The following is a 56,037-nucleotide window of genomic DNA, read 5'->3' as shown; positions in this document are numbered from 1 at the left end:
CCGGCCGAGATCGTCAGCTACGTCTTCCTCGACCTGGCGGTGATCGTGGTGGTCGCCCGGTTGTTCGGGCGGCTGGCCCTGCGGGTCGGCCAGCCCGCCGTCGTCGGCGAGATCATCGCCGGCATCCTGCTCGGCCCGACGCTGCTCGGCGCCCTGCCCGGGGACCTCGACACGAAGCTCTTCCCGCCCGACGTCCGGCCCTTCCTGAACGTGCTGGCCCAGCTCGGCCTGGTGCTGTTCATGTTCCTGGTCGGTCTCGAGGTCGACCTGTCGTTCATCCGCGGCCGCGAGCGGATCGCCGTGTCGGTGTCGCTGTCGTCGATCATCCTGCCGTTCGCTCTCGGCGTCCTGATCGCCTCGGTGCTGTACGCCTCGCACTCGGTGGTGAACGGCGACAAGGTCACCTTCCTCGCCTTCGCGCTGTTCATCGGTGTGTCGATGTCCATCACGGCGTTCCCCGTACTGGCGAGGATCCTGACCGAACGCGGCATGCACCGGATCCCGGTGGGCGTCCTCTCCCTGGCCTGCGCCGCGGTGGACGACGTCCTGGCGTGGGCGCTGCTGGCCGTGGTGGTCGCGATCGTCTCCGCCGGGTCGCTGGTCGGCGTCGCGAAGATCATCGCCCTGACGATCATCTTCGCCCTGGTGATGTTCCTCGTGGTCCGCCGCCTGCTCACGGCGCTGGTGACCCGCTACGAACGGTTCGGCCGGCTGACCCCCGAGATGATGGCCGTGGTGCTCGTCGGCATCCTGGCCAGCTCGTGGATCACCGAGGAGATCGGCATCCACTTCATCTTCGGTGCCTTCATCTTCGGCGTGATCATGCCGCGCAAGCACGCCGCCGCGCTCACCCACGACATCGTCGACCGGCTGGAGCAGGTCAGCGTCCTGCTGCTGCTGCCGGTGTTCTTCGTGATCACCGGGTTCAACGTCGACCTCGGCGCGATCGACGCGGCCGGCCTCGTCGAGCTCCTCCTGATCCTGCTGGCCGCGATCGCCGGGAAGTTCATCGGCGCGTTCACCGCGGCCCGGCTCCAGCGGGTCCCGCGGCGCCAGGCGACGGCGCTGGCGACGCTCATGAACACCCGAGGTCTCACCGAGCTGGTCATCCTCAACATCGGTGTGCAGCTCGGCGTGCTCGACGGCGAGATGTTCACGCTGCTGGTGATCATGGCCATCGTGACGACGGTGATGACCTCGCCGCTGCTCAAGGTCATCTACCCGCCCCGGGTGCTCGCCCGCGACATCGCCGCCGCCGAGAAGGCCGAGCTGGGCCTCGTCGACGCCTACACCGTGGTGGTCGCGGTGGACGACCCGGTGCACGACCAGGCACTGGTGCACCTCGCCTGCGACCTGGTCGGGCGGGAGTCCCCGGCTCAGGTGGTGCTGGTCCGCGTCGTCCGCCGGACGACGCCGAAGCCCGAGGTCGCCAGCGGGATCGGGGCCGATCTGGCGCTCATCGCCGAGGCCGGCCTGGAGCTGCGCGACCTCGCCCGGCTGGTGGAGGCGCGCGGGATCAAGGCCTCGGTGGCGTCGCGGTTCAGCGCGGAGCCCTGGACCGACCTCTGCGAGATCGCCACGAGCAGCGAGGCCGACCTCGTGCTGGCCCGGCGCGGCTGGGGCGTGCCCGACAGCGGCACTGCGTCCGAGACGCCGTGGCCGGCCGGGCTGCTGGGGTCCGTCGTCCTCGTCTCCGGGGAGCTGGGTGAGCCCGGTCTGGTCCCGCAGGGCCCGGTCTCGGTGGTCACGGACGGCGACGCCGACGGGCGGGCCGCGCTGCGGCTGGCCGCGCAGGCGTCGATGGGCCGGTCGGTGCCGCTGCAGCTGCGGGCAGGCGAGGGCTGGCGGGCCGGGCGGCGGGTCTCCGGCGTCGCCGAGGGCCTGCGCCGTGCCGGCGTGACCGTGGCCGAGGAGGAGGACCCGGCCGCGGTGCCGTCGCTGCTGGTGGCCCCCGCGGGGGTGCCGACGGAGATGGCGGACGCCGACCTCACCCCGGTGCTGACCGTCCACGCCGGCATCGCCGACAGCGACCGGGACATGGACGAGACGCTGGCCGGTATCTCCGCCGGTCCTGCGACGACCTAGCCGCACCCGACCGGGAGGGCGCTGCCTCGAGAAGGCAATCCGTGCACGATCGCCCGGCGTGTCGGGGCGTGTCGGCTGCACAGATCGCCTTCTCGGGTCCGGGGGACGCCGGACACCCGGGAAGACGCCCTGAACGTGACGGCGCCCGCGTCCCCGGAGCGGGGGCGCGGGCGCCGGCGTGCTTCTCGCGGCCCTTACGTGGCGCCGTGCGGCGACTCGAAGGCGAACTGGCGGCTGCCCATGCGGACCGCCATGCCCGGCACGAGCCGGACCGGCTGGTTGGGCACCAGCGACTGCCAGGCCGGGGCCCCGGGCGGAGCGACGAGGGTGCCGTTGGCCGAGCCGATGTCGACCAGGACGACGTCCCAGCCCTCGAGCCGGATCTCCGCGTGGTGCCGGCTGACCCCACCGGTCTGGTCGACGACCAGCAGCGGGCGCAGCTGACCGGAGGTGACCCGGTCGTCGGTCTCCGGCTCGCGGCCGAGCAGGTAGTCCATGTCGAGCGAGACCGTGGCCCCGTTGTCGAAGACCAGCAGCCCGAGCGGCGGCCGGACACCTTCGATGAAGACGCCGGTCCGCTCCGCCATGCGGATGCCGCAGAGGTTGCAGAACAGCACCCGCGGGTCGTTGAGGTGCCCGCGCGAGCAGAGGAAGCCCTTGACCTTGGGCCGGGTGTCCTCGGGCTCCTGCTCGATCAGAGCGGCCGGCGGCTGCTCGCGGTCGAGCACCGGCAGCGGCTCGCGGGGAGCCTCCTCCTCCGGCGGAGCGAGCAGGGACGACGCGAACGCCGGCGGCGGCAGCTCCACCGGGGGCGGCGCGGGCGCCTCCTCGGCCTGCGGAGCGGCAGCCTGCTCCGGGACCGCGTGTTCGTGCGGGTGCGCGTGGTCGTGGTCGTGCGCGACCGGCGGTGGCGCCACCGGCGTGGGAGCGACCGCCACCGGCTGCGCCGGGACGCCCGGGGGCGGCAGCAGCGAGCTCGGCGAGGGCAGCCGCACCAGCGCGGTGGGCGACGGTGCGTCGGGCATCGGTGTCGGCGCCGGGGCGACCGCGGGCGAGAGCACCGCCGCCGCGCCGGGGACGACGCCGGACTCGAGGTCGGCCAGCGGGTGCGGGGCCATGTCGAGCGGGCCGCCCGCCGAGAGCCGCAGCGGTGCCGGCGGCCAGTCGACGAGCCGGTCGAGGATGCGGGTGCCGTCCTGGAGCCGCTCGCCGTCCGCCGGGGTCAGCCGCAGGCCGAGGTCGGGCACCTCGGCGACACCCTCCCCCACCAGCGCGACCGCGAGCCCCTCCTCGGTGGCCGCGGCGAGCGCGAACGACGGCAGGTCCGACACCGTCGGCAGCCACGCCCGCAGCTCGTCGTGCAGCCGGCGGCCCGGCGCCCGGCTGCCGGCGGCGGAGACCCGCCGGCACAGGGCGACCAGCTCGCCGACCTTGGTGTCGCCGACCGGGGCGGCGGCCGGGGCCTTGACCGGCGCCGCGCCCCAGCCGCCCAGCTTCGGGGCGGGTGCGGCCGGCGGCGCCGGCGTGGCCTCGACGCCGACGACGAGCAGGATGCCGGGCATCCGCACGATCAGGTCGTCGCCGGGGGCGATCGCCACCGAGACCTGGTCGAACGGCGGCACCGTCGTCGGGGCCGGCCCGGTGGAGCTCGCCGGAGCGAGCGCGCTGTCGGCCGCCATCAGATGAGCCTCCCGCCGTTGATCCGCCAGTGGATGAACGGCACCCGCATGGGGCCGTTGGCGACGAGCCAGACCAGCAGCCAGGTCGTCGCGAAGTCGATCACGAACGCCGGCCCGGGCAGCTGGTCGGGGTCGATCCACCACACCGCGCCGCCCTTGAAGAGGAACCAGACGAGCAGGCCCTCGGGGATCGCGGTGAGCAGCCCGAACAGGGTGGGCCAGTCCTTCTCCCAGCGGAACTGCTGGATGCCGTGGTAGATGAACTCCCAGACCACGCCCAGCACGGTCGTCACCAGGAGCACCGAGAAGGTGACCTTGTACGCCGTCGACAGCGGGGCGTCGATGGGGAGAACCGGGGTGATGATCAGGGTCCAGATCGAGCCGACCACAGCCAGCAGGAAGATCCTTGTCTGGATGCGGCCGTTCAGGGTGGGCAGCACGGTCGTCTCTCTCGGTCGAGGGGTGGGATAGCCGCAGTCGGGATCAGATCGTCTTGTTCCGCATCCACTTCAACCATTGGCTCGTCGATCGTCCGGGGCCGATCTTCTTGGTGAAGCCCTGCCTGACCAGGTCGTCGAGGACTTCCACGCAGGCGATCTGCAGGCCGTAGAAGGTGTCGACGCCCGGGAAGTAGCCACCGAGCGTGGCGCTGCCGACCGCGTAGATCTTGCCGCCGTTCTGCGCCCCGCGGAGCTCGAACGAACGCTCGACGTCCAGCCGGCCGACGGGGTTGCGCCCGACGCCGGAGTGGTCGAGCAGGTCGGCGAGGACGCGGTGCTCGCGGATGTCGGCCTCGAGCCCCGTGCAGTCGAGCACGAAGTCCACGGTGCCGACCTGCGGGCCCTGGTCGGTGTTCAGCCCGACCTCGACGAGCTCACCCACCGGCTTCATCGACGTGATCTCGCCGATCATCACCCGGTACCAGCCTTCCCGGCGGCCGCGGCTGAGCTGCTCCAGCCAGTTGCGCCGGAAGGGGGTGTTGGTGCCGCCCATCTCCTTGTAGAGCTTGGCGCGCTCGGCCCCCTCGGACTTGCGCACCTGCGCCTTGAGCTGACCGCCCCACACCGACTTCGGGTAGTTGAAGCCCTGGTAGGCCCAGCCGTCGGCGCCCTTGCGGCGCTTGAAGATGCCCGGCCCGTGCGGCTTGTCCGTGTAGGTGCGGAACAGGTGGATGATCTGGGTCTGCAGGCCCTTGGCGTCCCGGTCGTCGATCAGCCGCTGCAGCACGCGGGAGGCCACGATGCCGCCGCCGCGGATGAGCACGATGCCCGGCTTGAGCGCGAGCTTCTCGTACAGGTGCTCGTGCGACTCGTAGGCGTTGACGACCTTGTAGTCGTTGTACGTGGAGCGGTAGTTCTGCAGGTCGTCGAGGTACTTCAGGCCCGGGTAGCCGATCGCCACGTGCACCCACTGGCTGCGGTAGGCGATGCGCTTGGTCGGGGCCGCGCCCTCGGGCGGGGTGAGGATCGTGAAGTACCCGCCACCGACGCGCCGCCGCACCATGCGGACCTGGCCGTGCACGACCATCTCCGGGTAGCGGATGCGGTACATCTCCCGCTCGATGCCCTCGAACACCACGCCGGCCTTGGGCGTGTAGTAGTTCGCGAAGATCGGCTCGACGAGGACGTTCCACAGCATCTTGATGTTGCCGTGCAGTCCCTCGGAGAGGGCGTAGCTGGGGAAGCCCCAGATGTTGTCCGGCCGGGACTGCGAGTCCGACCGCAGCCGCTCCTTGCGGGGCACCTGGGAGACCGTGGTGAGGTACTCGTAGCTCTCCCACGGCGTCTTCAGCGGCGTCAGCACGCGGATGGAGTTCGTCGGGACGCCGGAGATCCGCAGGTAGTCGGCCATGACGAACGAGCCGATACCACCCCCGACCGTGACGAACGGGACGTCGATGATGGGGATGCCGGCCTCGGCCAGCATCTGGTCGGTCCAGAAATCACTGGCGATCAACTGGTCGTTGAGGTCGCCCGGCTGGGCAGGTGCCGCGGCACCCTGGCCATGCTGCGGCGCGATGGTGCTCTCGCTCACGGTGGGGGTCCGTCCTCTCACGGGGAGCCGCCACTCTCGGGCTCGCTGAGGACCCGTGTCAACGGGTCCCCGCGCGCTGCGAGCAGTCGTGGCCGAATGGTCGTCGGGACCGGCTCGGACGGGGTGTCCGGGCGGCGTCCGAAGAGTCCCCGGGAGGACTTGGACCGGGCTTGCGCGAGCCTTGCGAAGCCGGTCAGCGACGCCTTACGCGGAGCCGAAGCGACGCTGCCGCGAGGCGTACTCCTCGCACGCCGCCCAGAGCTGGCGGCGGTCGAAGTCCGGCCAGAGGGTGTCGAGGAAGACCAGTTCGGCGTAGGCCGACTGCCACAGCAGGAAGTTGCTCGTGCGGTTCTCCCCCGAGCTGCGCACGAACAGGTCGACGTCGGGCATGTCCGGCTCGTCGAGGTACCGGGCGACGGTGGCCTCGTCGACCTTGTCGGGGTCCAGCCGCCCGGCGGCGGCCTCGCGGGCGATGGCGGCCGCGGCGTCGGCGATCTCGGCCCGCCCGCCGTAGTTGACGCACATGGTCAGGGTGAGGACGTCGTTGTCCTTGGTGAGCTCCTCGGCGATCTCGAGCTCCTTGATCACGCTGCGCCACAGCCGCGGACGGCGACCGGCCCAGCGCACCCGCACCCCGAGGGCGTGCATCTCGTCGCGGCGGCGGCGGATCACGTCGCGGTTGAAGCCCATGAGGAAGCGGACCTCCTCGGGGCTGCGGCGCCAGTTCTCGGTGGAGAACGCGTAGGCGGAGAGCGCCTTCACGCCGAGCTCGATGGCGCCCTCGACGCAGTCGAACAGCGAGTGCTCGCCGGCCTCGTGGCCCTTGGTGCGGGGCAGCCCGCGCTGCTTGGCCCAGCGGCCGTTGCCGTCCATGACCAGGGCGACGTGCCGCGGGACCTTGTCCTTCGGGATGTCCGGCGGGCGGGCACCGGACGGGTGCGGCGTCGGCGGCTGCGGCATCAGCTGCGGTCCACCAGCGACAGCGAGCGCAGCCCCCGCTCCAGGTGCCACTGCAGCAGCGCCGCGACCAGGCCGCTGCCCTCCCGGCACTGCGGGCCGAGGCTGGCCTCGGCGCGGTCCCAGTCGCCGGTCAGCAGCGCGTCGAGGTGCTCGATGGTGAGCGGGTTCGGCATCGCCGAGCCGGTGGGGCGGCACGGCGGGCAGACGGTGCCGCCGGCCGGGACGGAGAAGTGCCGGTGCGGGCCCTGCTCGCCGCAGCGGGCGCAGTCGCCGAGCGCCGGTTCCCAGCCGGCCACCGACATCGCGCGCAGCAGGAAGGCGTCGAGCACGAGCCCGGCGGGGTGGGCCTGCTCGGCCAGCGACCGCAGCGCGCCGATCACGAGCAGGAACAGCCGCAGCGACGGCTCCTTCTCCTCGGCGGTGAGCCGGTCGGCGGTCTCCAGGACGGCGGTGCCCGCGGTGTAGGCCGGGTAGTCGGCGGCGATCGGCTCGCCGTAGGCGCGGATCGACTCCGCCTGGTTGACGATGTCGAGGTTGCGGCCGGTGTAGAACTGCAGGTCGACGTGGCTGAACGGCTCCAGCCGGGCACCGAACTTGCTCTTGGTGCGGCGCACGCCCTTGGCCACCGCGCGGACCTTGCCGTGCCGGCGGGTGAGCACCGTGACGATCCGGTCGGCCTCGCCGAGCTTCTGGGTGCGGAGGACGACGCCTTCGTCCCGGTACAGCGACTTCGGGGTGGTCGACACGTCAGTACCCCAGCCGGTTGAGCTTCTTGGGGTCGTCCTGCCACTCGCCCAGCACCGTGACGTGCAGGTCGAGGTGCACCCGGGCGCCGAGCAGCTGCTCGAGCCCGGCGCGGGCCTCGGTGCCGATCCGCTTGATCATCTCGCCGCCGCGGCCGAGCAGCATCGGCTTCTGGGTCTGCCGCTCGACGTGCAGCAGCGCGTGCACCTCGACCAGCTCGGCGCCGGGCTTCTTGGGGTCGGGACGGCGGACGAGCTCCTCGACGGTGACCGCCAGGGAGTGCGGCACCTCCTCGTACACCTTCTCCAGCGCCGCCTCGCGGATCAGCTCGGCGATCTGCCGCTCGACGTCGTCGTCGGTGCGCTGCTCCTCCGGGTACATGGGCGGGCCCTCGGGCAGCAGCCCGACCAGGAGGTCCTCGAGCAGCTCGACCTGGTCGCCGGCGACCGCGCTGACCGGCACGACCTCGGCGGCCTCGACCAGGGAGCTGGCGGCCATCAGCTGCTCGGCGATCTGCTTCTTGCTCGCCGCGTCGGTCTTGGTGACCACGACGACGACCGGGGCCGTGAACTCCTTGAGCTGGCGGGCGATGAACCGGTCACCGGCGCCGACCGGCTGGTCGGCGGGGACGCAGAAGACGATCACGTCGACGTCGGCGAGGGTGTCGCGGACGACGTCGTTGAGCCGGCGGCCGAGCAGGCTCTTCGGCTTGTGCAGCCCCGGGGTGTCGACGAGCACCAGCTGGCCGCCCGGGCGGGTGAGCACGCCGCGGATCGCGTGCCGCGTCGTCTGCGGGCGGTTGCTGACGATGCCGACCTTGGTGCCGACCATCGCGTTGGTCAGCGTCGTCTTGCCGGCGTTGGGGCGACCCACCAGGCAGGCGAAGCCGCTGCGGTACGGCTGCTCGTCGGGTGCGGTCACGCCGTCCAGTCTCCCACCCCGCACCGACAGCCCGGCTCAGGTGCGCCGGGCTCCGGGCAGTCCTCTGCTGCCGACCACGATGCCCACGGCGACGAGGGCCTGCACGGCGAACACGAGCAATGCGGCGTCCAGCGTCCCGGCGCGCCCGGCGAGGCTGACGAACAGCGTGCCGAGCGTGGCGACGCCGACGGCGAGGCTCACCTGCTGCGTCGTCGTCAGCACCCCGCTGCCGACCCCCGCCGAGGCGACGGGCACGTCGGACAGGACGACGCGGATCAGCGACGGCATGATCCAGCCCTGGCCGAAGCCCATGACCACGAAGGCCGGCGCCAGGTCCCACACCCCGATCGAGGGCCAGCCGACCTCCAGCGTCAGGGCCAGCGCGGCCAGGCCCACCAGTTGGAGCGCCGCGCCGATCGTGATCACCGTGCGGCCCAGCCGGCCGACGACGCGGGGCATGAGCAGGGACGCGGCCAGGAACGGCAGCGCCAGCGGGAGCAGCGCCAGTCCGGCCTCCCCCGCGCTCCAGCCGAGGGTGCCCTGCACGACCAGCGCGTAGACGAACATGAACGCCCCGAAGCCGGCGAAGAACGGCCCGGCGAGCAGCAGTCCCCGGCGCATGCTGCGGTGTTCGAGGATCGACGGCGGCAGCAGCGGCGTGCGTCCCCGGTGCTCCAGCCGGCGCTCGACGACGGCGAAGGCGGCCACCCATCCCGGTGTCGAGGCGAGCAGGACCACCGACCACGCCGGCCAGCCCAGGGCACGGCCCTCGGTGAGCGGCAGCAGCACCGCGACGACGGCGGCGGCGAGCAGCGCCGTGCCCGGCAGGTCCGGCCGGGCCGACACCGGCGACCGGGTCTCGGGCAGGAGCCGCCGGGCCGCCCACAGCCCGAGGAGTCCGATCGGCACGTTGACCAGGAAGATCGGGCGCCAGCCGGTGCCGTCGAGGTCGGCGGAGACGAGCGCCCCGCCGAGCACCTGACCGACGACCGCCGCGATGCCGCCGGTGGCGCCGAACCAGCCGACGGCCCGGGCTCGCGAGACCTGGTCGCCGGTGGCCTGGATCGTGGAGAGCGTCTGCGGGACCAGCAGTGCCGCCGCTGCCCCTTGCAGCACGCGGGCGAGCACGAGCGTCGTCGCCGTCGGGGCGAGCCCGCACAGCAGGCTCGTGATCGTGAACAGGGCCATGCCGAGGAGGAACAGGCGCCGGCGGCCGAAGGCGTCGCCGAGCCGGCCGCCGACGACGAGCAGGACGGCGTAGGCCGTCGCGTACCCGCTGACGACGAGCTCGAGCGCCGCGGTGGAGGCGTCCAGATCGGCCGCCATCGTGGGCAGCGCGACGTTGACGATGAAGAAGTCGAGCATCGGCAGCAGCACGCCGACCAGGACCGTGGCCAGCCCGGCGGCGGTCAGGGCGGGTGCGACGACGGGCGCCGGGACCTCGGTGCGGGGGCGGTCGACTGCGGTCATGACCCGACCTTGCGGGCGCCGCGAGGGTGGTACCAAGACAGTGCTCATCCTGGTACCAGCAGCACCTGGCACCCGCCTCGGCGGAGGACCAGCATGGACGGCGTGACGACGACCGTCCCCGCCCGTCCCGCACCCCCGGTCCCGGACGAGCTGCGCCGGCGCGAGCTGGCGGACTTCCTGCGCAGCCGCCGCGAGCGGTTGGCACCCGCCGACGTCGGCCTGCCGGCGGGCGGCCGCCGGCGCACTCCCGGGCTGCGCCGCGAGGAGGTCGCGCTGCTCGCCGGCGTCGGGGTCACCTGGTACACGTGGCTGGAGCAGGGCCGGGACATCCACGTGTCCGAGCAGGTCCTCGAGGCGATCGCCCGGGAGCTGCGGCTGGACCCGCACGAGCGGCGGCACCTGTTCGTCCTCGCCGGCGCGGCCGTTCCGCCGTCCGAGGGCGACGCGCAGGTGGTCAGCCCGGAGGTGCGCGCCGTCCTGGACAAGCTGCACCCGTTCCCGGCGTTCGTCACCAACGGCCGCTACGACCTGCTGGCGACCAACCGCGCGTACCGCGTGCTCGTCGGCGACGTCGACGGGCTGCCGCTCGAGGAGCGCAACTCGCTCTGGCTGATCTTCGCCAAGGAGACGACGAGCAAGTGCTTCGTCGACCGGGACGAGGCGCGCGGGCGGATGGTGGCGCAGCTGCGCGCGTCCATTGCCGAACACGTTGCCGATCCCGCGTACAAGTGCCTGGTCAAGCGGCTGCACCAGGTGTCACCCGCGTTCGCGGCGCTGTGGGCCCGGCACGACGTCGCGCAGCCGGAGACCGCGCGCAAACGGGTGCTGCACCGCGACCTCGGCCTGCTGCAGTTCACCTTCACGCACGGCTGGCTCAGCCCCGGCACCGGGCTGCGGATGGTCACCTACGTACCGGCGGACGGGCCGACCGAGGACGCCGTGGAGCGCTTCGACGAGCTCACGCCGCGGCCCATCACCTGACGGCGCCGGCTCCGGCACCTGGGAGGATCCGGGGCGTGGCGGGACGGACGCGGCGCGGCGAGGAACCACTGGCGGTGCGCGCGGCGCGCGAGCGGGAGCGGCACCTGGCGGGGGTGGCGTCCTTCGGCTTCCTCTTCCCCCGTCGGCCGCGGCGCAGCGTCACGGTCACGCCGGCGCCGCTGCGGTACTGGCAGTTCGATGCCGCCCGCTGGGTCGTCGTCGTCCTGGTGCTGGTGGCGGCCGCGGTCTGGCTGGCCGTGATCGGGATCCGGGACGGCGCGTCCGCGGTGACCGACGAGCTGCCGCTGGTCGTCGTCCTGGCCGTGCTGGTGGTGCTGGGCTCGACCGGGCGGCTGACCGTGTCCGACACCGCGCTGTCCACCGACATCGCCGGGTTGCGGCGGGCGTCGTCGTTCGGTGTGGTCCCGCTGTCGCTGGTGCGCGAGGTCGTCGTCGGGGCGCCGCCGGCGGACTGGCCGCGGGCGCGCGGGCGCGGCGGGTGGTGGCCCGGGCGCACGCGGGTCGCCGTCCGGCACCTGGCGCCCGACACCGTGACCGACCGGGCGCTCACCGTCTGGGTGCGCGACCCGGAGGCGTTCGCCGACGCGCTGGACCGCCCGCTGTGACGGGCGGGCGCGCTTCCCGGTGCCGCGGTTCGTGGCCCCCGGCCGGCCTCCTCCAGGGCACCGCTCCGAGCGTGCGAGGAGTGGGGAGGAGGAGGTCCTTACCGCTGCACCAGCGCTACGAGGAGTGCCTGGACACCCTCTCGGCCGAGCGGATGGCGTTCGAGGCGACCTTCCGGCACACCGATGCCGACGGCACCGAGTGGCTCTACCACCTGCAGCTGTCCGGTGAGGACGGCGGCGGGCTCGACCTGGCCAACCCGGTGGACGCCGAGCACCAGGCCTACGCGATGCGCTGCAAGGAGCCGGGCTGGGAGGAGCTGCGGCCGGTGCTGCTGCTCGCGCCGCGGCCGATCCGGGCGGCCATGGAGACCTGGGCCCGCGACGGTGCGCTGTGAGCGTGGTCGACGACTACCTCGCCGGGCAGGAGGAGGCGGCGCACCCGATCGTGCGGGCGCTGGACGCGGCGATCCGGGGCGTCGAGCCGGGCTTCGACGTCGCCGTGAAGTACCGGATGGTCATGTACACGCTCGACGCGAAGTGGCGGAACTGGATCATCGCCGTCGGCACCAGCACCCGCGGCGTGCAGCTGCGGTTCCTGCAGGGGGTGCTGCTCGACGACCCGCTCGGGGTGCTCCGGGCCGGCAGCTCGCACCTGATGACGTGGGACTTCCCGTTCGGCGCCGAGATCGACCCCGGTGCCGTGGCCGGTTACGTCCGCGACGCCCTCGCCAAGCGGGACTTCAGCCCGAAAAAGTCCCCTTGAGGGTGCCAAAAGTCCCCTTGAGGGTGCCGTCGGGGGCGGCGAGGAGCACGGGGGCGGACGGCGTCAGGTCGCGGACGGCGGCCAGCCCGTCCTGCTCGACGGCCTCGGACTCGCTGACCACCGCGGCGGCCTCGAGCCCGGTCACCCCGCTGGACACGGCGGCGGCGACGGCGGCCTGCAGCGCGGACAGCCGCAGCGACGGCAGCGCGACGCCGGCCGCGAGGTAGGTGCGACCGTCGGTGTCGCGGACCGCGGCCCCCTCCGGTGCACCGGTGCGGCCGCGGGCCGAGCGGGCGAGCGTGACGAGCTTGGCGTCCTCGGGGTCGAGTTCTGACACGAGGCGTCAGCCTTCCACGGCGGCCGGTTCCTCCGCGCGGGCGGGTTCGGCCGCCTCGCCGTCCTCGGGCTCGGGCACCCGGCAGATGAGCAGCGTGTCGATCCGGTTGCGCCGGCCGCCGGTGCTCTCGGCGACCAGCCGCAGCCCGGCCACCTCGGCGGCGGACCCCTCGATCGGCACCCGCCCCAGCGCGCGGGCGAGCAGGCCGCCGACGGTCTCGACGTCGTCGTCCTCGGGCACCTCGACGCCGGGGAAGACCTCGGCGAGGTCCTGCACCGGCAGCAGCGCGGTGACCCGCACCGAGCCGTCGGGCAGCTCCTCGACCGGCGGCCGCTGGAAGCGGTCGTGCTCGTCGGCGATCTCGCCGACGATCTCCTCGAGGATGTCCTCGATGGTGACCAGCCCGGCGAAGCCGCCGTACTCGTCGACCACGATCGCGATGTGGATCCGCTGCGCCTGCATGTCGCGCAGCAGTTCGTCGACCGGCTTGGACTCCGGCACGAACGTCGGCGGGCGCATGAGCTCCTCGACCCGCGGCCCGCTGGTCTTGGTGCCGTTGCGGTCGGTGCTGTTCTGGGACCGCCGGACGAGGTCCTTGAGGTAGACCACCCCGACGACGTCGTCGACGTTCTCGCCGATGACCGGGATCCGGCTGAACCCGCTGCGCAGCGCGAGGGCGAGCGCCTGGCGGACCGTCTTGTGCCGCTCGATCCACACGACGTCGGTGCGCGGGACCATCACCTCGCGGGCGATGGTGTCGCCGAGCTCGAACACCGAGTGGATCATGTTGCGCTCGCCGGACTCCACGACGCCGCGCTCCTCGGCCATGTCGACCAGCTCGCGCAGCTCGACCTCGGAGGAGAACGGCCCGTCGCGGAAGCCGCGGCCGGGCGTGATCGCGTTGCCGATGAAGATCAGCAGCGTGGCGATCGGCCCCAGCACGCGGCCGAGCAGCTTCATCAGGCCCGCGGTGTGCAGGGCGACGCCGTAGGCGTGCTGCCGGCCGAGGGTCCGCGGGCCGACGCCGACCAGCACGTAGCTGACCACGGTCATGATCGCGACCGCGGCGATCACCGCCCGCCAGCCGCCGCCCCACAGGTCGAACAGGAGCAGCGTGACCAGCACCGTGGCGAGCGTCTCGCAGACGATCCGCAGCAGCAGGAGCAGGGAGACGTGCCGGGCACGGTCCTCGACGACCTGCTCCAGGGCCTTCGCGCGCTTGATCCCCTCGCGGCGCATCTCCTCGACGCGGGCCTTGGACACCCGCTGCAGGGCGGCGTCCATCGCGCCGAACAGCCCGGCCAGCGGGACCAGGCAGATGGCGATCACCAGCAGGGTGACCGCGCCGGGGCTCATCGGGGCCCCGTCTCCTTGGCCGTCGGCTCGCCGGTGACCGGCTCGCGCGGGGCGGAGCGCCAGCCGTCGATCAGCTTCTGCTGCAGGCCGAACATCTCCTTCTCCTCCTCGGGCTCCATGTGGTCGTAGCCCAGCAGGTGCAGCACGCCGTGGGTGGCCAGCAGGACGAGCTCGTCGTCCATCGAGTGGCCGGCGGCGCGCGCCTGGCGGACCGCCACCGAGGGGCACAGGACGACGTCCCCCAGCAGCGCCGGCCCCGGATCGGGGTCGTCGGGCCGGGCGGTGTCGAGCTCGTCCATGGGGAAGGCCAGCACGTCGGTGGGGCCCTTCTCCCCCATCCACCGCTCGTGCAGGGTGCTCATGTAGTCCGGGTCGACGCACAGCACCGACAGCTCGGCGAGCGGGTTCACCTCGAGCTGGGCCAGCACGTACCGGCAGATGCCGGCCAGCTCGGCCTCGTCGACGGCGATCTCGCTCTCGTTGGCGACCTCGACGGGCATGTCGCTCAGCTCCCCTGCCGGCGCGGGCGGTTGGCGCGCACGGGCGGCCCGGACGCGGGCCGGTTCTGCTGCTGCTTGGCGTTGTCCCAGCGCTCGTAGGCGTCGACGATGTCGCCGACCAGCCGGTGCCGGACGACGTCCGAACTGGTCAGGTTCGCGAAGTGCACGTCGTCGATCCCGTCGAGGATCTCTCGGACGATCTTCAGCCCGCTCTGCGCGCCGCCGGGGAGATCGACCTGCGTGACGTCTCCGGTGACCACGATCTTCGAACCGAATCCGAGCCGCGTCAGGAACATCTTCATCTGCTCGGCGGTCGTGTTCTGCGCCTCGTCGAGGATGACGAACGCGTCGTTCAGCGTGTTGTGCGTGACCAGGAAGTCGTCGGTCACGTAGAGCGAGTCCTGCGCGCCCACCTGGATGCACAGGGTGTCCATCTCGCCGATGGGCTCGATGCTGTCGATGAACCGCATCGGCCGCCCGCCGCCCGCCAGCTCGTAGGCCCTGCGCTTGCGCGTCAGACGGAACGGCTGGATGTCCGCCGGGAGGCGGATGTCGAGAATGTAGGCATCTTCGCGGTACTCGACCGGCCGGCCGTTCGCCCTGCCCGGTGGACGTCCCGCGGACTCACGCAAGCGGGTGTAGACGACACCGCCCAACGAGCGGACCAGGAACGTGACGTCGTCCTTGAGACCTGGGGATGTCGTCGTGTACTGGATCCGACACGTCCGGCCTGTCTGCGTCACCGGGCCGCCGTCCGAATCCAGCAGCCCTTGCAGGACGGCCGTCCGTACGGTCACCGAGTTTCGCAAGTAGTTCTCAGGGACGAACTTCGTGGCAGACGTCGTACCCGCGAGGTCCAACTGGCGCAGGACGACGGTCACCGGATTGGCGATCCGCAGGCCGCCGCGACCACCGTCGCGATGGCGAAGGACGTAGTCGTAGCCGCTCCTGCGCTCCACCGAGATGCCGTCAAGGGCATGCTCGAGCGCCACGGCCAGTTCAGGATCGGCAGTCGAGAAGGCAGGCGTCGTGGTCGTCGTGAGGCATCCGTCGCCCAAGAGGAGGCCCAGCGCGTAGGGGTCGAGGGGAACGTCCGTGGGCTCGAAGTGCACGGGCTGCACCAACGGCAGTTCGTAACGACGGATCGCTCCCCGCCGCAGCTTTCCGACCATTTCCTGCGTCTCGAGCGTGCGAGTCTTCCCACGCCGCTTGTCCTCTGGAGTGGCGACTGTCCAGAGGTGTTCGCCGCAGGCCAGGGTCCACGCGCCATCCTGCGTCGCGACCCGGTACACCTGCTTGACGCCCTGGGGGTAGACGCCGAGGACCGGCGTCGGAGTTCCGTCGGACCCGATGACGAGGTCGCCGACTCGCAGCGTGCCGATCGGAACGAAGCCTTCTGGAGTGAGGACCTCCGAGCGGTACGGCTGAGCTCGGCCACGCATGTACGCCAGCGGCGCGACCTCGATCGTGCCGGCCTGCATGAGCCGGGGGATCGACTCCGGGTCGACCATGTCGTGCAGCGCGTCGTACAGCGGCCGCAGGTACGGGTCGATCTTCTCCGACAGCGTGCCGGGCAGGTAGCCCAGCCGCTCGCCGGCCTCGACCGCGGGCCGGGTCAGGATGATCCGGTTGACCTGCTTGGTCTGCAGCGCCTGCACGGCCTTGGCCATGGCCAGGTAGGTCTTGCCGGTACCGGCCGGGCCGATGCCGAAGACGATCGTGTGCGCGTCGATCGCGTCGACGTAGCGCTTCTGGTTCAGCGTCTTGGGCCGGATGGTGCGGCCGCGCCGGCTGATGATGTCCAGCGACAGGACGTCGGCCGGGCGCTCGGAGCCGCCGCTGCGCAGCATGCCGATGACCCGGCGCACCGAGTCGGGGCGCAGCTGCTGGCCGGTGCCGAGCAGCGCGATCAGCTCGTCGAAGACGCGGACGGCGAAGGCGTTGTCGGCCGGCTGCCCGGTGACGGCGATCTCGTTGCCGCGCACGTGGACGTCGGCGTCGACCTCGGCCTCGACGAGGCGCAGCAGCTCGTCGCCGGAGCCCAGGAGGGCGACCATCGAGACGGACTGGGGAACGGTGATGGTGGTCCGGACGGCGGCCGGCTGCGTCGCGAGCGGGGCGTCGTCCGTGGCGGCGGCCCGCGCCGAGGCCTCACGGGACGTGGGGAGACCGGCGGCTGGGGCGCCTGGGGCGGTGTCGGGCAAGAACCCTCGACCCTGCCTTCCTGCTACGGGGCTACGGACCCTGTGAAGTCTACCCGCGGGCGGCGACGAGAACCTCCGCTTTGACCCGTCCGGGGGCAGGTCAGCGGCCCGTGTAGGTCGCCTTCCCCGGTCCGTCGGCGAGGAAGGACGCGACCGCGCCGCGCAGGTCCTCGGTGGCGAACAGCGCGCCCGACAGCGACGGGGTCAGCTCGTCGGCGGCGCGGACACCGTCCCGGACCGCCGCGGTGACCAGCCGCTTCGTCGCCGCGTGCGCCACGGTGGGCCCGGCCGCGACCCGGCGCGCGTAGTCGCGCGCGGCCTCGGCGAAGCCGTCGTCCGGGAGCACCCGGTTGACCACGTTCCACCCCGCGAGGACGGCGGCGGGATAGCGCTCGCCGGTGAAGATCAGCTCCTTGGCCCGGGCGGGTCCGGCGCGCTCGGCGAGCCGCTGCGGGCCGCCCATCGACGGCGTCAGCCCGACGACGATCTCCACCAGGCCGAACGCGGCGCGCTCGGCGGCCAGGAGGATGTCGCAGGCGAGCGAGATCTCGAACGCCGCGGTCAGGCACAGCCCGTGCGCGGCGAACACCGTGGGCACCGGGAGGTTCTCCAGCGTGTGGCTGATCGCCAGCAGTCGCCGCCAGAGCGCACTCCCCCGCGCGACGGCGTCCGGCGAGGAGGCGATCGCGTCGAACTCGTGCACGTCGACACCGGCGGAGACGACCTTGCCGCGGGCCTCGATCAGCACCGCCCGCGCCCGGTCGGGCCGCGCCGGATCGGTCAGGCCGACCAGCTCGCCGACCGCGCGCTCGAACCCGGCGAAGGTCGCCTCGTCGAACAGGTTCAGCGGCGGGTTGTCCAGGACGACGACGGCGACGTCGCCGTCCCGCTCGATGCGTACGGGCTCGGTCACGTCTCAGCCCTTCGGGAAGGGCGGCCAGCCCAGCGGCCGTCCCCCCACCAGGTGCAGGTGCACGTGGTCGACCGACTGCCCGGCGTCCGGACCGGTGTTGGTCACCACCCGGTAGCCGGGCTCGACGCCGCCGTCGCTGACCAGCCCCTCCTGGCGCGCCACCTCGCCGGCGGCGCGCGCCACCGCGGCGAGCAGCTCGGCGTCGGCCGCGGCGAGCGCGGCGAGGTTGCGGTGGTGCTCCTTCGGGATGACCAGGACGTGCGTCGGCGCCTGCGGGTTGATGTCCCGGAACGCCAGCACCCGGTCGGTCTCGTGGACGACGTCGGCCGGGATCTCCCCGGCGACCATGCGGCAGAACAGGCAGTCGCTCACGCCCCGACCTTATGGGGGGGCCGGGCGTTCAGACACCGGCAAGCAGGCGTCAAGCGGCCGCTCGCACCCTTCCGCCGTCCGCACCGACTGCGCGAAGGAGCCTCCCGTGACCGCCCTGACCCCCACCCTCGTCGACTGGCCCGGCGATCTCGCCGAGCTGGCCCGGCGCAGCCTCGTCGCCGAGTACGCCAGCCTCACCCGCGACGGCCGGCCGATCACCTGGCCGGTGACCCCCTACCGCGGCGAGGACACCGGCACCGTCGACGTCACCACCGGCCTGACCTACCCGGCCAAGGCCGAGCGCGCCCGCCGCGATCCCCGGGTGGCGGTCCTGTTCTCCGCCGGCAGCACGCCCGGTCCGGCCGACCCGCCGATGGTCCTCGTCCAGGGCCTGGCCACCGTGCGCGACGCCGACCTGCAGGCCAACCTCGACCGCTACGTGCACGACTCCCTGATCAAGCTGCCGGGTGCCTACCAGGGCTCCCCGCGATGGGCCCTGCGCCGCAGCGCCTGGTACTTCGCCCGTGTCTACGTGCAGCTGACGCCGCTGCGGATCACCAGCTGGCCGGGTGGCCGGCTCGACGAGCAGCCGGAGGTCTGGACGGCGCCCGAGGGGACGACGGCGCCGCCGTCCGACCCGGCCCCGACCGGGCCGGCGCTCGGCACCGCCTGGGCGAAGCCGGCCCGCGACTGGCGGCCGTTCGCCGAGCGGGCCGGACGGCTGGGCGCGCCGGTGCTCACGGTCGCCGGCGCCGACGGCTGGCCGCTGCCGGTGCGCTGCCAGGAGTCCGAGCGGACCGCCGACGGCTTCCTCGTCCGGCCGCCGGCCGGCATCGCGATCGGCAGCGGCCCGGCCTGCCTGACCGCGCACTCGCACGAGGAGTCCTTCACCGGGCAGGAGAACGTCGTGCTCGTCGGCACCGCGGAGCCCACCGACGACGGCCGGGTGCACGTGCGGATCGACCGGGCGCTCACCGACTGGAGCATCACCGGGTCGCGGCTGGCGAAGACGGCGGGCTTCCTGGCGAAGGGCCGTGACCTGCGCAAGCGGGTCGCCGCCGAGTCCGCCCGCCGCGGCCAGCCCGCCCCCCGCGTCCGGCTGTAGGTCGCTGGGAAGAACGGCCCCGTCGGCGGGCGTTATCCGCTGGTGTCCGCGTCGGACTTCCGGAATCGTCCTACCGCGCCGATAAGAAGGGGCGATCGGCGGCTCCGCCGCAGCGGGGCGCCAGGCCCGGGGAGGAGGCAGCGCGCGTGATCCTCCCGACCGTCGTGGGTCTGCTGGCCGCCTTCCTCTTCGCCGCGTCCGCGGTGCTGCAGCAGCGCGCCTCGCGGGGGGCGATCGCCGAGCGCCACGACCACGGCGGCCACTCGCAGCTGACCCGCTACCTGCCGGTGCTGCTGCTCGTCCGCCGCCTGCTGGGCCATCCGCTGTGGCTGATCGGCTGGCTGACCAACCTCTTCGGCTTCCTCGCCCAGGCCCTCGCCCTGCACTTCGGATCGGTGGCGCTGGTGCAGCCGCTGCTCACCACACAGCTGCTGTTCACGCTGGCCCTGGTGTCGCTCGGGAGCCGGCGCCGGCCGCTGACGCGTGACTGGCTCTCGGTCCTGTCGATGTGCGCCGGCGTGGCGATCTTCCTGTCCGTGCGGGGCGCCGCGCCGGTCGAGGGCGCTGCCCAGCGGTCCGAGGTGCTGCTGGCCCTGACAGCGTCGGCGGTCGTGGTGTTCGCGATCGTGGTCTTCGCCCAGGGTCGCGAGCCGACCGTGCACGCGGCGACGATCGGGGTCGCCGCCGGCATCTGCTTCGCCGTCAGCGCCGTCCTGATCAAGCTCACCACGACCGACCTGCTGGACCGCGGGGTGCTGGCGACGGCGCTCGACTGGCCGGGTTACGCCCTCGCCGTGTCGACGGCGATCGGCCTGCTGCTCGGTCAGCAGGCCTACGCCGCGGCCTCGCTGCCCGTCGCGGTGGCCGCGATGTCGGTCACGAACCCGCTGGTCAGCTACCTGATCGGCGTCCTGGCGTTCCACGTCCACCTGCCCACCGACCCGGGCACCCTGGTCGCCGTCGCAGTCTCCCTGCTCCTGCTGTTCCTCGGCGCGGTGGGCCTGGCCCACTCGCCCGCCATCCGCCAGGACGTCGCGCCCGAGGTGCTGGAGGTCAGCCGCCGCTAGCCGGTGCGAGACCGGTCGAGAACTGTTTGCGGCTCTCCCGGCGTGGGAAACCCACGTGTGCGCTGGATCACAGGAAATTCGTCGACATGTCGACATGGGTTGCCCGCGATGTCTGGTTCCATGAGTGAAACCGCTCTCCCCCCAGCCGGCCTCACCGACCGACCGTTAGAGGACTGCGTGCTCTCTTCCCCCCGTAGCACCGCCCCCACGCACAGCCCGGCGCCGACCAGCGCCCCGACGGAGGCAGGAACGGAGGCTCCCGGCGAGGACGACCTCGTCGTGGAGATCCACGGCGTGCGCCGCACCGTGCTGCACGCGCTGCGCCTGTTCGGCGAGACCGTGGTCGTGCCGTCGCTGCTCATCACGGTCCTGCTGCCGCTGACCAACCTGTTCGTCGCGCTCGGCGCGGCCCTGGGGTGGTGCTACCTGGCGGTCCTGGTCCGCTGGCTCCGCGGCCACAAGATGCCCGGCACGATGATGCTCTGCGTCAGCATGCTGTCGGGGAAGGCGGCCCTGGCGATGGCCACCGGCAGCGCCTTCGTCTATCTGCTGCAGCCGGCGCTCGGCTCGGGGGTCATGGCCCTGCTCTTCCTCGGCAGCGCCCTGCTCGGCCGGCCGGTGACGATGCGGCTGGCCCGCGACTTCGTGCACCTGCCGACCCACGTGCTCTCCCGGCGCCCGGTGCGGATGATGTTCATCCAGGTGGCGCTGCTGTGGGGGCTCGGCCGGCTGATCGACGCCGGCATGAGCATGGCCTTCCTGCACTGGAGCGTCGGCGCGGGGCTGCTCTCCCGCGGCGTGCTCAGCCCGGTGCTGACCGTGCTCACCGTGGCCGCCTGCGTCTTCTGGGGCTGGCGGGCCATGCGCCGTGCCGGCGTGCGGTTCCGCTTCTCCCCCACCGCGCCCGCCACCGCCTGACACAGTTGGCCCCGTGAGGCTCACGGGTGCGATCGTGCTGGTCACCGGCGCGTCCGGTGGCATCGGGCGGGCGACGGCGACCGCGCTCGCCCGCGCGGGGGCGCAGGTCGTGTGCGCCGGTCGGGACGCCGCGGCGACGCAGGAGGTCGCTGCGGCCGTCGGCGGTGCCGCGCTGACGGCGGACCTGCGGGAGGTCGACGCCCCGGCCGGGCTCGTCGAGCGGACCGTGGCCCAGCACGGTCGGCTGGACGCCGTCGTCGTCAACGCCGGCGTCGGCCACGCCGGGCCGGTCGCCGAGATGCCCGCGGAGCGGATCGCCGAGCTGGTCGACGTCAACGTCCGCGGCTCGTTCCTGCTGGCCCGCGCGGCCCCGGCGGCGATGACCGGGCCGGGCGCGATCGTGTTCGTCTCCTCGATCGCGGGGGCGGTCGGCGTCCCGGGCGAGAGCGTCTACAGCGCCACCAAGGCCGCGCTCGAGGCGTTCGCGCCGCTGCTCGGCGAGGAGCTGCGGCCGGCGCGGATCAGCGTGTCCACCGTGCTGCCCGGGGTGGTCGACACCGGGTTCTTCGGCCGCCGTGGCGCTGCCTACGACCGGCGCTTCCCCCGGCCGATCCCTCCCGAGCGGGTGGCCGAGGTCGTGGTGCGGACCCTGCGCGACGGTCGCCCCCGGCGCATCGAGCCGCGCTGGCTGGAGATCCCGGCCCGCCTGTCCGCCGCGGCGCCGCGCACCTACCGCGCCCTCGCCCGCCGCTTCGGCTGAGCGAGGATCGCGGTCGCGATGCCGGCGGCGTCGAGGCCGTGCTCGGCGAGCAGGGTCTCCCGCTCCCCCACCTGCACGTACTCCTGCCGCAGCCCGAGCGTGAGCAGATCGGCGTCCGAACCGGCCTCGCGCAGCGCGCGGCCGACGGCGTCGCCGAACCCACCGGCCAGCCCGTTGTCCTCGACGGTCACCACCAGCCGGTGCCCGGTCGTGGCCAGCGCCGGATCGACCGGCAGCACCCAGCGCGGATCGACCACGGTGACGCCGACGCCGGCCGCCCGCAGGTCGCAAGCCGCCGCCACCGCCGCTGCCGCGAGCGGGCCGACGGCCAGCACCAGCACGTCGGACCCGCCGTCCACCAGGACGTCGGCGCCGCCGAGCCGGCCGACCGCCGGCAGGTCGGCGCACGGGCTGCCCTTCGGGAAGCGCACCGCCGTGGGCCCGCGGTCGTCGTCGACGGCCTCGCCGAGCAGCTCCCGCAGCCGGGTCGCGTCCCGCGGCGCGGCCACCCGCATGCCCGGCACGATCCCCAGCACCGACAGGTCCCACATGCCGTTGTGGCTCGGGCCGTCGGCGCCGGTGATCCCCGCCCGGTCGAGCAGGAACGTGACCGGCAGCCGGTGCAGCCCGACGTCGAGCAGCACCTGGTCGAAGGCGCGGTTGAGGAACGTCGAGTAGACCGCGACGACGGGGTGCAGCCCGCCCAGCGCCAGACCGGCCGCCGAGGTCACCGCGTGCTGCTCGGCGATCCCGACGTCCACCACGCGGTCGGGGAACGCGGCGGCGAACGGGGCGAGCCCGGTCGGCTCGAGCATGGCCGCGGTCAGCGCGACGACGTCGGGCCGCCGCTCCCCGATCCGCACCAGCTCGTCCCCCGCCTGTGCCGTCCAGCCGGGCGCAGAAGGCCCGGTGCGCGGCGGCGGGACCGCGTGCAGCCGGTCGTGCGGATCGCTCTCGGCCGGGAAGTACCCGCGCCCCTTCGTCGTCCGCACGTGGACGACGACCGGCGACCGCAACGCGCGCGCCTTGCGCAGGGCCTCCTCGACCGCCTCGACGTCGTGCCCGTCGACCGGTCCCACGTAGGCCAGGCCGAGCAGCTCGAACAGCGACGGCCCGGCCGGTAGGTCGGCCAGGTGCGGCGGCAGGCCGCCGACGGTCGGCGCGTAGGACCGCCCGTTGTCGTTGAGGACGACGACCACCGCCCGCGGCGGCCCGGCGCCGAGGTTGTTCAACCCCTCCCAGCACATGCCGCCGGTCAGCGCGCCGTCCCCGACGACGGCGACCACGGTGGCCTCGCTCTCGCCGCGCAGCTGCAGGGCCCGGGCCAGCCCGTCGGCGTAGGCCAGCGCGGTCGAGGCGTGCGAGTTCTCCACCCAGTCGTGCGGGCTCTCGGCCCGGTTCGGGTAGCCGGACAGCCCACCGGCCTGCCGCAGCGTGCCGAACCCGTCCTGCCGGCCGGTGAGCAGCTTGTGCACGTAGGCCTGGTGCCCGGTGTCCCACACGATCGGATCGGCCGGGGAGTCGAACACCCGGTGCAGGGCGAGGGTGAGCTCGACGACGCCGAGGCTCGGGCCGAGGTGCCCACCCGTGCAGGTCACCGACGCCACGAGCGAACAGCGGATCTCCGCGGCCAGCGCGTCGAGCTCCGCCCGGCCGAGATCCCGCAGGTCGGCCGGGCTGCCGATCGCACCCAGCAGGTTCACAGCGACACCGCGGCGCGCAACGACTCCTTCAGCGACGCCGTCGTGGCGATCACCGCCGAGGGTTCGTAGCCGCAGTGGGCCATGCAGTTGGCGCAGCGGGCGTCCTTGCCGCGACCGTAGGCCTCCCAGTCGGTGGTCTCGATGAGCTCCCGGTAGGTGCCGACGTGCCCGTCGTCGAGCAGGTAGCACGGCTTCTGCCAGCCCAGCAGCGAGTACGACGGGATCGCCCACGCGGTGCAGTCGAAGTCGACCTTGCCCTCGAGGAAGTCGAGGAACAGCGGCGTGTGGTTCAGCCGCCACTTCCTGCGCCGGCCGTCGGCGAAGGCCTTCTTGAACAGCTCACGGGTCTGCTCGACGCCGAGGAAGTGCTCCTGGTCGGGTGCCTTCTCGTAGGCGTAACCGGGCGAGATCTGCATGTTGTCCACGCCGAGCTCGTCGTTCAGGTAGTCGAGGACGTCGATGACGTCCTGCGGGGTGTCGGTGTCGAAGAACGTCGTGTTCGTCATGACCCGGAAACCCGCGGCCTGCGCCTGCTTGATCGCGGCGACGGCCTGGTCGAAGACGCCGTCCTTGCACACCGAGGCGTCGTGCCGCTCGCGCAGCCCGTCGATGTGCACCATCCACGCGAAGTTCTTGTGCGGCCGGAACTTGTTCAGGTGCTTGGGCAGCAGGACGGCGTTGGTGCAGAGGAAGACGATCTTCTTGCGGTCCAGCAGCTGCCGGACGATCTCGTCGATCTGCGGGTGCATGAGCGGCTCGCCGCCGGCGATCGACACCATCGGGGCGCCGCTCTCCTCGATCGCGCCGACCGCCTGCTCCACCGGCATGCGCTGCTTGAGCAGGGTGTGCGGCTGCTGGATCTTGCCGCAGCCGGCGCACTTGAGGTTGCACGCGAACAGCGGCTCCAGCTCGACCAGCAGCGGGAACTTCTCCCGGCGCAGCACCTTCTGCTTCATCAGGTAGGTCCCCAGCCGGACGGACTGGCGCATCGGCATGGCCATGATCAGATCGACTCCTTCGGCAGGGCGAACCGGACGTACTCGGCCGCTCCGGCGGTGCTGCGCACCGTGAGCGGGCCCAGGCCGCCGAGGGCGGCCACGAGGTCGTCGACGAGGGACGGCGGGGCCGACGCCCCGGCGGTGATGCCAATTCGCGCGGCACCGGCCAGCCAGCGCAGGTCGACGGCGGCGGCGTCCTCGACCAGGTGCGCCGGCGTCCCCTCCCGCTCGGCGACCTCGACCAGCCGCACCGAGTTGGAGGAGTTGGCCGAGCCGACCACGAGGACCAGATCGGTGGCGTCGGCGAGCTCGCGGACGGCGCGCTGCCGGTTGGTCGTGGCGTAGCAGATGTCGTCGCTGCGGGGTGCGGTCAGCGCCGGGAAGCGACGGCGCAGGACCGCGGCCACCTGCTCGGCCTCGTCGACGGCGAGGGTGGTCTGCATGACGTAGGCGACGTGGTCGGGGTCGGCCGGCTGCACGCGCTCGGCCTGCTCGGCGTCCTCGACCACGACGACCCGGCCCGGCGCCTCCCCGCGCGTGCCGACGACCTCCTCGTGGTCGGCGTGCCCGATGAGGAAGACGGTGTCGCCGCGCCCGGCGTAGCGGCGCACCTCGGAGTGGACCTTGGCCACCAGGGGGCAGGTGGCGTCGACGACCGCCAGCCCCCGGCGGGCGGCGTCCGCGCGCAAGGACGGTGCGACGCCGTGCGCGGCCAGGACGACGGTCGCCCGCTCGGGCACCTCGTCGACCTCCTCGACGAAGACCGCGCCCCGCGCCTCGAGGTCGGCGACGACGTGCGCGTTGTGCACGATCTGCCGGCGCACGTAGACGGGACCGGTCTCGAGCGCGCGCTCCACCACGCCGATCGCGCGCTCGACGCCGGCGCAGAACGACCGCGGGCTGGCCAGCAGCACCTCGCGGGGGCCGGCGGCGGCCACCCACTCCTGCAGGGCGGGCGCCGCCCGCCGCAGCGCGGCCAGGGCGCGCACCCCGCGGACGGCGGTGCCCGGGCGCAGCAGCGGCTGCGACGGGGTGTCGACGATCGCGCGGACCGCCGCCGTCGGGGCCCCGGCCGCCGCTGCTACCGCGGCCGACTCCATGTCCACGGCCAGGGCGTTGCCGCCCGGCCCCCGGACCGACGAACGGGTCAGCAGCGGCCCGACGTGCACCGTCAGGCCGCCCCGGCGCAGCGCCGCGGCCAGCAGCGGCGCCGAGGGGCTGGGGATGCTCGCGCCGCCACCGCGCAACTCCGACGCCACGACGACGTCGCCCGGGCGCAGCCGCTCGTCGAGCGCGCCGGCCACCCCGGCGACCAGCACCGCATCAGCGCCCAACGCCCGGGTGCGCGCGGCGGACCGATCCGGCCCCATCCCGGTGCGCACGACCCGGGTGCCGGGCAGCCGCCCGGCGAGGGCGGCCCGCTCGGCCCGCAGCGGGACGGCGACGACGGCGCTCATGCCGCGCCCTCCTCGGCGCCGTCCCCGACGCCCTCCCGCACCAGCCGGCCGAGCGCGCTGATCGGCCAGACCAGCCGGTAGAGGTGGTAGTTGATGTAGAAGTCGCCGGGGAAGCCGGTGCCGGTGAACTGCGGCTCGTCCCACGTGCCGTCGGGCCGCTGGTGCTCGACCAGCCAGCGCACCCCGCGCTGCACGGCCGGCCCGCGCTCCCCCGCGGCGTGCAGCGCCAGCAGCGCCCACGCGGTCTGCGACGCGGTCGGCTCCCCGCGGCCGATCCAGGCGCGGTCGCGGTAGGAGCGCAGGTCCTCACCCCAGCCGCCGTCCTCCTGCTGCGTCCGCTCCAGCCAGGCCACCGCCCGCCGGATGACCGGGTCGGACGGCGGGAGACCTGCCGCGATCAGCGCGGGCACCGCCGCGCCGGTGCCGTAGACGTGGTTGGCGCCCCACCGGCCGAACCACGAGCCGTCGGCCTCCTGGTGCTCGAGCAGCCAAGCGACACCGCGGCGGCAGTCCTCGTCCGCGGCGAACCCTTCGGCGGCGAGCATCTCCACCACGTGCGCCGTCACGTCGGCCGACGGCGGGTCGGTGACCGCACCGAAGTCGCAGAACGGCAGCTTCAGCGGCATCGAGCCGGTGTTGTCGGCGTCGAAGGCGGCCCAGCCGCCGTCCCGGCACTGCATGCCGCGGGTCCAGGACACCCCGCGGTCGACCGCGCCGCGCAGCCGCGCGCAGTCGGGGTGCGCGACCCGCCGCAGGGCCAGCACGATCTCGGCGGTGTCGTCGGTGTCCGGGTAGCCGTCGTTGGCGAACTCGAAGGCCCAGCCCCCGGGGGCGAGGTCAGGACGGCGGACCGCCCAGTCGCCGCGGACCGTGATCTCCTCGCCCAGAAGCCAGTCGGTGGCCCGGACGACGCCGGCGTCGTCGATCGGCACGCCGGCGTCGAGCAGCGCGGTGAGCGCGAGGCCGGTGTCCCACACCGGCGACTGGCAGGCCTCCAGCCGGCGGACGACGCCGTCCGGTGTCTCCTCGCGGACGAGGAAGCCCTCCAGCCCGGCCAGCCCGGCCCTCATCACCGGGTGGTCGAGCGCGTAGCCCTCCAGGTGCAGCGCGATCAGCGAGTACACCCACGGCGGCTGGATGCCGCCCCAGCCGCCGTCGGCCTCCTGGCGGGTGACGATCCACTCGACGGCCTTCGCGATCGCCCTCCGCCGGACCCGGCGCAGCGGGTGCTTCGCGTAGCGGGCCAGCCCGCGGTCCAGCCGCTGGAAGAACCCGCTCCAGGTCCGCAGCGGCGCGCGCGGGACAGCGGCGGCGCCAGTGCGCAGCTCGTCGATGTCGAAGTCCACCGGCCGCACCGGCTGGTGGGTGCAGACGACGGTCAGCGGCACCACCGTCTGGCGGGCCCAGCAGCCCCAGTCGTAGATGTTCAGCGGCAGCCACGACGGCAGCAGCACCATCTCCGGTGGCATCACCGGCAGCTCCGACCACGACCACAGGCCGACGAGCGCCAGCCAGATCCGGGTGAACACCCGGCTGCGCTCCACCCCGCCGAGCTCCCGGACCACCGCCGCCGCCCGGGCCATGTGCGGTGCGGCCGGGTCGTCGCCGGCCAGCCGCAGCGCCACCCAGGCCTCGACCGTCGTCGACACGTCGGGCGGGCCGCCGCGGAAGGTGGCCCACGAGCCGTCGTCCCGCTGCTGCGAGCGGATCCAGCGGGCGGCCTCGGCCGCCTCGGCGCCGGTGAGGATGCCGAGGAAGTGCCGCAGCAGCAGGTCCTCGGCGTCCATGGTCACGTTGGTCTCGAGCTCGCCCTTCCACCAGCCGGCGTCGTCCTGCAGCGCGCGCAGGTGGTCGACCGCCCGGGCCAGGGCGGCCTCGGCGGTGTCCTGCGCCGCGGGGCGGGCGGGATCGCGGACCAGCGTCATCAGCTCTCCCGCTCGACGACGAACTCGGCCAGGGCAGCGAGCTCCGCGCGCGGCTCCTGTTCCAGCGCGACGGCGTCCAGGCCGCACTGCGCCTGCGCGACGTGCCGGCGGGCCTCGCCGAGCGTCCACTCCCGCGCCCCGCAGGCCTCGAGCAGCTCCGCGGCGCGGTGCAACCCTGCCTCCTCGGCCTCGTCGACGGTGATCGGCAGCGACCGGTCGGGCGCCGGGGTGGTCAGCCAGGCCGCCAGCTCCTCTGCGGCCGGGCCCCGCTGGGCGATCGCGTAGCAGACCGGCAGCGACTTCTTGCGCGAGCGCAGGTCCGACAGCACCGGCTTGCCGGTCTCCGCCGGTGACCCCCAGATCCCGAGCAGGTCGTCGACCAGCTGGAACGCCGTCCCCAGGTGCCGGCCGTAGGTGGTGAGCGCCTCGACCGCCGCCGGGGACGCGCCCGCCGAGAGCGCCCCGAGCGCGGCGCTGGCGGCCAGCAGCGCCCCGGTCTTGCCGGCCGCCATGTCGAAGCACTCGTCCAGCCCGACCAGCGGCCGGCTCTCGAACGCCAGGTCGTCGACCTGCCCGCGGATGAGCTCCGCGGTGGCGTCGAGCAGCACCCGCAGCTGGTCGGCCAGGTACGGCGAGCCGCTCTCGAGCACCACCTGCTGGGCCAGCGTCAGCAGCGCGTCGCCGGTGAGGATCGCGCTCGAGCTGCCCCAGACCGACCACACGGTGGCCCGGTGCCGGCGCTGCGTGTCGCCGTCCATGAGGTCGTCGTGCACCAGCGAGAAGTTGTGCACCAGCTCGACGGCCACCGCACCGGGGACGGCGTCGTCCTCGGGACCGCCGCAGGCGCGGGCGGCCAGCAGCACCAGCGCGGGCCGCAGGGCCTTGCCGCCGCCCGCCTCGCGCAGCGTGCCGTCGGCTTCGCACCACCCCAGGTGGTAGGAGGCGAGCGCCCGGGTCGTGGGGTCGAGGCGGTCGACCGCCGCCCGCAGCGACGGGGTCACGAGGTCCCGGCTCCGGTGCAGCGCGGGCACGAGCATCGTGGTCACGCGGCGGCCACTCCCTCTCGAACTGTCGGGCCGGTCAGCTCCGCTACGAGGGCGCGCGCGGCAGCCGCGCCGCTGCGGACCGCGCCCTCCATCGTCGCCGGCCAGCCGGTGTCGGTCCACGCGCCGGCGACCACCAGCCCCGGGGCACGGGTCCGGGGGCCCGGCCGGTCGGCGGCGGTGCCGGGCCGCGGCGCGAACGTGGCGGCCCGCTCGCGGGTCACGAAGGCGTCGCGGACCTCGGTGCCGGCCATGGCCGGCAGCAGCGCCCGCAGCGCCGGGAGGATCTCGCCGAGCACGTCGGCGGCGGGCCGGTCGATCCACGCCTGCGCCGCGGACAGCGAGACGGCCAGGTACTGCCCGGTGGTCAGGCCGGACTGGGCGGTGCGGTCGAACACCCACTGCACGGGGGTGCCGACGCCGGCGACGAACGGCTCGTGCAGGACCTGCCGGTCGAGCACGACGTGCACGTTGACGATCGGGGCGCTGCCCAGCCGCGCGGCCCAGCCGGGCGGCGACGCCAGGGCACCGGGAGGCAGCAGCTCCTCGGCGGCCGGCGCCGGCACGGCCAGCACCACGCCGTCCACGGTCAGGGGCGCCCCCTCCCGGACGTCGACCTCCCAGCCGGCGGGCGCCGGCCGCAGCGCCGTCACCCGCGCCGACGTCCGCACCTCTCCCCCGGCGTCGGCCAGCGCCCGGGCGCCCGCGGTGCCGTGCAGTTCGCCGAGCGGGACCAGCGACCAGCCGATGTCGGCGGCCGGGGCGTCGGTGAGCAGCCCCTCCTGGAACACGGTCGCGGCCAGCGCCAGGGAGGCGTCGGCGGCGGCCGAGTTGAGCGCCGCGACGCCGACCAGGTCCCACAGCGCGGCGACCGTGCGCGCGTTCTGCCCGTGCCGGGCCAGCCAGTCGCCGAAGCTCTGCGCGTCGGTGGCCGGGGCGCGCGGGTCGACCCGCCGCAGGGCCAGCGCCCCGCGCACGGCGCGCAGCCGGTCCGCGGGGGGCAGGACGGCGTAGCGGGCGAGCGCCGCGCCGAGGTGCAGCGGGGCGGGCGCGCCGCTGCGGCGCAGCCGGACCGGGCGGGCACGGCCGGGGGTCAGCACGGGGATGTCCAGCCGCGGCTGGAGGTGCACCCGGTCCCGGACGCCGAGCCGGTCGACCAGCCCGAGGTAGCTCGTGCAGCAGCGCAGGAAGACGTGCTGGCCGGTGTCGACGTCGAGCCCGCCGCGGCGGAACGAGGCGGTCAGGCCGCCCAGCCGCGGCCGGCTCTCCAGCAGGACGACGTCGGCGCCGGCGTCGGCGCAGGCCAGGGCGGCGGTGAGTCCCGCGAGCCCCCCGCCGACGACCGCCACCCGGCTCATCCCCGACCCGCCAGGGCCCGGACGGCGACGAGGGCCTTCTGCCGGCCCGACAGCGACAGCCGGCGGTCGTAGACGAGGGCGGGGTCGGCGCCGATCCGCTCGGAGAGCTCGCGGTAGATGCCCGACATCGCCGTGGTGCAGGCGGCGCTGCGCCGGTCGAGCAGCGGGACCAGCCGCTCGCCGTCGGCGTACCAGCCGCGGGCGCGCGCCACCCCGGCCCGGATCAGCTCGGCCAGCCCGCCGTCCGGGTCGTCGAGCGCACCCCGCTCGTCGAGGCGCAGCTCGACGCCGTGCGCGTCGAGGTCCTCCTGCGGCAGGTAGACCCGGCCGTTGACCAGGTCCTCGCGGATGTCGCGCAGGATGTTGGTCTGCTGCAGCGCGATGCCCAGGGCGTCGGCCAGGGCGGGGGCGCGGTCGCCGTCCCGGCTGCCGAAGACGCCGAGGCAGAGCCGGCCCACCGAGCCCGCGACGCAGCGGCAGTACCCGACCAGCTCCTCGAAGGTCGCGTAGCGGCGACCGGTCACGTCCATCTCGGCGCCGTCGACGATCTCCTCGAAGGCGTCCAGCGGGACCGGGTGCCGGCGGGCGGCGTCCCCGACCGCGGCCAGCACGGGGTCGCCGCCGTCGTCCCCCGCCGCCAGTGCCTGGACCGAGGCCCGCACCCCGGCCAGCCCCTGCACCTTCTCCTCGACCGGCAGGTCGCCGTCGCCGATGTCGTCGATCCGGCGGGCCAGCGCGTACACGGCGCACAACGCCGCCCGCTTGCCCGCCGGCAGCAGCCGGATGCCGTAGTAGAAGTTCCCGGCCTCGCGCCGGGTGATGTGCTCGCAGGTGGCGTAGGCCTCCGCCACCGTCGCGGTCACCGCCGCCCCCGCGGGAGGCTCAGCGCGGCGGCGTGGCGCAGCAGGTCCCGGCGCCGCGGTCGTGGGGTGGCCGCCAGCACGTCGCCTCCCGACCGGCGGAGGGCGTCGACCGACGCGCGCCCTCCGGCCACGTAACCGGTCACCGCGCAGCGCGCCCACCCGTGCAGGCCGCGGACGAGTCCGGACCCGGCGGCCAGCAGCTCGGCGGCGGCAGCGGTCTCGGCCAGGACGAGCTCCCGCAGCGCGGGGCCCGCGGTCGGCGCGTCGAGATCGGCCTCGACGACGCCGGCCGCGGCCATGGCGTCCTGCGGCAGGTAGACGCGCCCGCGGCGGCGGTCCTCGGCGACGTCCTGCCAGTGCTCGACCAGCTGCAGCCCGGCGCAGACCCGGTCCGACGCGGCCAGCAGCGCCTCGTCGGCCGGGACGGCGAACACCGCGAGCACCAGCCGGCCGATCGGCGCGGCCGACAGCGCGCAGTACGCCAGCAGCTCGTCGTGGTCGGCGTACCGGACGACCCGCTGGTCCTGCAGGTTCGCCGCGACCAGCCGCTGGAACGGCTCCTCGGGCAGCCGGCGGGCGCGGACGGTCGGGCGCAGCCGCACCAGCGCCGCGGTGTGCACCGGCCGGTCCTGCCAGAGGTCGCCCAGCTCCGCCGACAGCGCCTCCAGCTGCGCGGTGCGATCTCCCACGGCCTCGTCGCCGGCGTCGTCGATGAGCCGGACGACGTCGTAGACCGCCCGCAGGTCGACCCGGACGACCCGCGGCAGCACCCGCAGCGCGACCGGGAAGTTCTCGGCCCGCTCCATCTCGACGGCCCGGCGCTCGCGCCGGTCCGTACCCTCGGTTCCCGCCAGCTGGTCGGCGGAGGTCGGCGAGCCATCGCGCACGGCCGAAGCATCGCCCCGGACCCGCTCGATCTGCGTTTCCCGATGCAGATTGTTGCCACAACGCGTGCCCGCGCGGTGGACTTTGTCATCCGCGCACAATCGGTACCAGCTATTCCACAGGACGGCGGCGATCCTGGAGGACGCCGATCCGTCCACGACCTGCTGCCCTCCCTCGTGGCGGGCGTGCCGGCGATGCTCGCCGACGTCGCCGAGGAGATGCGGGACGTGGCGCCGGAGTACGCGGCGGTGCTGGCCGAGCGGGACGCCGAGGTGCTCGAGGCCGCCGTCGCGGCGATGCAGCGGCTGGTCGCCCAGGCCGCGGAACCGGGGCCGCTGCCGGGGACCGGGCCCGACCCGGCGGCGCGCATCGTGCAGGCCCTCTTCGAGGAGGTCGGGCGCAGCCAGTGGCGCGCGGGGTACCCCCTGCCGACGCTCCTGGCCGCCTTCCAGGTGGGCGCGCGGGTCGCCTGGCGGCACGTCTCCGGCGCGGCCCTGGCGACCGGGGTGGACCCCGCCCGGCTGGCCGCCCTGGCCGGGGCCGTGTTCCAGCTCGTCGACCAGCTCTCCTCGGCGTCGGCCGCGGGCTACCTCGCCGAGCAGGAGGAGCGCGGACTCGCGCAGCAGCGGCTGCGGGAGGAGCTGGTGCAGCTGCTGCTGTCCGACCGCTCCGACTCCGGTGCGGTGCGGCGGGCGGCCGAGCTGGCCCGGTGGCCGCTCCCGGAGCTGGCCACCGTCGTCCTGGCGGACCCGGACGACGAGGCGGCGCGCGCGGCGCTGTCCCGGCTGGAGCCCGCCGGCCTGCGCTTCCGGACGCCGACCGGGCAGGGCGTCGTCGTCCCGGCGGCCGACACCGCCGAGTGGCGCGAGCGCACCGCCCGGCTGCTCGACGGCACCGCCGCCGTCGTCGGGCCGCTCGTCCCCACGGCCAACCTGCCGCTGGGGGCGCGGATCGCCAGCGTGGGCCTCGACCTGCACCGCCAGGGCCTGCTCCGCGGCGACCCGGTGTTCGTCGCCGAGCACATCGGCACGCTGCTGGTGCACCGCGAGCCGCGGCTGCTGGAGGCCCTGCGCCGGCGGCGGCTGGCCCCGCTGGAGAGCGCCTCACCCGGGATCCGCGCGGCGCTGAGGGAGACCCTGCGCTCCTGGCTGGTGCACATGGGCGACACCGCGAAGGTGGCCGTCGAGCTGCAGGTGCACCCGCAGACCGTGCGCTACCGGCTGGCCCGGCTCCGGGAGCTCTACGGCGCTGCGCTCGAGGACCCGGAGATCCGGTTGGAGCTGCTGCTCGCGCTCGCCTGGGGCTGAGCGCCGAGCTCGCCCAGCACCGCGACCAGCTCGTCGCCGAAGCGACGGGCATCGGGCAGCAGCAGGGGGTCGGTGGTGATCCCGATGACCAGGTCGCCGTTCCAGCTGAGCGCACCCACGGCCAGCGGCGTCCCGGGCGCCAGCGGCAGCAGCGGGCCGGCCCAGACGATGCGCGCCCACACCATGTGCAGCTGCCAGTCGGGGCCGGGCATGTTGGACACGATCGCGGTGAAGAACCGCCGGCCGTAGACCGTGCGGGCGAACCACCGGTGCAGGGGCAGCGGCATCAGCTCGCCGATGTCCTGCATGACGAACCGCGAGGCCAGCATCCGCGAGCCGCTGTGCAGCCGCGCGGTCCGCCGGGAGACCTCGGCCAGCCGGTCGGCCTCGGCGCGCGGACCGAGGGGCAGGTCGACCATGACCGCGGCGGTCAGGTTCGCCTCGGCCGCGGTGTCGGGGTCGCGGACCATGAGCGGCACCGACGTGCGCATCCGGTGCGGCAGGCTGGTCCCCTCGGGCAGCACCCGGCCCAGCGCGGCGGCCACCCCCGTGAGCAGCAGGTCGGTGATCCGGACACCGCGGCCGCGGGCCGCCCGGCGCACGTCGTCCAGGGGGACGACGACGGTGGTGAAGCTGCGCGCGGAGGTGCCCTCGACCGGGAAGCGCCCCCGCGCCGGTCCGTCGGTGGCCAGCTGGGCCAGGCCGACGACCGTGGCGGCCAGCCGGGCGAGCGCACCGGGGGTGCGCCGGGCGCCGCCGAGCGGCCGGTCCCGCGGGGGGTCGAGGAACCGCAGCGCCTGCAGCACGGTGCCGATCCCGTCGGAGACGACGTGGTGGACGACGAAGACGACCGCGGCGCGGTCGACGTCCACCCCGTGCACGACGTGCAGCCGCCACAGCGGGCGGTCCCGCGGCAGCTGCGTGCCGCTGATCCGGGCGACCAGCGCGTCGAAGGCGGCCGGTCCGCCCGGGGCGCCCTCCGGGGTGTGCAGGTCGTCGAGCGGCACGTGGTACTCCCAGTCCAGCTCCTCGACCTGCTCCCAGCGCGCCCGGCGCCACCGCGCCGGCGGCGTGAGCCGCTGCCGGAAGCGCGGCAGGTCGGGCAGCGCCGCCGCCACCCGCGCCCGGACCTCCTCCACCGACGGCGCGCTGCCCGGGCGCTCGCTCGTGTCGAGCAGGACGACGCCGCCCACGTGCTGCGGGTACTCCGGGGTGTCGACGTGCACGAAGAACGTGTCGGCGGCGGGCACCCGCACCCGCCGGCCGGCCGCGGCCGGCCGGGAGCCGGCCAGCCGGACGGCCAGGGCGACGGCCACGGCCCCGCCGACCGCGTCCAGCGTCCAGTGGTTCGCCGTCGCCAGCACCACCAGGAACGTGAGCGCGACGTGCACCCCGCTGAGCACCTGCGTGCGCAGCCCGCCGTGCACGAGGGCCAGCACGACGCTGACCCACAGCGCCCAGGCCACGTGCAGCGACGGCATCGCGGCGACCTGGTTGGCGTGGGCCACCAGCGGCGACCCCCACGAGCCGACGGTGCCGCCGCGCAGGACGGTGTCGACGAACCCTGCCCCGGCCAGCAGCCGCGGCGGGGCCAGCGGGTAGAGCGCGAAGCAGGCGATGCCGAGCAGGTTGAGCCAGACGAACGACGTGCGCGCCCAGCGGTAGACGTCCGGCCGACGCCACCACAGCCAACCCAGCAGCAGGAGGGCGCTGAGCACGTACGTGTAGGCGTACTCGTAGTTCGCGATGACCGCGAGGCCGTGCCGGGCGGCCAGCCAGGAGTTCAGCGGCGCCTCGATGTCGAGGTGCAGGGCCCGTTCCAGCGCGTACAGGGCGTCGGCGTTGCGCGCGGCGGCTGCGTCGCGCCCCGCGCCGCCCAGGGCCTGGACCAGCCCGTAGAGCCCGAACACCGCGAGCCCGACCAGCAGCTCGCCGACCGGCCGCGGCCGCGCCGACGGCGCCGGCCGGACGCGGTCGGTCCCCATCGCCGCTGCTCGGACCACCTGTTCCTTGTAGCACCGCAAGGCCTGCTCGCGCGCGCTCCGGAGTGGCAGACTCCGCGACCGTGGCAGTCCCAGCCCCGGACACCCTGGACGACGACGTCTCCGCCGCGCTGGCCGCGTTCCTCGCCGGCAAGCGGGCGGAGCTGACGGCGATGCACCCCGCCCTGGCGGCGGTGGTCGACGAGATCGCGCGGCGGTGCGCCGAGGCCCCCGGCCGGCGACCGGCGTACGCCTACTGGGCCTGGCGCGGGTCCGCCCCCGCCGGCGCCCCGGTCGACGACGGCGCCGTGCGGCGTGCGGTGGCCGCGCTGGAACTGCTGCGGGTGTGCGCGGTCGAGCACGCGGACGTGTCGGCCGACGCCGCCGCGCCCGGGCCGGTCCCGGCGGTGGGGCGGGCGATCCTGAGCGGCGACCTGGCGCTGATCTGGTCGCAGGAGGTGCTGACCGGCTCCGGTCTCCCGGAGGACACCCTCGAGGCGATCGGCCCGGTGTGGGACGCCCTGCGCACCGGATTCAGCGCCGGTTCCTACCTGGACCTGCTGCGCGCGGCCGGCGGGCTCGACGGTGGCGGCGATCCCGACTCGCCGACCGGCTGGTCGCTGCGGCTGGGTGCCGCGCTGGCCGGCGCGGACGCCGCCGCGCGCGCGGCGTGCGCCCGGATCGGCACGCTCCTCGACGAGGGCGCCGACGCGGAGCGCATCCGCGGGGCGGTCGCCGCCGCGCCGCTGGCCGAGGAGGCCCGGCAGGCGCTGCTCGCGCTCAGCTCCAGCGGGTCGTGACCGACAGCGCGGCCAGGGCGGCGGCGCCGGCGGTCGAGGTCCGCAGCACCTCCTGACCCAGCCGGACGGCCTGCGCGCCGGCGGCGCGGAAGGCCAGCACCTCGCCGTCGGTGAGCCCGCCCTCGGGCCCGACGACGACGGCGATCGTGCCCGACGAGGGCACCGCCACGCCGGCCAGCGGCCGGCGGGCCTGCTCGTGCAGCACGAGCGCCAGGTCGGCGTCGGCCAGCAGGCCGCAGACCTGCCGGGTGGTCATCGGCTCGGTGACCTCGGGCACCCGGGGACGGCGGGACTGCTTGGTCGCCGCCCGCGCCGTGGCCCGCCACTTGGCCAGGCCCTTGTCGACGCGGTCCTCCCGCCAGCGGGTGACGCAGCGGGCCGCCGTCCAGGGCACGATCCGGTCGACGCCGAGCTCGGTGGCCAGCTCGACGGCGAGCGGGCCGCGGTCGCCCTTCGGCAGCGCCTGCACCAGGACCAGCTCCGGCTGCGGCGCCGGCACCTCGTAGCGGGCCGACACCCGCACCCGCAGCCCCTCCGGTCCGGCGGCGACGACGGTGCCCTCGGCGAGCGTGCCGAGACCGTCGCCGACCCGGACCGGTTCACCGGGTGCCAGGCGCAGCACGTCGACCGCGTGCCGGCCCTCGGCGCCGTCGACGAGCAGCTCTGCGTCGTCCGGCAGCTCGTCGAGCAGGAACAGCGGCGCGCCGTCGGGCTCGGGGATGCCGGGTTCGGCCGCCATCAGTGGCCGTTCCAGGCGTCGCGGACGCGGGAGAAGAAGCCCTGCTGGGTCTCCCGGCTGGAGCCGGCGCTGTCCTCGCCGCGGAGTACGGCCAGCTCGCGCAGCAGCTTCTCCTGCTCCGGGTCGAGCCTGGTCGGCGTCTGCACCTCGACGTGCACGAGGAGGTTGCCGCGGCCGGTCGCCCGCAGCCGGGGCGCACCCTGCGCGCGGAGGGTGAGCACGCTGCCCGACTGCGTGCCGGGCTTGATGTCCAGGTCGGTCTCGCCGTCGAGGGTCTTCAGCGACAGCGTCGTCCCGAGCGCGGCCGAGGTCATCGGCAGGGTGACCCGGCAGTGCAGGTCCTCGCCGTCCCGGGTGAACACCGGGTGCGGCCGCTCGTGGATCTCGACGTACAGGTCGCCGGCCGGACCGCCGCCGGGGCCGACCTCGCCGTGACCGGTCAGCCGGATCCGCATGCCGTCCTCGACGCCGGCCGGCACCTTGACCGGGATGGTCCGGCGGGCGCGGACGCGACCGTCGCCGCCGCACTGCGGGCACGGCTCGGGGATGATCTGGCCGGTGCCGGCGCAGCTCGGGCAGGTGCGCGTGGACACGACCTGGCCGAGGAACGAGCGCTGCACGCTCTGCACCTCGCCGCGCCCGGCGCACGTCGTGCAGGTGGCCGGGTGCGTGCCGGGGGCGGTGCCGGCGCCGCTGCACGCCGTGCAGAGCACCGCGGTGTCGACGGTGATGTCCTTGGTGGTGCCGAAGACCGTCTCGTCGAGGTCGAGCTCGACGCGGATCAGCGCGTCACCGCCGGCGCGCACCCGGCTGCGCGGGCCGCGGGTCGTCGTCCCCCCGCCGAAGAAGGCGTCCATGATGTCGCCGAGGCCGCCGAACCCGCCGCCGCCGAACGGGTTGCCGCCGCCCATGCCGGCGCCGGCGGTGTCGAACGGGTCGCCGCCGAGGTCGACGATGCGCCGCTTGTCGGGGTCGGTCAGCGCCTGGTAGGCGCGGTTGACCTCCTGGAAGCGCTCCTTCGCCTCGGGGTCGGGGTTGACGTCGGGGTGCAGGTCGCGAGCCAGCCGCCGGTAGGCGCGCTTGATCTCGCTGTCCGAGGCCCCGCGGCTCAGCCCGAGGACGGCGTAGTAGTCGGTTGGCAAGTCTCTTTCCTCAGCTCTCGGCCAGCAGCTGGCCGACGTAGCGGGCCACGGCGCGGACCGCGGCCATGTTGCCTGGGTAGTCCATCCGGGTGGGGCCGACGACGCCGAGCCCACCGAGGGCCCGGTCGCCGGAGCCGTAGCCCACGGACACGAAGGAGGCCTCGACGAGCGCCTCGTGGGCGTTCTCCTCGCCGATGCGCACCAGCACCGTGCCGGGGTCCACCTCGCCCATCAACCGCAGGACGACCACCTGTTCTTCCAACGCCTCCAGCAGCGGCCGGACGCTGCCCGGGAAGTCCAGCGAACTGCGGGCCAGGTTGGCCGTGCCGCCGATGACCAGCCGGTCCTCCCCCGGCTCGACCAGCGTCTCCATGAGCGTCGCGCTGACCGCCCCGACCAGGGCACGCAGGTGCGGGGGCGCGGTCTCCAGCAGGTCGGGCACCTTGTTGCCGGCGTCGACCAGCTTGACGCCGACGAACGCCGAGTTCAGCAGGCCGCGCAGCTCGGCGACGGCCTCGTGGTCGATCTCGACGTGGGTGTCGACGACGCGCTGCTCGACCCGGCCGGTGTCGGTGATGAGCACCAGCAGCAGCCGGGTGGCGGCCACCGGGACGACTTCGAGGTGGCGCACCGAGCTGCGCGACAGCGTCGGGTACTGGACGACGGCGACCTGCCGGGTCAGCTGGGCCAGCAGCCGCACCGTGCGGCCGAGGACGTCGTGCAGGTCGACCGCGCCGTCCAGGAAGCGCTCGATGGCCTTGCGCTCGGCCACCGACAGCGGCTTGATCGCCGAAAGCCGGTCGACGAAGAGCCGGTAGCCCTTGTCGGTGGGCACCCGGCCCGCGCTGGTGTGCGGCTGGGTGATGTAACCCTGCTCCTCGAGCACGGCCATGTCGTTGCGGATCGTCGCCGGGGACACCCCGAGGTCGTGCCGCTCGGCGAGCGCCTTGCTGCCCACCGGGTCGTTGGTCGAGACGAAGTCCTGCACGATCGCCCTCAGGACCTGCAATCGGCGTTCGTCGTGCGCCACGTGCCAGACACCTCCCCGGGACGGTCAACCACCCCTGCGACCGGAGTGCCGGAAACTGGCACTCGTCGGAGCGGAGTGCCAAACCAGCATACGACCGGAGGAGCCGCCAGTCGCGTTCCTCGGGGTGCGTCGGGGCCCGGACGAGGGAGGCGCGTCCAGCGGCCGGGGCCGTTAGGGTGGGAAAGCACGCGGGGCCGGCGGCGGAGAGCGGAGGAGAGTTCCCCTGATCTTCAAAGCGGTGCGCGAGGGCCGTCCGTATCCCGATCACGGCATGACCACGCGGGACTGGGCGCTGATCCCCCCGCGGCAGGTCCGGATGGACACGCTGGTCACCACGAAGCGCGAGCTGGCGCTCGACGCCCTGCTGGCCGACGACTCGACGTTCTACGGCGACCTGTTCCCGCACGCCGTGCAGTGGAAGGGCGAGCTCTACCTGGAGGACGGCCTGCACCGGGCGCTGCGGGCCGCGCTGCAGCAGCGCAACGTGATCCACGTGCGGGTGCTCGACCTGGACGCGCTCATGCCGGTGGCCCAGCCGGCCGCCGGACCGACCACCGAGTCGCTGCCCGCGCAGCCGCCGGTGCCCGCTCCCCAGCAGCGCGACAGCCGCTAGAGCCAGCCCTTCTCCTCGGCGACCCGAGCGGCCTCGACGCGGGTGCGGGCGCCGGTCTTGCCGATCGCCGAGGACAGGTAGTTGCGCACCGTCCCCTCGGACAGGAACAGCCGGCGCGAGATCTCGGCGACCGTCGCGCCGTCCGCGGCCTCGCGCAGCACGTCGGCCTCGCGGGTCGACAGCGGCGTCGCGCCGATGGCCAGCGCCGCGGCGGCCAGCTCCCGGTCGATCACCCGCTCCCCCGCCACCACGGCGCGGATCGCCCGGGCCAGCTCGGCCACCGGCGCGTCCTTGACGAGGAAGCCCGACGCGCCGACCTCCATGGCGCGGCGCAGGAAGCCGGGCCGGCCGAAGGTGGTGAGGACGACGGCGCGCACCTCGGGCACCGCGGTGGCCAGCGCGCGGGCGGCCTCGATGCCGTCCAGCCCCGGCATCTCGATGTCGAGCAGGGCGACGTCCGGACGGTGCTCGCGGGCGGCGGCCACCACGGCGTCCCCCCGGCCGACCTCGGCGACCACCTCCAGGTCGTCCTCGAGGTCGAGCAGCGCGCGCAGCGCGCCGCGCACCATCGTCTGGTCCTCGGCGATGAGCACCCGGATCACGAGGCGGCCACCCCGGCCGGCGCCGGCACCGGGACGGCGGCGCGCAGCCGGAAGCCGCGGCCCGGCGCGGCACCGCTCTCCACCGTGCCGCCCAGTGCCGCCACCCGCTCGGTGATGCCGGCCAGGCCGGCGCCGTGCCCGCCGGCCGGCCCGCGGCCGTCGTCGGTGACGGTCAGCGTCGCGCCGTCCTCGGTGCGGACCAGCTCGACGGTCACCGACCGCGCCCCGCTGTGCCGCAGCACGTTCGTCGTCGCCTCGCGCACCACCCAGCCGAGGACGGCGTCGACCGTGCCCGGCAGCGGCGGCACCGTGGACGGCGCCTTGAGCCCGATGCCGGCGGCCGACAGCGCGGAGCGGGCCTCGGCCAGCGCCTGCGCGAAGCTGACCTGCCGGTAGCCGCTGACCGCGTCGCGGACCTCGGCCAGCGCGCGGCGGGCGGCGGCCTCGACGTCGGCCATCTCCTCCTTGGCCCGGGCCGGGTCGCGCTCGGCCAGCCGCCCGGCGAGCTCGCTCTTCAGCGCGATGAGCGACAGGCTGTGCCCGAGCAGGTCGTGCAGGTCGCGGGCGAAGCGCAGCCGCTCCTCGGCGACGGCGTTGCGGGCCAGCTCGTCGCGCGCCTCGGTGAGCTCGGCGTTGATCGACATCAGGTGCCGGGTGCCCTGCAGCGCGAAGCCGGTCAGCACGCACAGGAGCGGCAGGATGAACAGCTCGCCGAACTGCCCGTGCGCGGCGAGGACGCCGGCGCAGACCCCGGCCGCGCCCAGGGTCGCGGGGAAGACCCACCGGGTGGGCAGGGCGACGCCGAACGCCGCCGACACGTAGATCATCAGCCCGGACCAGGCCGGCCCGAGCCAGACGGCCAGCGCCACTCCGAGGACGACGACGGCGACCAGCCGGCCGGTCAGCGGCCCGCACCGCCCGAACGCCCGCCGGAAGACGCCGAGGTAGGTGGCGGTGAACGCCACCAGCCCGGCGCCGGCCAGCAGCCGGACCCACAGCGGGCGCGGGGTCTGGATCAGGTCGATCACCGGGAACGCCTGGAAGGCGAGCCAGGGCAGCGCCCAGCCCAGCTCTCGCCACCGGATCCGCGGGTCCACGATCCGGACGGTAGCGCCGCTCATCCGCTCACGGCGTGCAGCGGGCGGCGCCGGGCCACGAGCACCGCGAGGGCGGCGAACACGGCGGTGAAGCCGGCCAGGGCGAGCACGGCCGCCGCCGACGGCCCGCTGCCCGCGGCCACGTCGCGGCCGAGTTGCGCGTACCAGTACGAGGGCAGGCCGTGGGCGACGTCGCGCAGGCCCGCCGGGAAGATCTCGACCGGCACCCACAACCCGCCGAGCGCCGCCAGGACGACGCCGAGGAAGCCGATCGCGCCGCCGGCCGCCTTCTCGTCCAGCGCCAGGCCGACCAGCAGCCCGAGCGCGACGAACGCGATCGAGCCGAGCCACAGCACGCCGACCAGCGCGATCCAGCGCAGCAGGGGCAGCTCGACACCGGTGATGAACCGGCCGACGAGGGCGACGACGAGCAGGCTGGGCAGCGTCAGCAGCGCGCCGACGACCACGTCGACGGCGAAGACGCGGCTGGTCGGCACCGGCAGCACGTGCAGCTGCCGCAGCCAGCCCGAGGCCCGGTCGAAGGCGATCCGGATGGTCGCGCCCAGGGCCGCGCCCAGCGCGCCGTAGGCCATCATCGAGACCATGTAGGTGGCGGCGAAGTCCTGGTAGCGCGCGCCGCTGCCGGCCTGCCCGCCGAAGACCTTGACGAAGAAGACCGTGAACAGCGCCGGCAGCAGGACGGTGAACAGCAGGTACTGCCGGTTGCGGCCGACCCGGCGCAGCTGGAAGGCGAGAAGGGCGCTCATCGGAGGGCTCCCGTCAGGGTGAGCACGGCTTCCTCGAGGCTCGCGCCGCGGACCTCGAGGTCGGGCAGCCGGCCGCCGTCGGCGAGCAGCGCGCGCAGCGTCGCCTCGGGGTCGGCGGTGGTGAGGACGACGGTGTCGCCGCGCCGTTCGGTGGCGCTCACCCCGGGCACGGCGTCGAAGCGGAGCTCACCGGCCGAGGTGAAGGAGATCGTCCGCTCGGCGAAGCCGGCCTTGAGCGAGGCCGCCGGCCCGTCGGCGAGCAGCCGGCCGCCGGCCAGCACGACCACGCGGTCGGCGACGGCGTCGGCCTCGTCGAGGTGGTGGGTGGCGAAGACGACGGTGTGCCCGCGCTCGGCCAGGCCGCGCATCGTCGCCCAGAAGGCTCGGCGGCCCTCGACGTCCATGGCCGAGGTGGGCTCGTCGAGCAGCAGCAGCGGGGGCGCCCCGGCCAGCGCGAGGGCGAGCAGCACCCGCTGGCGCTGGCCGCCGGAGAGCGCGTCGGTGGAGCGGCCGAGCAGTCCGTCGATGCCGGCGGTGGCGACCAGGTCGTCCAGCGGCCAGGCGGTCGGGAAGCTGCGCCGGGCCAGGTCGAGCACCTCGCCGACGCGTGCCTCGCTGGGCAGGCCGCCGTGCTGCAGCATCGCGCCGACGCCGCCGGCGCGGACCGCCGCGGCCGGCGAGCGGCCCAGCACGCGGATCGAGCCGGTGGCCGGGCGGATCAGCCCGAGGACGGCGTTGACGGTGCTGGACTTCCCGGCGCCGTTGGGACCGAGCAGGGCGACGGTGGCGCCACGCGGGATGGCGAGGTCGAGGCCGTCGACGGCCAGGGTGTCGCCGAACCGCACGGACAGGCCGGAGATCTCGAGGGCGAGCGGGCTGGTCACGGCGTCGAGCCTCGCCCGGAGCTCGGGTGCAGCGGCAGTGCGAGACGTCGTCGGTCCCCTCTGACATCCGTCAGGCGGGGGCCGCCTCCCGTTCAGGGAACGTGCCGAGCGCGGCGACGTCGTAGCCCTGCGGGTAGCTGCGCACCTGGGGCATGTCCCGCGGCAGCAGCGGCCGTCGCCGCGGCGGCAGGAACCGCACCGCCCGTCCGCGCGCCCGGAGCCCCGCCCGGACCAGCGCCCGGAACGCGGGGTGCGGGTGCGGGAACCGGAACGCGTCGAGCAGCGGGGCGTCCATGAGCGCGTAGGACATCCACCGGACCAGCGCCGCGGGCAACAGCGAGTTCGGCGGGAAGGTGGTGAGCAGCCCGAGGGTGGCGTCGGCGACCCGCCGCGACTCCGGGGTGAAGGCGAAGTGCTCGCGCTCGTAGGCGTCGAGGTGCCGGGAGAAGGCCTGCCAGGTCTGCGGGATGTCGCGGATGCCCATGTGCCGGCCGAGCTCGCGGTAGTAGTTCGCGCTGGCGATCCGCTCGGTCTCGGTCATCGCCCGCCAGCCGTAGGCGTCCATCCAGCGGATCGGCATCACGACGAAGGTGCACAGCACGTAACGCAGGTCGTCGTTGCTGATGTCGTAGGAGCCGTGCATGCGGTTCATCCGCCGCAGCGCCGTCCGGCCGTCGCCCTCCGTCGGCCCGTTCTCGAGGATCTCGTCGAGCAGGACGACGGTGTCGTCGTAGCGCTTCTGCACGCGGTCGACCAGCTCACCGGTGCGGGCCAGCAGGCCGCCGATGCTCGGGACGGCGTAGGTGCGGAACAGCGCGAACGACAGCGCCTGGTTCATGTCCCACGGGAACTCGAACGTGGTCATGAGCCGGCAGATCTCGCGGAAGTCGACGGCCGGGTCGAGCTCGAGGATCCGGTTCCGCACGGCGTAGCGGGGCAAGGTGACCTCCTCGGAGCGGCCCCCTGCAGGGTCCCACCGCGAGCTTGCGAGTGGTGGGGGGCAGGGGGTCCTTTCTCAGTCGGTCAAGTCCCGGATCACGGCGTCGGCGAGCAGCCGCCCGCGGTCGGTGAGGACGGCGCGGCCCTGATCGTGCGGGATCGGCTCCAGCAGGCCCTGCTCGACGGCCCGCGCGGCCCGCTCCCGGCCGAGGTCGGACAGCGCGGGAAGCGGGAGTCCCTCGCGCAGCCGCAGCCCGAGCATGATCGTCTCCAGCGCGCGATCGGCGTCGTCGAGCAGCTCGCTGTCCTGGGCGGGGCTCTCGCCGCTGCCCAGCCGGTCGGCGTAGGCGGCGGGGTGCTTGACGTTCCACCAGCGCAGCCCGCCGACGTGGCTGTGCGCTCCCGGACCGACGCCCCACCAGTTGGCGTTGGCCCAGTACAGCTCGTTGTGCCGGCAGCGGGCGGCGTCCGACGTCGCCCAGTTGCTGACCTCGTACCACTCGAAGCCGGCCTTGCGCAGGGTCGCGTCGGCCTGCTCGTACCGGTCGGCGAGGACGTCGTCGTCGGGCATCGGAAGCTCGCCCCGGCGGATCCGCCGGGCCAGGCGGGTGCCCTCCTCGACGATGAGCGCGTAGGCGCTCACGTGGTCGACCGGCGCGGCCAGGACGGCGTCGAGGCTCGCGGCCCAGTCGGCGTCGGTCTCGCCGGGCGTGCCGTAGATGAGATCGAGGTTGACGTGCTCGAAGCCGGCGGCGCGCGCCTCGTGCGCGGCCTCGACCGCCCGGCCGGGGGTGTGCCGGCGGTCGAGCACGGCGAGCACGTGCTCGGCGGCGGACTGCATGCCGAGGCTGATGCGGGTGAAGCCGGCCTCGCGCAGGCTGGTCAGGTACTGCGGGTGCACCGTCTCGGGGTTGGCCTCGGTGGTCACCTCGACGTCGTCGGCGACCGGGAAGAGCCGACGGATCTCGGCGAGGACGGCAGCGAGGTCACCGGCCGGGAGCAGCGTCGGCGTGCCGCCGCCGACGAAGACCGTCTCGACGGTGGGCAGGTCGGGGCCGAGCGTGGCCGCGGCGCGGCGCAGCTCGGCGATCGCGGTGCCGGCGTACTCCGCGCGGTTGGCGCCGGGGCCGAGCTCCTCGGAGGTGTAGGTGTTGAAGTCGCAGTAGCCGCAGCGCGTGGCGCAGAACGGCACGTGCACGTACAGCCCGAAGGGCGTCGTGGCCAGGCCGTCGCGGGCGGTCGCCGGCAGCTCGAAGGTGTCCATCTGCTCCCAGTGTGCCTCTCCGGCAGGATCGGGTGCCGTGAGCGACGACGACGTCCTGAAGGTCACGATCGAGCGCGGGGTCGCGACGCTGACCCTCGACTCCCCCGCCAACCGCAACGCGCTGTCCCGGGCGATGCGCGCGCGGCTGCGCGCGGCGCTGGACGAGGCGCTCGCCGACGACGCGGTGCGGGTGATCGTGCTCGACCACACCGGGCGGGTGTTCTGCTCCGGCATGGACCTCTCCGAGGCGGCCGGTGGCGGGGCGGAGCAGCAGGGCGTGCGGGAGTTCCCGGAGATCCTGTCGGCGCTCTGGTCCTCGCCGAAGCCGGTGCTCGCGGCGGTGCGCGGGCCGGCCCGGGCGGGCGGGGTCGGGCTGCTCGCGGCCTGCGACGTCGTGGTGGCCGGCGCCTCGGCGACGTTCGCGTTCAGCGAGGTGCGGATCGGCGTCGTCCCGGCGGTGATCTCGGCCGTCGTCCTGCCGCGGATGCTGACCCACGCCGCGCACCGGCTGATGCTCACCGGGGAGGTCTTCGACGCCGCGACCGCGGCCGCCGGCGGCCTGGTCGACCTGGTGACCGCCGACGACGAGGTCTCCGAGGTGGTCGCCGGTCAGGTGCGCGCGCTGGCCGCCGGGGCGCCGACCGCGCTGGCCGAGACGAAGCGCCTGCTGCGCGCGGGGGCTCCGGAGCTGCGGTTCGACGAGCTGCTGGAGCTCTCGGCCCGGTTCTTCGCCAGCGACGAGGGCCAGGAGGGCATCGCCGCGTTCCGCGAGAAGCGCCCGGCCCGCTGGGTGCCCACCGACTGAGCCCTCCGGCGCACGCTCGCGCTCTGAGTCCGCTGCGGACTCACAGCGCGAGCATCGCCCTGCCACGGCCACGCGTAGCACGTCATCGCCAGCGTCCGTCGTCCACGCTCAGCTCGACGGTGACCGTGGCACCGGCGTCGGCCCGGACCGGGACCATCCCCCACCCGTACGTCACCGCCGCGACGACCGCGTGCAGGTGGCGGCTCTCGTCGTCCGGCACGGTCACGAAGCAGAACGGCGGCGGGCCGCCGCCCCAGTGCCACACCTCGGCGGTGAAAGCCACGTCCACGTCAGCGCAGCCGGCGGGAGCTGTCGGGCAGCCGGACCGTCACCCCGCGCGCGTCCAGCCACTCCATGAGCGGGACGGCGACCCGGCGGCTGGTCCCCCACGCCTGCCGCGCCTGGCTGACCGTGAACGGCGCCGGCAGCCCGGCCAGCCGCTCCCGGGCGACGGCGTCCACCCCGGGCCCCAGGTAGACGCCCTCGGCGATCCGCACCAGCGAGCCGGTCCGCGCCGCTGCCGCCAGCTCCCGCGGACCCAGCCCTGCGGCAGCCAGATCGCCTGCTTCAGGAGCGGCGAACGGGTCCGCCGCGAGCCGGGCGCGGATCGCGTCGACCGCCCGCTGCACGGACGGCGGCAGGTCGGCGGCCGCGGCGACCACCCGGCCGTCCCGCAGCGCCAGCGGCGGCCGGACGACGGCGGAAACCAGCTCGGCGTCGGGCAGGTCCAGCGCGCGGCGCACCACCTCCACCGGCGGTCCCGGCTCCAGCGGGTGCCGCTCGCGGTGCGCGGCGACGAGCGCCGGCAGCCGGGCGGCCAGCTCGTCGGGCAGCCCCTCGGCCAGCAACCACGGGCCGATCCGCACCGCGCCGGCCGGCACCGGCCAGCCCATCGCCGCGAAGTCGGCGGCCCGCACGACCCGTCGCCGCACGAGGTCGTCCGCGGCGCCGGCCGTCCCGGGAGGCTGGGCGGCAAGGTCCGCTGCGCGCTGCCGGGCCGCGCCACGGCGGCGCAGCTCCGGTGGGTCGACGTCCCGCACGTCGGCGCCGAGCACCCGCCGGGTGCCGGGGTCGCGCAGCAGCAGCCGGTCGCCCACCCGCAGCGGCAGCGCCGCGGCCAGCCGTAGCCGCACCGCCGCGCCGTCCAGCGGCCGCACCCGCGCGGCCACGGTCGCCGAGCCGACGTGCACCACCGGCTCGGCCGGCAGCCGGTCCTCCGGCACGGCGTCGAGCGTCACGTCGACGACCTGGGTGCGGCGGAACGCGCCCGGGGTCAGCAGCGCGTCGCCGCGCGAGAGCTCCTCGACCGCGATCCCCCGCAGGTTGAGCGCCACCCGCGCGGTCGCCACGGCCCGCTCGACCGGCTCGCCCAGCGCGTGCACCCCGCGAACCACGACGTCCCGCTCGCCCAGCCGCAGCCGGTCACCGGGCGCGACGCTGCCCGCGGCCAGGGTGCCGGTGACCACGGTGCCCGCGCCGCGGATCGTGAAGGCCCGGTCGATCCACAGCCGCACGGGCGCGGCGACGTCCGGGGCGGGCAGCCCGGCCAGGAGCCTCTCCAGCGCCGCGGCCAGTTCGGGCACGCCGGCGCCGGTCGGGGCGCTCACCGCGACGCCGGGCACCTCGCCCATCGCCGTCTTCGCCAGCCGGGCGCGCACCTCGTCGAGCACGGGCGCCGGGTCGGCCAGGTCGGCCTTGGTGACGGCGAGCAGCGCGTGCCGGACGCCGAGCGCGTCCAGGACGGCGACGTGCTCGGCGGTCTGCGCCGACCAGCCGTCGTCCGCCGCCACCACGACCAGCGCGGCCGGCACCGACCCGACGCCGGCGAGCATGTTGCCGACGAACCGCTCGTGCCCCGGCACGTCGACCACCGCGAGCCGGCGCCCCGAGGGCAGCGTCGTCCAGGCGAAGCCGAGGTCGATGGTCAGCCCGCGCCGCCGCTCCTCCTCCCACCGGTCGGGCTCCATCCCGGTGAGCGCGCGGACCAGCGTGGACTTGCCGTGGTCGACGTGGCCGGCGGTGGCGATCACGTCCATGTGTTCAGTCACCACGGAGCCCCACCTCCAGCACCGCGGCGGCCAGGGCCTCGTCGTCGGCGGGCGGCACGCTGCGCAGGTCCAGCAGCGTGCGGTCGCCGTCGACGTACCCGACGACCGGCGGTCGCCCCAGCCGCAGCGGCTCGGCGAACGACGGCGGCAGCGAGACGGCGGCGCTGGGCAGCGGGTGCTCGGGCGCTCCTCCCCCGCCGACCCGCGCCTCGCTGTCGACCGCGCGTGCGTCCAGGCCGGCCCCGGCGAGCCGGTCGGCCAGGGCGCGGGCCCGGGCGCGCAGGCCGTCGAGGTCGGCGGCGAGCATCGCGCGCACCGGCGGCAGCGGTCCGCGCAGCGTCGCCTCCAGCGCGGCCAGGGTGGTCTTGTCGACCCGCAGCGCCCGGTAGAGCGGGTGCCGGCGCAGCCGCTGCACGAGCTCGGCCCGTCCGAGGACCAACCCGGCCTGCGGGCCGCCGAGCAGCTTGTCGCCGCTGGCCAGCACGAGGTCGGCGCCGGCAGCGAGGGTCGACTGCAGGTCGGGCTCCTCGGGCAGCACCGGGTCCGGCGCGAGCAGCCCGGAGCCGACGTCGGCGACCAGCGGCACCCCCGTGCCGGCCAGGGCGGGCGCCAGCTCGGCGACCTCGACCGACCGCGTGAAGCCGCGGACGACGAAGTTCGAGGGGTGCACCTTGAGCACGGCGCCGGTCCCGGGGCCGAGCGCGGCCCGGTAGTCGGCGAGGGTGACCCGGTTCGTCGTCCCGACCTCGCGGAGCCGGGCGCCGGTCGCGGCGAGCAGCTCGGGGATGCGGAAGCCGTCGCCGATCTCGACCAGCTCGCCGCGCGCGATCACCAGGTCGCCGCCCAGCGCGGTGGCGACCAGGGCCAGCGCGGCGGCGCAGTTGTTGACCACGAGCGCGGCCTCGGCGGCCGGGACAGCCTCGACCAGCGCGGCCAGCGCGGCTTCCCCGCGCGGACCCCGCCGGCCGGTGGCCAGGTCCAGCTCGACGTCGGTGGTGCCGGCCGCCGCGACCACCGCCTCGACCGCGGCCGGAGACAGCGGTGCGCGCCCCAGGTTGGTGTGCACCAGGACGCCGGTGGCGTTGAGCACCGGCCGCAGGCTGCCGGCGGTCGCGGGCAGGACGGCCAGGACGGCGTCGACCGCGGCCTCCGGCGGCAGCTCGCCGTCCCGGATGCGCTGCTGCACCGCCTGGACGGCGCCCTTGACCAGGGCCCGCCCCAGCCGCTCGCCGGCCGCGGCCAGCGCGGGATCGGCGAGCAGCGCGTCGGTGCGGGGCACCTGCCGGCGCGGATCCGTGATCATCAGCACGGAGCGTAAGCGGAAGTCGTTGGCGGAGGCGGACGGGAATCGAACCCGCCTGACCGAGCTGCTCGGTCACGTCGGCTTTAGAGGCCGCGGGGGCCACCAGACACCCTGACGCCTCCGCGGCGCAGAGTACGTCCGGAGACAAATCACAAAACTGTCAGACCCCCCGCGCACCCTCCCGGCATGGCCAGCACCGAGCACCACCCCGCCGCCACGCTGCCGCCGGTCACCCTCACGCCCGAGGAGGCGGCGGCCATCGCGGTCGCCCTCGCCGCCCAGCCCGACGGCCCCTACGCCGACGCGGGCCGGGGTGCGCTGGAGAAGGTGCTCGACGTGCTCGAGCCCGATCCGCGCCGCCGCGCGCAGCTGCTGGCGACCAGCCTCTGGGTGAGCGCCGAGGCCGGCCGGTCGGCGGAGCTGCGGTCGGTGGTCGAGCAGGCGGTGGCCCGCCGCCGGGTGCTCGTGCTGCGCTACCGCGACGGCAAGGGCCAGGCCTCCCGCCGCGAGGTCGAGCCGCACCTGCTCGCCCGCGCCCACGACCACTGGTTCCTCGTCGGCTGGTGCCGGGAGCGGCAGGCGCCGCGCTGGTTCCGGGAGGACCGGATCGAGGGCGCCGAGCTCACGACCGAGACCGCGCCCCGCCGCGACCCCGCGCTGTTCGGCGCGCCGTCCGAGACGCACCCGGCCGGCAAGGCGCTGGGCCGCCGTCCCGACCCTGCTGACCCCCGGCGCGGGCTCACCGTCCTCCCCGGCGGCAAGGCGTGACCGCGGCCTAGATTCGGGGTGTGACCAGCGCACCTGCCACCGTCCGGCTCACCCAGTACGCGCACGGCGGCGGCTGCGCCTGCAAGATCCCGCCCGGCGAGCTCGAGGCCGTCGTCGCCGGGCTCACCGCCGGCGGTCCGGTCGCCCCGGCGGCAGAACTCGTCGTCGGCCTGGACGACGGCGACGACGCCGCCGTGGTCAGGCTCGCCGGCGGGCAGGGGCTGGTCCTGACCACCGACTTCTTCACCCCGGTGGTCGACGACGCGTACACCTTCGGCCGGATCGCCGCGGCCAACGCGCTCTCCGACGTCTACGCGATGGGCGGCACCCCGGTCGTCGCGGTCAACCTGCTCGGCTGGCCGCGCGACGTGCTGCCGGCAGAGCTGGCCGCGGAGGTGCTGCGCGGCGGGCTGGAGGTCGCCCAGGAGGCCGGCTGCCACGTCGGCGGCGGGCACTCCATCGACGACCCCGAGCCCAAGTACGGCATGGCGGTCACCGGGCTGGTCGACGTCGACCGGCTCATCACCAACGACGCCGCCGCTCCGGGCACCGCCCTCACGCTCACCAAACCGCTCGGTGTCGGCGTGCTCAACAGCCGGCTCAAGCAGACCGGGGAGGTGTCGGAGGAGGCGATCGCCTCGATGACCGCGCTCAACGCGGCGGCCTCGCGCGCCGCGGTCGCCGCGGGCATCCGCGCCGGCACCGACGTCACCGGCTTCGGCCTGCTCGGCCACCTCTACAAGATGGCCCGGGCCAGCGGGGTCACCGCGGTCGTCGACGCCGCCGCCGTCCCGTACCTGGCCGGGGCGCGCGAGGCGCTGGCGGGCGGGTTCGTCTCCGGCGGCACCCGCCGCAACCTGGACTGGGTGCGCCCGCACACCGACCTGTCCGCGGTCGACGAGGGCGAGGCGCTGCTGCTGGCCGACGCGCAGACCTCCGGCGGGCTGCTGCTCGGCGGCGAGATCCCCGGCTCCCCCGTGATCGGCGAATTCGTCCCCCGGGGGGAGCACACCGTCGTCGTCAGGTGAGGGCCGGTCCGAGCGGGGGCCCGGAGGGCTCCCCGAGGAACGACGGGTGGGGCTCCGCGCAGGTCGGGACGGCACCTGGCCGCGGTGCGGTCCGCAGGACCGCGATGTAATGGCAGGCATGCTCGCTGCCTTCGTCTCGACGCCCGCCCCGAAGGACCCGCTCTCCGTCCTGGAGATCGGCGAACGCCCGGAGCCCGAGGTGCCGGACGGCTGGACGACGGTGCAGGTCAAGGCCGTCTCGCTGAACCACCACGACCTGTTCAGCCTGCGCGGCGTCGGCCTGCCCGAGGAGCGGATGCCGATGATCCTCGGCACCGACGCGGCCGGTCTGGACGCCGAGGGCAACGAGGTCGTCGTCCACGGCGTGGTGGCCAGCCCCGGCTGGACCGGCGACGAGACGCTCGACCCGAAGCGCAGCCTGTTCAGCGAGCTGCACCAGGGCACGATGGCCGAGAAGGTCGCCGTCCCGACGCGGAACCTGCTGCCCAAGCCGGCCGAGCTGTCCTTCGCCGAGGCCGCCTGCCTGCCCACCGCCTGGCTCACCGCCTACCGGATGCTGTTCGTGAAGTCCGGGCTGCGGCCCGGCTCGACGGTGCTGGTCCAGGGCGCCAGCGGCGGGGTGGCCACCGCGCTGATCGAGCTCGGCAAGGCCGCGGGCTACCGGATCTGGGTGACCGGCCGCAGCGAGGAGAAGCGGCAGGCGGCGCTCGCGCTCGGCGCCGACCAGGCCTTCGAGTCCGGCGCCCGGCTGCCGGAGCGGGTCGACGGCGTCATGGAGACCGTCGGGGAGGCGACCTGGTCGCACAGCGTCAAGTCGCTCAAGCCGGGCGGGGTGATCGTGACCTCCGGCGCGACGACGGGCTTCAACCCCGGCGCCGAGCTCAACCGGGTCTTCTTCACCCAGCTGTCGGTCATCGGCTCGACCATGGGCACCCGCGAGGAGCTCGAGGACCTCATCCGGATGTGCGCGGTCACCGGCATCCGGCCGGCCATCGACGTCGAGCTCCCGCTGACGCAGGCCCGCGAGGGCTTCGAGCGGATGCTCGAGGGGCGGACGAACGGCAAGATCGTCTTCACCCTGTGAGCGCGGTCGACCGGGTCGACACCGGCAAGGTCGCCGCGCTGGTCGGTGCGCAGCGGGCCTAGGAGACCAGCGCGGCGCTCGGGATGATCAGGCCGCGCGGCTCGAACTCCTCGACGGTCGGTGGGTCGGGAGGGGTCTGGCCGCCGGACATCTCGGCCATCACCGGCGCGACGAGCTCGGCGTCGTAGCGGTCGTACTGCTCCTTGGACTCCCAGAGCTCGATGATCTGGAAGCCGCCGGCCGTGGCCCGGCCGAGGTGCAGCAGCAGCCCCTCCACGGGGCCGGTGGTCCGCCGTCCGATCTCGGCGTGCATCGCCTCGTACGCCTCGATCGGCGCCGGGACGTCCATCACGAATCCGTAGGTCATGGTGCGCTCCGTCCGTGTTGCGGCCCCGGTCCGGGAGGGGGAGCTCACCGGACCGGGGCCGACAGTGGCCGCTCTTCCAGGGGCAGGGGAAGGGCGGAAAGGCCCGGTCAAGCCACCGACCGCGTCCAGCGCCCGTAGTGCAGGACGCCGTCCGGGTCGTAGGCCTGCACGATCGCGGCGAGCCGCTCGCGGGTGGCCTCCTCGTAGGCGCGCCGGGCCGAGTCGGCGTCGTGCACCGGACCGAAGTTCGGCCACACCCGGCCGCTGTCCCACCGGGCGAGGGCGTCGAACACGCGCTCCGCGTCGACCATGCCCTGGGCCGCCATGTCCGGCGTCGCCGCCAGCCCGACGGCCAGGACGCTGAACCGCGCGCCGCGGTGGTCGAAGGCGTCCGGGTGCTGCGGCGCACGGGCGTACTGACCGCCCAGCGCCCGCACCTCGAGCAGGATCAGCGACGAGCCCGAGCCGTGCCCGCCCACCTCGAGCAGGCGGTCGGCCGCCTCGGCGGGGAACTCCGAGAGCAAGATCGCCGGGTCGATCGCCGGCGTCGGGTCCACCGGGTCGGTGTGCACCGAGTCGACGGCCGTGTAGGGCTTGAGCGCGCAGTCGTCGAGGATCGCCGGGGCGACGGCGCGGATCCGGTTCAGGTGCCGCTCGCCCTCGGCCGCGTCGCCGGTCCACAGGAACCGGATGGACAGCGTCATCTTCCCGGCCAGCATCGGGGGCACCCCCGGCAGCGGCGGCAGCTGGAACAGGCCGAACGACGTCGTCCCGGCCTCGGGCAGCTCGTCGGCCCAGGTCCTCCAGGCCGCGATCACCTGGGGTGCGTCCACGGCGTCGAACCACAGCGAGCCGCCGTAGAACGTCGGCTGGTGCACGAGGTCGAACTCGACCGCGGTGACGATGCCGGCCGTCCCCTTGCCGCCGCGCAGCGCCCAGAACAGGTCCGGGTTCTCGGTGGGGGTCACCCGGCGCACCACGCCGTCGCCGGTGACGACGTCGAAGGCGCGCACCTTGTCCGCGGCGATCCCGTAGGTGCGGGCCATCGGGCCCACGCCGCCGCCGGTGGTGTAGCCGACCACGCCGACGTCGGTGACCGAGCCGGACAGCGGGGCGAGCCCGTACGGGGCGGCCGCCTCGACCACGCGCAGCCACTTGACTCCGGCGCCGACGCGGGCCCAGCCCTCGGGGTGCACGGTGACCTCGTCGAGGCCCTTGGTGGAGACGAGCAGGTGCCCGGCGATCCCCGGGATCGCTCCGTGCCCGGTGCCCTGGACGCCGGCGGTGAGGCCGAACGCGCCGGCGAAGCGCACCGCGGCGGCGACGTCCTCGGCGGTGCGCGCGTCGACGACCGCGGACGGGGTCAGCTGCACGGCCAGGTTCCACGGGGTGACGTGGGCGGCGTACTCGGGGGCCTCGGGGGTGTGCACCGCGCCGGTGATGACGGCGTCGAGGACGTCGAACGGGGCGTCGATCTGGACGTCGTCGACAACGGCGTCGAGGGTGTAGCTCACGGTTTCCTCCTGATTCCGATGACGTCCCTGTCGACGTCTGCGGAAACCGTGGCGGAGGGTTCTTGACCGGCTCTTGCGTTCCTCTTGAACGCCGGCCTCAAGGTGCCGGGTGCGGCTCCACGAACAGCCCGCGCGGGTCGACACCGCGCCGGATCGCGGACAGCCGCGCGTGCACGCCCGGGGGGAACACCTTGCGGGTGTCGACCCGGTCGTCGTGCATCGGCAGGTACTTGCGCCCGGTGGCCCAGGGCTCCAGGGCGTCGAGGAACGCGGCCGCCGAGGCGCGCTGGGCGATCCAGTCCTCCGGGCCGCCCTCGAAGCCGACCCCGAGCGCGAGGAACGCGCCGTCGAGGTAGGACAGCGCGCCTCCGGCGGGGTCCGGGCGGCCGAGGGCTCCGCCGAGCTGGCGCAGCTCCGCGATCGCCAGCTGGGTGCCCGAGCCGGGGCCCACCTTCTCGAGGACCGTGGCGATCGCCTCGTCCGGAAGCCCCCCGACGAGCGTGCTGCTGGCGTACGCGGAGGTCGGGCCCTCCGGCTCGAGGTGCAGCCGGACGAGCGACGCGGCCGGCACCCGGGCCACCGTGTCGAACTCCGGGGCGAGCGCCCGGAGCGGCGCCAGCAGCTCGGCGGCCGACGCGTCGTCGCCGAGGACGGCGCCGTCGATCATGGCCAGGTGCCGGCCGTGCAGCTCGCGCGGGATGTGCTCCAGCGGCGGCACCTGCAACAGGCGGAAGGAGGTGGTGGCCTCCTCCGGCGCCCTGGCGCACCAGTCGACCCAGGCCGGCAGCAGCCGCTCCACCTCGGTCGCGTCCCAGGCCAGGTAGCCGGCGACGACGGTCTCCAGCGGTAGCAGGTCGAACTCGATCGCGGTCACCACGCCCAGCGGTGCCGCCCCGCCGCGCAGCGCCCAGAACAGGTCGGCGTCGGCGTCCTCGGTGGCCCGCACGAACGTGCCGTCGGCGAGCACCAGCTCGACCGCGGTGACGGCGTTGCACTGCAGCCCCCTCGCCCGGGCGTACCAGCCGATCCCGCCGCCGAGGGTGTACCCGACAACGCCGACGTCCGGCGACGACGGGTGGCGCGCGGCCAGGCCGGCGCGCCCGGCGGCGTCGCAGAGGTCCCCCCAGAGCACACCGGCCCCCACGCGGGCGCTGCGCCGTTCCTCGTCCACCTGCAGCTCGGTCATCGCCGAGGTGCGCAGCAGCACCGCCTCGGTCAGGTTCCCCTGCAGCGGCGGTGCGCCGTGCCCGGTCCCCTGCGGGGCGACCGACAGCCCGGCCGCCGTCGCGGTGCGCAGCACCTCGGCGACCTCGTCGGGGAAGGCGGGGTAGGCGACCGCCGCCGGGAAGTCCGACACCTGCAGGTTCCACGGCGATCGGGCCAGGTCGTAGGAGGGGTCGCCGGGCAGGTGCACCGATCCCCCGCACAGGCCGCGCAGGCTCTCCGCCCGGAGGTGGGCGGCGGCGGGGACCGGCTGCTGGGTCACGAGGCTCCTCGTCTCAGGGGTGGACAGCGTCCGTCGCGGAACTTGAGAGGAACTTGAGGCGCTCACCGTCGACCGCCTCGAGGACGGCGGCGACGGTGCCGGGCGTCAGGAACAGCCGCTGCGCGATCTCCGGCACGCCGAGGCCCGTGGCGGCCAGCGCGAGGACCGGCCGCTCCATGCTCGAGCTGCGGGGGGCGGCGGGCCGGTGCCCGTCGCTCACGCCCCGGGCCTGCAGCGCGGCGCAGGCGCGGCGGAGGACCGCGTCCGCGCCGAGCTCGCCGGCGGCCTCGCTCGCCGCGCGCAGCAGCGGGACCGCCTCGTCGTCGGGCACCTGCGGCGCGCTGCCCAGCACGCACCGTGCCCGGGCCAGGTCGACCGCCGCGGTCGTGCCGGACAGCAGGTCGACCGCCTCGCGCAGGTCGTCCACGCCGGCCGCTCCGC

At 74.8% G+C, this 56,037-nt stretch carries 54 protein-coding genes and 1 tRNA gene (2 of these 55 only partly in view); 16 read left to right on the top strand and 39 right to left on the bottom strand.

What is annotated here, in order from left to right; translation table 11 throughout:
- Nucleotides 1-2,085, top strand: partial view of a cation:proton antiporter gene (locus GGQ55_RS17320; RefSeq protein WP_218859319.1) — the 3' portion only. The gene continues 12 nt to the left of window position 1, outside the view; the window shows 2,085 of its 2,097 coding nt (coding positions 13-2,097); the start codon falls outside the window, past its left edge; it ends in the stop codon at nucleotides 2,083-2,085.
- 194 nt (nucleotides 2,086-2,279) lie between these two features.
- Here GGQ55_RS17320 and GGQ55_RS17315 read toward each other — a convergent pair whose 3' ends face one another.
- The 7 genes from GGQ55_RS17315 to GGQ55_RS17285 all read right to left on the bottom strand — a co-directional run bounded on the left by GGQ55_RS17315 (nucleotide 2,280) and on the right by GGQ55_RS17285 (nucleotide 9,893).
- Nucleotides 2,280-3,764, bottom strand: coding sequence for an FHA domain-containing protein (locus GGQ55_RS17315; RefSeq protein WP_179718809.1), 1,485 nt, complete (start codon nucleotides 3,762-3,764; stop codon nucleotides 2,280-2,282).
- Nucleotides 3,764-4,204, bottom strand: coding sequence for a hypothetical protein (locus GGQ55_RS17310; RefSeq protein ID WP_179718807.1), 441 nt, complete (start codon nucleotides 4,202-4,204; stop codon nucleotides 3,764-3,766). The genes GGQ55_RS17315 and GGQ55_RS17310 overlap by 1 nt, the downstream gene beginning before the upstream one ends.
- Before the next feature lie 43 nt (nucleotides 4,205-4,247).
- Complete coding sequence (locus GGQ55_RS17305) at nucleotides 4,248-5,798, bottom strand: hypothetical protein (protein ID WP_179718805.1); 1,551 nt, start codon at nucleotides 5,796-5,798, stop codon at nucleotides 4,248-4,250.
- Nucleotides 5,799-6,002: 204 nt separating this feature from the next.
- Nucleotides 6,003-6,758, bottom strand: a complete 756-nt coding sequence (locus GGQ55_RS17300; RefSeq protein WP_179718803.1) for an isoprenyl transferase — start codon at nucleotides 6,756-6,758, stop codon at nucleotides 6,003-6,005.
- Nucleotides 6,758-7,504 carry a DNA repair protein RecO gene (gene recO / locus GGQ55_RS17295; RefSeq protein ID WP_179718801.1) on the bottom strand — a complete coding sequence of 249 codons (747 nt, stop codon included), beginning with the start codon at nucleotides 7,502-7,504 and terminating at the stop codon, nucleotides 6,758-6,760. The genes GGQ55_RS17300 and recO overlap by 1 nt, the downstream gene beginning before the upstream one ends.
- 1 nt (nucleotide 7,505) lies before the next feature.
- A complete protein-coding gene (gene era / locus GGQ55_RS17290) occupies nucleotides 7,506-8,423 on the bottom strand; it encodes a GTPase Era (RefSeq protein ID WP_179718800.1) in 918 nt (305 codons plus the stop codon).
- 36 nt (nucleotides 8,424-8,459) lie between these two features.
- Nucleotides 8,460-9,893 carry an MFS transporter gene (locus GGQ55_RS17285; protein WP_179718798.1) on the bottom strand — a complete coding sequence of 478 codons (1,434 nt, stop codon included), beginning with the start codon at nucleotides 9,891-9,893 and terminating at the stop codon, nucleotides 8,460-8,462.
- Nucleotides 9,894-9,995: 102 nt separating this feature from the next.
- Between GGQ55_RS17285 and GGQ55_RS17280 the strand changes: the two genes are divergently transcribed.
- The 4 genes from GGQ55_RS17280 (at nucleotide 9,996) to GGQ55_RS17265 (ending at nucleotide 12,263) form a co-directional block, all read left to right on the top strand.
- Nucleotides 9,996-10,874 (top strand): helix-turn-helix transcriptional regulator, encoded by an 879-nt coding sequence (locus GGQ55_RS17280; RefSeq protein ID WP_218859318.1) that lies wholly within the window; start codon nucleotides 9,996-9,998, stop codon nucleotides 10,872-10,874.
- 35 nt (nucleotides 10,875-10,909) lie between these two features.
- Nucleotides 10,910-11,500, top strand: a complete 591-nt coding sequence (locus tag GGQ55_RS28520; protein ID WP_179718794.1) for a hypothetical protein — start codon at nucleotides 10,910-10,912, stop codon at nucleotides 11,498-11,500.
- Nucleotides 11,501-11,580: 80 nt separating this feature from the next.
- Nucleotides 11,581-11,895 carry a DUF6176 family protein gene (locus GGQ55_RS28515; protein ID WP_179718792.1) on the top strand — a complete coding sequence of 105 codons (315 nt, stop codon included), beginning with the start codon at nucleotides 11,581-11,583 and terminating at the stop codon, nucleotides 11,893-11,895.
- Nucleotides 11,892-12,263, top strand: coding sequence for a DUF1801 domain-containing protein (locus tag GGQ55_RS17265; RefSeq protein WP_179718790.1), 372 nt, complete (start codon nucleotides 11,892-11,894; stop codon nucleotides 12,261-12,263). Before GGQ55_RS28515 ends, GGQ55_RS17265 begins: the two co-directional genes overlap by 4 nt.
- Here GGQ55_RS17265 and GGQ55_RS17260 read toward each other — a convergent pair.
- From GGQ55_RS17260 to GGQ55_RS17235, 6 genes are all read right to left on the bottom strand, one after another.
- Nucleotides 12,241-12,600 carry a cytidine deaminase-like protein gene (locus GGQ55_RS17260; protein ID WP_179718788.1) on the bottom strand — a complete coding sequence of 120 codons (360 nt, stop codon included), beginning with the start codon at nucleotides 12,598-12,600 and terminating at the stop codon, nucleotides 12,241-12,243. The genes GGQ55_RS17265 and GGQ55_RS17260 overlap by 23 nt on opposite strands.
- Nucleotides 12,601-12,606: 6 nt before the next feature.
- Nucleotides 12,607-13,956, bottom strand: coding sequence for a hemolysin family protein (locus GGQ55_RS17255; protein ID WP_179718786.1), 1,350 nt, complete (start codon nucleotides 13,954-13,956; stop codon nucleotides 12,607-12,609).
- Nucleotides 13,953-14,456, bottom strand: a complete 504-nt coding sequence (gene ybeY / locus GGQ55_RS17250) for an rRNA maturation RNase YbeY (protein WP_179718784.1) — start codon at nucleotides 14,454-14,456, stop codon at nucleotides 13,953-13,955. The genes GGQ55_RS17255 and ybeY overlap by 4 nt, the downstream gene beginning before the upstream one ends.
- 5 nt (nucleotides 14,457-14,461) lie before the next feature.
- Nucleotides 14,462-16,513: a PhoH family protein gene (locus GGQ55_RS28730; protein WP_246323831.1), complete on the bottom strand. Its 2,052-nt coding sequence runs from the start codon at nucleotides 16,511-16,513 to the stop codon at nucleotides 14,462-14,464.
- Between the two features lie 247 nt (nucleotides 16,514-16,760).
- The gene (locus tag GGQ55_RS17240) at nucleotides 16,761-17,573 is read right to left on the bottom strand and encodes an enoyl-CoA hydratase/isomerase family protein (protein WP_179718782.1); all 813 of its coding nucleotides are present in this window, start codon (nucleotides 17,571-17,573) and stop codon (nucleotides 16,761-16,763) included.
- A gap of 3 nt (nucleotides 17,574-17,576) precedes the next feature.
- The gene (locus tag GGQ55_RS17235; RefSeq protein WP_366489566.1) at nucleotides 17,577-17,945 is read right to left on the bottom strand and encodes a histidine triad nucleotide-binding protein; all 369 of its coding nucleotides are present in this window, start codon (nucleotides 17,943-17,945) and stop codon (nucleotides 17,577-17,579) included.
- Nucleotides 17,946-18,051: 106 nt separating this feature from the next.
- Between GGQ55_RS17235 and GGQ55_RS17230 the strand changes: the two genes are divergently transcribed.
- From GGQ55_RS17230 to GGQ55_RS17215, 4 genes are all read left to right on the top strand, one after another.
- On the top strand, nucleotides 18,052-19,050 hold the full coding sequence (locus GGQ55_RS17230) for a pyridoxamine 5'-phosphate oxidase family protein (protein ID WP_179718780.1): 999 nt from the start codon (nucleotides 18,052-18,054) through the stop codon (nucleotides 19,048-19,050).
- A gap of 146 nt (nucleotides 19,051-19,196) precedes the next feature.
- Entirely contained in the window at nucleotides 19,197-20,117 is a 921-nt protein-coding gene (locus tag GGQ55_RS17225; protein ID WP_179718778.1) for a DMT family transporter, read from the top strand.
- 279 nt (nucleotides 20,118-20,396) lie between these two features.
- Nucleotides 20,397-21,035 (top strand): VC0807 family protein, encoded by a 639-nt coding sequence (locus GGQ55_RS17220; RefSeq protein ID WP_179718777.1) that lies wholly within the window; start codon nucleotides 20,397-20,399, stop codon nucleotides 21,033-21,035.
- A 13-nt stretch (nucleotides 21,036-21,048) separates the two neighbouring features.
- Nucleotides 21,049-21,795, top strand: a complete 747-nt coding sequence (locus GGQ55_RS17215; protein ID WP_179718775.1) for an SDR family NAD(P)-dependent oxidoreductase — start codon at nucleotides 21,049-21,051, stop codon at nucleotides 21,793-21,795.
- Here the strand turns inward: GGQ55_RS17215 and GGQ55_RS17210 are convergent.
- Genes GGQ55_RS17210 through hpnC form a run of 8 tightly spaced genes read right to left on the bottom strand, consistent with a single transcriptional unit; the run spans nucleotide 21,765 to nucleotide 32,029 of the window.
- Nucleotides 21,765-23,498 (bottom strand): 1-deoxy-D-xylulose-5-phosphate synthase, encoded by a 1,734-nt coding sequence (locus GGQ55_RS17210; protein ID WP_179718773.1) that lies wholly within the window; start codon nucleotides 23,496-23,498, stop codon nucleotides 21,765-21,767. The two genes, GGQ55_RS17215 and GGQ55_RS17210, sit on opposite strands and share 31 nt — an antisense overlap.
- The gene (gene hpnH, locus GGQ55_RS17205; protein ID WP_179718770.1) at nucleotides 23,495-24,499 is read right to left on the bottom strand and encodes an adenosyl-hopene transferase HpnH; all 1,005 of its coding nucleotides are present in this window, start codon (nucleotides 24,497-24,499) and stop codon (nucleotides 23,495-23,497) included. The genes GGQ55_RS17210 and hpnH overlap by 4 nt, the downstream gene beginning before the upstream one ends.
- A 2-nt stretch (nucleotides 24,500-24,501) precedes the next feature.
- Nucleotides 24,502-25,953 (bottom strand): 4-hydroxy-3-methylbut-2-enyl diphosphate reductase, encoded by a 1,452-nt coding sequence (gene ispH / locus GGQ55_RS17200; RefSeq protein WP_179718769.1) that lies wholly within the window; start codon nucleotides 25,951-25,953, stop codon nucleotides 24,502-24,504.
- Nucleotides 25,950-27,878, bottom strand: coding sequence for a squalene--hopene cyclase (gene shc / locus GGQ55_RS17195; protein WP_179718767.1), 1,929 nt, complete (start codon nucleotides 27,876-27,878; stop codon nucleotides 25,950-25,952). The genes ispH and shc overlap by 4 nt, the downstream gene beginning before the upstream one ends.
- Nucleotides 27,878-28,915, bottom strand: coding sequence for a polyprenyl synthetase family protein (locus GGQ55_RS17190; RefSeq protein ID WP_179722849.1), 1,038 nt, complete (start codon nucleotides 28,913-28,915; stop codon nucleotides 27,878-27,880). Before GGQ55_RS17190 ends, shc begins: the two co-directional genes overlap by 1 nt.
- 5 nt (nucleotides 28,916-28,920) lie before the next feature.
- Nucleotides 28,921-30,279: a hydroxysqualene dehydroxylase HpnE gene (hpnE, locus tag GGQ55_RS17185; RefSeq protein WP_179718765.1), complete on the bottom strand. Its 1,359-nt coding sequence runs from the start codon at nucleotides 30,277-30,279 to the stop codon at nucleotides 28,921-28,923.
- Nucleotides 30,276-31,142 carry a presqualene diphosphate synthase HpnD gene (gene hpnD, locus GGQ55_RS17180; protein ID WP_179718763.1) on the bottom strand — a complete coding sequence of 289 codons (867 nt, stop codon included), beginning with the start codon at nucleotides 31,140-31,142 and terminating at the stop codon, nucleotides 30,276-30,278. The genes hpnE and hpnD overlap by 4 nt, the downstream gene beginning before the upstream one ends.
- Complete coding sequence (hpnC, locus tag GGQ55_RS27145; protein WP_366489562.1) at nucleotides 31,139-32,029, bottom strand: squalene synthase HpnC; 891 nt, start codon at nucleotides 32,027-32,029, stop codon at nucleotides 31,139-31,141. Before hpnC ends, hpnD begins: the two co-directional genes overlap by 4 nt.
- Nucleotides 32,030-32,203: 174 nt before the next feature.
- Here hpnC and GGQ55_RS28510 point away from each other — a divergent pair, with 174 nt between their 5' ends.
- Nucleotides 32,204-33,334, top strand: a complete 1,131-nt coding sequence (locus GGQ55_RS28510) for a PucR family transcriptional regulator (protein WP_179718761.1) — start codon at nucleotides 32,204-32,206, stop codon at nucleotides 33,332-33,334.
- On the opposite strand, the gene GGQ55_RS17165 is transcribed toward GGQ55_RS28510, so the two are convergent.
- A complete protein-coding gene (locus GGQ55_RS17165; protein WP_179718759.1) occupies nucleotides 33,268-35,319 on the bottom strand; it encodes a bifunctional phosphatase PAP2/O-acyltransferase family protein in 2,052 nt (683 codons plus the stop codon). The two genes, GGQ55_RS28510 and GGQ55_RS17165, sit on opposite strands and share 67 nt — an antisense overlap.
- Nucleotides 35,320-35,399: 80 nt before the next feature.
- Here GGQ55_RS17165 and GGQ55_RS17160 point away from each other — a divergent pair, with 80 nt between their 5' ends.
- Entirely contained in the window at nucleotides 35,400-36,116 is a 717-nt protein-coding gene (locus GGQ55_RS17160) for a hypothetical protein (RefSeq protein ID WP_179718757.1), read from the top strand.
- Here the strand turns inward: GGQ55_RS17160 and GGQ55_RS17155 are convergent.
- The 3 genes from GGQ55_RS17155 to hrcA are packed head-to-tail and all read right to left on the bottom strand — an operon-like array spanning nucleotide 36,097 to nucleotide 39,027.
- Entirely contained in the window at nucleotides 36,097-36,855 is a 759-nt protein-coding gene (locus tag GGQ55_RS17155; protein ID WP_179718755.1) for a 16S rRNA (uracil(1498)-N(3))-methyltransferase, read from the bottom strand. The genes GGQ55_RS17160 and GGQ55_RS17155 overlap by 20 nt on opposite strands.
- The gene (gene dnaJ, locus GGQ55_RS17150; protein ID WP_179718753.1) at nucleotides 36,855-37,997 is read right to left on the bottom strand and encodes a molecular chaperone DnaJ; all 1,143 of its coding nucleotides are present in this window, start codon (nucleotides 37,995-37,997) and stop codon (nucleotides 36,855-36,857) included. Before dnaJ ends, GGQ55_RS17155 begins: the two co-directional genes overlap by 1 nt.
- A gap of 10 nt (nucleotides 37,998-38,007) precedes the next feature.
- Nucleotides 38,008-39,027, bottom strand: a complete 1,020-nt coding sequence (hrcA, locus tag GGQ55_RS17145) for a heat-inducible transcriptional repressor HrcA (RefSeq protein WP_179718751.1) — start codon at nucleotides 39,025-39,027, stop codon at nucleotides 38,008-38,010.
- Nucleotides 39,028-39,250: 223 nt separating this feature from the next.
- On the opposite strand from hrcA, the gene GGQ55_RS17140 reads away from it, so the two are divergent.
- The gene (locus GGQ55_RS17140) at nucleotides 39,251-39,640 is read left to right on the top strand and encodes a type II toxin-antitoxin system VapB family antitoxin (protein WP_179722845.1); all 390 of its coding nucleotides are present in this window, start codon (nucleotides 39,251-39,253) and stop codon (nucleotides 39,638-39,640) included.
- On the opposite strand, the gene GGQ55_RS28505 is transcribed toward GGQ55_RS17140, so the two are convergent.
- From GGQ55_RS28505 to hemW, 6 genes are all read right to left on the bottom strand, one after another.
- A complete protein-coding gene (locus GGQ55_RS28505; protein WP_179718750.1) occupies nucleotides 39,637-40,242 on the bottom strand; it encodes a response regulator in 606 nt (201 codons plus the stop codon). The two genes, GGQ55_RS17140 and GGQ55_RS28505, sit on opposite strands and share 4 nt — an antisense overlap.
- Complete coding sequence (locus tag GGQ55_RS17130) at nucleotides 40,239-41,339, bottom strand: sensor histidine kinase (RefSeq protein WP_179718747.1); 1,101 nt, start codon at nucleotides 41,337-41,339, stop codon at nucleotides 40,239-40,241. The genes GGQ55_RS28505 and GGQ55_RS17130 overlap by 4 nt, the downstream gene beginning before the upstream one ends.
- Nucleotides 41,340-41,359: 20 nt before the next feature.
- Complete coding sequence (locus tag GGQ55_RS17125; protein ID WP_179718745.1) at nucleotides 41,360-42,106, bottom strand: ABC transporter permease; 747 nt, start codon at nucleotides 42,104-42,106, stop codon at nucleotides 41,360-41,362.
- Nucleotides 42,103-42,990 (bottom strand): ABC transporter ATP-binding protein, encoded by an 888-nt coding sequence (locus tag GGQ55_RS17120; RefSeq protein WP_179718743.1) that lies wholly within the window; start codon nucleotides 42,988-42,990, stop codon nucleotides 42,103-42,105. The genes GGQ55_RS17125 and GGQ55_RS17120 overlap by 4 nt, the downstream gene beginning before the upstream one ends.
- Nucleotides 42,991-43,060: 70 nt before the next feature.
- Complete coding sequence (locus GGQ55_RS17115) at nucleotides 43,061-43,930, bottom strand: oxygenase MpaB family protein (RefSeq protein ID WP_179718741.1); 870 nt, start codon at nucleotides 43,928-43,930, stop codon at nucleotides 43,061-43,063.
- A 75-nt stretch (nucleotides 43,931-44,005) separates the two neighbouring features.
- Complete coding sequence (gene hemW / locus GGQ55_RS17110) at nucleotides 44,006-45,193, bottom strand: radical SAM family heme chaperone HemW (RefSeq protein WP_179718740.1); 1,188 nt, start codon at nucleotides 45,191-45,193, stop codon at nucleotides 44,006-44,008.
- Nucleotides 45,194-45,230: 37 nt separating this feature from the next.
- On the opposite strand from hemW, the gene GGQ55_RS17105 reads away from it, so the two are divergent.
- Nucleotides 45,231-45,998: an enoyl-CoA hydratase-related protein gene (locus GGQ55_RS17105; RefSeq protein WP_179718738.1), complete on the top strand. Its 768-nt coding sequence runs from the start codon at nucleotides 45,231-45,233 to the stop codon at nucleotides 45,996-45,998.
- An 82-nt stretch (nucleotides 45,999-46,080) separates the two neighbouring features.
- Here the strand turns inward: GGQ55_RS17105 and GGQ55_RS17100 are convergent, their stop codons facing one another.
- The 4 genes from GGQ55_RS17100 to GGQ55_RS17085 form a co-directional block, all read right to left on the bottom strand.
- Nucleotides 46,081-46,287 (bottom strand): DUF1905 domain-containing protein, encoded by a 207-nt coding sequence (locus tag GGQ55_RS17100; protein WP_179718736.1) that lies wholly within the window; start codon nucleotides 46,285-46,287, stop codon nucleotides 46,081-46,083.
- 1 nt (nucleotide 46,288) lies between these two features.
- Entirely contained in the window at nucleotides 46,289-48,049 is a 1,761-nt protein-coding gene (gene selB, locus GGQ55_RS17095) for a selenocysteine-specific translation elongation factor (protein ID WP_366489556.1), read from the bottom strand.
- Nucleotides 48,039-49,349: an L-seryl-tRNA(Sec) selenium transferase gene (gene selA / locus GGQ55_RS17090; RefSeq protein ID WP_179718734.1), complete on the bottom strand. Its 1,311-nt coding sequence runs from the start codon at nucleotides 49,347-49,349 to the stop codon at nucleotides 48,039-48,041. Before selA ends, selB begins: the two co-directional genes overlap by 11 nt.
- 26 nt (nucleotides 49,350-49,375) lie before the next feature.
- Nucleotides 49,376-49,471, bottom strand: a tRNA-OTHER gene (locus GGQ55_RS17085).
- A 64-nt stretch (nucleotides 49,472-49,535) separates the two neighbouring features.
- Here GGQ55_RS17085 and GGQ55_RS17080 point away from each other — a divergent pair.
- From GGQ55_RS17080 to GGQ55_RS17070, 3 genes are all read left to right on the top strand, one after another.
- A complete protein-coding gene (locus GGQ55_RS17080) occupies nucleotides 49,536-50,117 on the top strand; it encodes a helix-turn-helix transcriptional regulator (RefSeq protein WP_179718732.1) in 582 nt (193 codons plus the stop codon).
- Between the two features lie 20 nt (nucleotides 50,118-50,137).
- The gene (selD, locus tag GGQ55_RS17075) at nucleotides 50,138-51,145 is read left to right on the top strand and encodes a selenide, water dikinase SelD (RefSeq protein ID WP_179718730.1); all 1,008 of its coding nucleotides are present in this window, start codon (nucleotides 50,138-50,140) and stop codon (nucleotides 51,143-51,145) included.
- A gap of 118 nt (nucleotides 51,146-51,263) precedes the next feature.
- Nucleotides 51,264-52,229 carry a zinc-binding dehydrogenase gene (locus tag GGQ55_RS17070; RefSeq protein ID WP_179718728.1) on the top strand — a complete coding sequence of 322 codons (966 nt, stop codon included), beginning with the start codon at nucleotides 51,264-51,266 and terminating at the stop codon, nucleotides 52,227-52,229.
- Nucleotides 52,230-52,287: 58 nt separating this feature from the next.
- Here the strand turns inward: GGQ55_RS17070 and GGQ55_RS17065 are convergent, their stop codons facing one another.
- The 4 genes from GGQ55_RS17065 to GGQ55_RS17050 all read right to left on the bottom strand — a co-directional run.
- The gene (locus tag GGQ55_RS17065; RefSeq protein WP_179718726.1) at nucleotides 52,288-52,596 is read right to left on the bottom strand and encodes a hypothetical protein; all 309 of its coding nucleotides are present in this window, start codon (nucleotides 52,594-52,596) and stop codon (nucleotides 52,288-52,290) included.
- 107 nt (nucleotides 52,597-52,703) lie between these two features.
- On the bottom strand, nucleotides 52,704-54,110 hold the full coding sequence (locus GGQ55_RS17060; RefSeq protein WP_366489553.1) for an FAD-binding oxidoreductase: 1,407 nt from the start codon (nucleotides 54,108-54,110) through the stop codon (nucleotides 52,704-52,706).
- 97 nt (nucleotides 54,111-54,207) lie between these two features.
- On the bottom strand, nucleotides 54,208-55,596 hold the full coding sequence (locus tag GGQ55_RS17055; protein WP_179718724.1) for an FAD-binding oxidoreductase: 1,389 nt from the start codon (nucleotides 55,594-55,596) through the stop codon (nucleotides 54,208-54,210).
- Between the two features lie 13 nt (nucleotides 55,597-55,609).
- Nucleotides 55,610-56,037 carry the end of an ATP-binding protein gene (locus tag GGQ55_RS17050; RefSeq protein ID WP_179718722.1) on the bottom strand. Its footprint extends 3,151 nt past the window's final position, so only the last 428 of its 3,579 coding nucleotides appear in the window; its start codon lies off the right edge, out of view; it ends in the stop codon at nucleotides 55,610-55,612.

It is taken from the genome of Petropleomorpha daqingensis, assembly GCF_013408985.1.
Lineage (GTDB): Bacteria > Actinomycetota > Actinomycetes > Mycobacteriales > Geodermatophilaceae > Petropleomorpha > Petropleomorpha daqingensis.
The sequence above is the reverse complement of the archived record's forward strand: the minus strand, read 5'-3'. Positions and strand labels throughout refer to the sequence as shown.

What these genes read in the sequence shown, in the direction of transcription:
- hpnH (WP_179718770.1), bottom strand. Translation starts at nt 24,499, where the DNA reads ATGGCCATGCCGATGCGCCAGTCCGTCCGGCTGGGGACCTACCTGATG.
- GGQ55_RS17300 (WP_179718803.1), bottom strand. Translation starts at nt 6,758, where the DNA reads ATGCCGCAGCCGCCGACGCCGCACCCGTCCGGTGCCCGCCCGCCGGAC.
- GGQ55_RS17315 (WP_179718809.1), bottom strand. Translation starts at nt 3,764, where the DNA reads ATGGCGGCCGACAGCGCGCTCGCTCCGGCGAGCTCCACCGGGCCGGCC.
- GGQ55_RS17070 (WP_179718728.1), top strand. Translation starts at nt 51,264, where the DNA reads ATGCTCGCTGCCTTCGTCTCGACGCCCGCCCCGAAGGACCCGCTCTCC.
- selA (WP_179718734.1), bottom strand. Translation starts at nt 49,349, where the DNA reads ATGATCACGGATCCGCGCCGGCAGGTGCCCCGCACCGACGCGCTGCTC.
- ispH (WP_179718769.1), bottom strand. Translation starts at nt 25,953, where the DNA reads ATGAGCGCCGTCGTCGCCGTCCCGCTGCGGGCCGAGCGGGCCGCCCTC.
- hpnE (WP_179718765.1), bottom strand. Translation starts at nt 30,279, where the DNA reads ATGAGCCGGGTGGCGGTCGTCGGCGGGGGGCTCGCGGGACTCACCGCC.
- GGQ55_RS17065 (WP_179718726.1), bottom strand. Translation starts at nt 52,596, where the DNA reads ATGACCTACGGATTCGTGATGGACGTCCCGGCGCCGATCGAGGCGTAC.
- GGQ55_RS28730 (WP_246323831.1), bottom strand. Translation starts at nt 16,513, where the DNA reads ATGGTCGCCCTCCTGGGCTCCGGCGACGAGCTGCTGCGCCTCGTCGAG.
- hemW (WP_179718740.1), bottom strand. Translation starts at nt 45,193, where the DNA reads ATGGACACCTTCGAGCTGCCGGCGACCGCCCGCGACGGCCTGGCCACG.
- GGQ55_RS17255 (WP_179718786.1), bottom strand. Translation starts at nt 13,956, where the DNA reads ATGAGCCCCGGCGCGGTCACCCTGCTGGTGATCGCCATCTGCCTGGTC.
- shc (WP_179718767.1), bottom strand. Translation starts at nt 27,878, where the DNA reads ATGACGCTGGTCCGCGATCCCGCCCGCCCCGCGGCGCAGGACACCGCC.
- GGQ55_RS17165 (WP_179718759.1), bottom strand. Translation starts at nt 35,319, where the DNA reads ATGGGGACCGACCGCGTCCGGCCGGCGCCGTCGGCGCGGCCGCGGCCG.
- GGQ55_RS17125 (WP_179718745.1), bottom strand. Translation starts at nt 42,106, where the DNA reads ATGAGCGCCCTTCTCGCCTTCCAGCTGCGCCGGGTCGGCCGCAACCGG.
- ybeY (WP_179718784.1), bottom strand. Translation starts at nt 14,456, where the DNA reads ATGCCCGTCGAGGTCGCCAACGAGAGCGAGATCGCCGTCGACGAGGCC.
- GGQ55_RS17080 (WP_179718732.1), top strand. Translation starts at nt 49,536, where the DNA reads ATGGCCAGCACCGAGCACCACCCCGCCGCCACGCTGCCGCCGGTCACC.
- GGQ55_RS17190 (WP_179722849.1), bottom strand. Translation starts at nt 28,915, where the DNA reads ATGCTCGTGCCCGCGCTGCACCGGAGCCGGGACCTCGTGACCCCGTCG.
- GGQ55_RS17155 (WP_179718755.1), bottom strand. Translation starts at nt 36,855, where the DNA reads ATGGCGGCCGAACCCGGCATCCCCGAGCCCGACGGCGCGCCGCTGTTC.
- GGQ55_RS17285 (WP_179718798.1), bottom strand. Translation starts at nt 9,893, where the DNA reads ATGACCGCAGTCGACCGCCCCCGCACCGAGGTCCCGGCGCCCGTCGTC.